We start from the raw sequence: 42,337 nt of genomic DNA, 5'->3' as shown, positions 1-42,337 counted from the left end.
ATCAGCCCAAAAGTCAGGATATGACCAGATTCAGGCCGCTGTGAACAGTCCCCTGCTATGCCTTTGACCGTGAACGACTTTTTCGATGGCGCTTCCATTTGGCATACCGTTAATTCGACAAATGAGAACACGCCCTAGGGTGTCATCAGTTCTTCAAGTTCGAACAGTTCGAAGGCGTGGGTCTGCAGCGTGAGGTCCGACAACCGGGCATCGCCCAGCCGCAGGCGCTCGCCGGCAGCATGTGCGATGAGGATGTCGCGCCCGACTGCGGCGCCCGTCTGCAGCATCAGGCCCGGCTGCGGGCGCCGCGTAGTCAGCGGCGGCAGCCGCAGCGCTGCGACCGGCGTACGACCGGATACGCGCTCGGTGCCGAATACCACGGTGGCCGCCTGGGCGCCGTGACTGAGCAGCTCCACACCGATTTCCATCCGGTCCGCCTGACCGCTGCGTGCCCAGCGCACCACGCAGATCATCCATTTTCGCGAATCGACGCCCTTGATCATGACCGGTGTGCCCGGACGTACAAGTCCGGTCTGCCCGCTCGCCAGGCTCAGTGCGAAGCCGCTCGCACTGTCGTTCTGGATGATCCAGTGCGAACTGCAGGTCTGCCAGTCCGGCGAGGCATCGCGCCGTTCGAGCAGTGTCCATATCGCGTCGAAGCCGATCAACATGCGTACGTCCTGAGTACGCTCGCGGCGCGACTGCTGGCGTCTTGGCATCGACATCCAGCGCGACTGAAGCATGCGCATCAGCCGGCGTGTCGGCAGTTGTTCGAGACAGGCAGGCAGATGCAGTTCGCCAGCGCTTCCACCTTCGTCGATCAGGTCGAGGTGCTGGCCGAGTACCTGCCCCAGCCGCTGACAGGAGCAGTAAAGAATGTGCCCGGTGCGTTCCGTGTCGGCCGGTGAGCGCAGCAGTGCGGTGGGGCCATGGTCGATCTCGTCGTCGAGCCAGAACCATGAATCCAGGTCGCGGTGCGGGGGTTGTACCTGCATCTGTACTGCGCCCGAGTAGCTGCGCACGTACTCGGCCACCCGGAAGAAATCGGCGGGTGCAAGGTTGGGCGGCTGCGCCAGCGCCAGTGCGACCAGCTGGCGGTACAGCTGTTCCGCGTCAACAGAATCGGGCCGGCTGCTGACCGGCGCAGCCACCGCCCGCGCATGCATCAACAGCGCATTGGCGGTGCCCCACATGCCTGGCGGGTCGTCGGCCGCGATGAGCACATTGAGTGCGTAGGCGTCGAGTACGCACACCATGGCATGTCCTGCGGTGCGTGCGGGCCGATGGGCCGCGCCTTCTGCGAGTGCCTCGAGATAGGCACGAGCGAGCCGCATGTGCAGCAAACAGAGTTGTTCCGCCGTGCCACGCATGGCGCGTTCGACCGGCAGCGCGCTCGCCGCAAGTTCTGGCTTCAGTGCGGCTGCGCAGGCTCGTGCACGGTCGTGGAAGATGTCGAGGATGCGCACGCGGGCCGTCTGCGCCACATTCGCCTGGTCGAGCATGTCAAGGTGGGCGGACAGCGCGGCCGATTCAACCGCGACTCGGGCATCGACCGGCTTTGCAAGCCAGTCGAGCACCGTTCTCATGCCCTGTCCGGTCCGCGCGTCACGGATGAGCCCTTCGAGTACGGGCGATACGGAAGCGGGAAAAGACATCGTGAGCGATCGTTGCAGCGGAAGAAGGTAGAGATGATTCTAGTAAACTCGGGCTTTTCGTGCGCAGGCCATACGCCTCACTTCATTCTGGATCATGACCGACTTCCGACCCGCCAGCGCTGAACGCCCCATCATCGACCCGGCCGACCGGCTGATCGTTGCCCTGGATGTACCGAGTGCCGATCAGGCGCGCGCCGTCGTCGACCAGCTGGGCGACGCGGTCCGGTTCTACAAGATTGGTCTGGAGCTGTTCATGACCGGCAACTACTTCGAGCTGCTCGACTGGCTGGTGAAGCGGGACAAGAAGGTGTTCGTCGATCTGAAGTTCTTCGACGTGCCCGAAACCGTGCGTTCGGCGGTCCGCGCGCTGTCCTGCAGCGGTGCGACCTTTGCGACGGTGCACGGCAATCAGGCCATCATGGAAGCGGCCGGCGCCGACAAGGGCGCGTTGAAGATACTCGCAGTGACCGTGCTGACCAGTCTCGATCGCGGCGATCTGGACGATCTCGGCTTTGCCTGTGATGTCGAAGCACTTGTTCTGTCGCGCGCGCGGCGCGCGCTGGCCGCCGGGTGCGATGGCGTCGTGTCCTCGGGTCTGGAAGCGCCGGCGATCCGCGCCGAACTCGGCTCGCGCGTGCTGGTCGTGACGCCGGGCATCAGGCCGGTCGATAACCGGCCGTCAGATGACCAGAAGCGTACGGTCGATGTCGCGCAGGCGTTGGCCAACGGCGCCGATTACCTCGTGGTCGGGCGCCCGATCCGCAATGCGTCCGACCCGGCCGCGGCCGCGCGCCGGATGCAGCAGCAGATCGCACAGGCGCTGGGTGTGTGCTGAAAGGGAATTCGCGCACGTCATCAGCCCTTCGGATGATGATGTGCGCGTGAGCCTTGAAGCATACTCATCGTGTCTTCAGTCAGCGTCGGGGCAGTACCGCGTTCACGTGCTTGCGTCGGCACACACACCCGCCCGGTGGTCCATGCGCTCCCGGTTCTCCCGGGCGGCCGGCGTGTTGCTGTGCGCTTTTCTCCTGCTTGGTGCGCCAGCCGCGTTCGCGGCGTCCGTGCTGGTCCTGCTCAGTGAATCGGGGGGCGCCTACGCGGAGTTTGCCGATGCATTGAAGGCTGAGCGCGGCGCGCGTGGCGGCTATGCGATCGCCGTGCTGTCGCGGGCAGATTTTTCGCCCGAAGCGCTCGAGTCGCATGATCTTGTGGTCGCGGTCGGTGCGAGTGCGCTGCGCACGCTTGTGCAGAGCGAGGTCAAGGTGCCGGTGCTGTCCACGCTGGTGCCGAAGGCGGCCTACGAGGCCCTGGTTGCCGGTGATGCCCGCAGGTGGTCGGCCGTCCATATTGATCAGCCATTTTCGCGACAGGTGGCGCTGATCCGTCTGGCACTGCCCGACGTGCGGCGCATCGGCGTGGTGGCTGATGCCGAAACACCGCAACGCCTGCAGCCGCTGCGCGAGGCGATGACCGGCACGCCGCTCCAGTTGGTGTCTGCGTCCTTTACCAGCGAGGCGTCGCTTTTCTCGTCGCTCACACAGGTTATCGAGCAGTCCCAACTGTTTCTCGCACTGCCGGATCCGCGTGTGCACAACGCCGGCACCGTGCGCAACCTGCTGCTGACTTCCTTCCGTGCCCGCATACCGGTGGTCGGGTTTTCCGCCGCCTACGTGCGTGCCGGCGCAGTGATGTCGCTTTACTCGACGCCCGAACAGATGGCGCGCCAGGCCACCGACGCGATGATCGGCTGGACACTTGAGCGCAGCTGGCCGCAAGCGCGCTTTCCCCGTCACTTCACGGTGTCGGTGAATACCCATGTTGCACGCTCGCTCGGCCTGCGGATCGCCGATGCCGAAGCCCTGCGCGACCAACTGGTGCAGCAGGAGAAATCGCCATGAAGCACTGGGGAATCCGATCCCGCGTTCTGCTGGTGGCACTTGCGCCCCTGTTGGTGTGCGGTCTTGTCGGTGGCGTGTGGCTTGTGCTGGATCGCCTGGCCGCGCTCGAAAGCGCGCTGGTCGAACGTGGTCACGCCACTGCGCGTCAGGTTGCGGCGTCCGCCGACTACGGCGTGTTTTCGGGCAATACCGATGCACTGGTGGCGCTGATCGAAGCCGCCCGGCGGGAACGTGATGTTACCGGCATCATGGTGTCGAGTCGCGACGGAGACCTCGTGGTGTCGGGCGGTTCGCTCAGCCGCGAAGCGTATGTGCCTGGTGCCCGGCCGGCCGGACTGGCACTGGTCGAGCTTGAGTCGTCGACGCTGTTCATCGAACCCATCGTGCGCAGTGCGGTGATCGGCGACCACGACATGTTCGACGGGCTGACCGAAGGCACCGTCGACAATCGCCCCACCGGCTGGGTACTGGTCGAGGTGTCGCGCAAGCGGGTCGATGCGCTGAAGACCGATTTCGCCGTTACCAGCGCGATCGTCATTGCCTGTGTACTGCTGGCGGCGAGCGCTTTTGCGATCCGCATCAGCCATACGGTGACCCGACCGGTGCGGGAAGTATCGCGCGTCGTCCGGCGCATCGGCGACGGCCATCTCTACGAGCGTGTGACGGTAGCGGGAGGCGGGTCGCTGCGCATCCTGGGCGAAGGCGTGAACAACATGGCCGAGCGGCTGACCCGGGCGCGCGACGAGCTTGAAGCACGCATCGCCGATGCGACCCGCCAGTTGCGCAGCCGCACCGATGATGCCGAACGCGCCAATCATGCCAAATCGCGTTTCCTTGCAGCCGCCAGCCACGACCTTCGCCAGCCGATGCATGCGCTCGGACTGTTCGTTGCCGAGCTGGCCGAGCGCTTGCGAGGCTCGGAACATCGGTCCCTGATAAGGCAGATCGAGGAATCGGTCGGCGCGATGGAAGACCTTCTCGATGCGCTGCTCGACATGTCGAAGCTGGACGCCGGTGGTGTCACGGCGCGTCGCTCGGAATTTGCGTTGCAGCCGCTGTTGTCCCGCATCGTCGAGGACTTCGCGGCCGATGCACTGCAGCGCGGACTGCGCCTGAAGCTGCGCGCGACCGATGCATGGGCGGAGACCGATCCGCTGCTGCTTGAACGCATCATGATCAACCTGGTGTCCAATGCGGTGCGTTACACGCAGCGTGGCGGCGTGCTGATTGCCGTTCGAGCGCGTGGCGATCACCTGCGCATCGAGGTGCGCGACTCGGGTCCGGGTATCCCGGACGAGGCGCTCGAAATGATTTTCGAGGAGTTCTACCAATTGCAGAATCCCGCGCGCGCGCGCGGCCAGGGTCTTGGGCTGGGGCTGGCCATCGTGCGGCGGCTGGTCGGACTGCTTGGCCACGAGGTGACCGTTCGCTCGCAGACCGGTGTGGGGTCGGTGTTCGCGATCGAAGTCCCCCGTGTCGAAAGTGGCAACCGGCCGACGCCCGAAGATGTGCCGGAAGTGAGGCCCGACCGGCTTTCGCTGTTCGTTGTCGTCATCGATGACGATCCGGGGTCCCGCACCAGCATCGCCGGCCTGCTTGCCTCCTGGGGTTGCGAGGTGCTGTGTGCCGGAACATTGTCTGAAGCGCGCGACGCCATCCGGCAGCGCGACAAGGCGCCGGCACTTGTCCTGTGCGATTTTCGGCTCGCAGCCGTCGCAACCGGTATTGACGTGCTCGATACGCTGCTCGCCGAGCAGAAGGGTGGCATCGCCGCCGCACTGGTAACCGGCGACACCGATCCGCAAGTGAGGCGCATGGCGACCGCGCGTGGCTACCCGGTGTTGCACAAGCCGGTGCGTCCGGCGCGGTTGCGCGCTTTGATACAGCAGGTTCTTGCGCAATCGCAGAACCCGGTCGCCTGATGACGATCGAAGTTGCGTGGTGAATGTCTTGCTGCGTAGTAGGTTCTTCGCTAATATCGCGGGTTTTCCTCGTTTCGAAGGAAGTGTAATGGTCGTTATCCGTCTCGCGCGTGGGGGTGCCAAGAAGCGCCCGTTTTTCAATATCGTTGCGACCGATTCCCGCAATCGTCGCGATGGCCGCTTCATTGAGCGCGTCGGTTACTACAACCCGATCGCCCCGGAAGGCACCGGCCTGTCGGTCAACGCTGAACGACTGGCCTACTGGACTGGCGTCGGCGCGCAACTGAGCCCGACGGTCGCCCGTCTGGTCAAGAAGGTCGCCTGATTTCCGGCTCGGCGAGCACCATGGTCGTCCTCGGGCGGCTGTCGGCGCCGTTTGGTGTGCAGGGCTGGTTGAGGTTGCACCCATTCGGTGACGACCCTCAGTCCTGGAAAGTGATTCGTGACTGGCGTGTTCATGCCGATGCCGATGCGCCTGTGGCGCAGTGGAGCACGTTGAAGCTGGCCGCATTGAAACTGCAGAACACCGGTCCGGTCGTGAAGTTCGAAGGCTGCGACGATCGCAACGGTTCGGAAAGGCTGGTCGGCTTGTATGTCGCCGTACCGCGTCATGAGCTTCCGGACACCGCAGAGGATGAATATTACTGGGGTGACCTGATCGGCCTGACGGTCGTCAACAGTGCAGGCGTGACGCTCGGTCACATCGATCGGCTGCTTGAAACCGGTGCCGACGACGTGCTGGTCGTGGTCGATGCCCAGTCCGATGACAAGGTGGTCGAACGCCTGATCCCTTTCGTGTCGGCCGTGGTGACCGATGTCGATCGCGAAGCGGGCGTGGTTCGTGTCGAATGGGATGCGCAGTGGTAGGCCCTGACGGCGCTGTTCAAGGCACCGGAACGGCGGGTATCGCCTTCGAGGTGATCACGCTGTTTCCTGAAATGTTTGCGGCCATCGAACGCAGCGGCATCACGCGACGCGCGATGGAACGACTGTTGTGGCGGGCGAATTACGTCAATCCGCGTGATTTCGCGACCGACGCTCACCGTACCGTGGATGACCGGCCGTATGGCGGTGGTCCCGGCATGGTGATGATGGCGGAACCGCTGGCGCAGTCGATTGCGGCGTGCCGGGCACGCCACGCCGGAGCGGTGAAAGTGGTGCATTTTTCACCGGCTGGCGAGCGCCTGACGCATCGCCGGGTGATGGAACTGGCGGGCGCGCAGGCACTGGTTTTGTTGTGTGGTCGGTATGAAGGGGTGGATCAGCGCTTGATCGATCGTCATGTCGACCTGGAAGTATCGCTGGGTGATTTCGTGTTGTCCGGTGGTGAGTTGCCGGCGATGGTGCTGATGGATGCCATCATCCGCCAGCTTCCGGGTGCCCTGAATGATGCGAATTCTGCGATCGAGGATTCATTCGTCGCCGGCCTGCTCGACTGTCCGCACTACACGCGGCCGGAAACGTGGGAAGGCGAAACGGTGCCGGACGTGCTGCTGTCGGGTGATCATGCCCGCATCCGGCGCTGGCGGGCCGAGCAGGCTTTGGCGCTGACACGCAAGCGTCGGCCGGACCTGCTGTAGAAGATGAAGTAACGGCGGTTGAAGTAGATAGAGTGGTCGCGGTATGGATCACTTCAATAAATGCGCGCATCACGGAACAGGTGCTCTGCGGCAAGGCAATGCCACTGACCAGGAGTTTTTGCAATGAATCTGATTGAGCAACTCGAGCAGGAAGAAATCGCCCGTCTGGGCAAGAACATCCCCGACTTCGCACCGGGTGACACGGTGATCGTGAACGTGAACGTGGTCGAAGGCGAGCGCAAGCGCGTCCAGGCTTACGAAGGCGTCGTGATCTCGAAGCGCAATCGCGGTCTGAACTCGAATTTCATCGTGCGCAAGATTTCCAGCGGCGAAGGCGTCGAGCGGACCTTCCAGACCTACTCGCCGCTGATTGCGTCGGTCGAGGTCAAGCGTCGTGGCGACGTGCGCCGCGCCAAGCTGTACTACCTGCGCGAACGTTCGGGCAAGTCGGCGCGCATCAAGGAAAAGCTGGTACGCCGCGCTGCACCGGCTGCCAAGCAAGGCTGACATCCGTCAGGCGGGGCGCTCGGCGCTCCGCGCAGTGGTAGTGAAAAAGGGACCGCTAGGTCCCTTTTTCACGTCTGGTCTCGCAGGTGATGTCAGTCGACATCCAGCGGTTGCAGTGCTGCCCGCACCCGAATCCGCACGCCTGCCTCATCCAGACCGACTTCCGCCATCAGCTGTGCCGGGTCGCCGTGATCGACGAAGCGGTCCGGCAGGCCGATGCGCACCACGCGGCAGGCGAGCCGGGCGTCGTTCACCACTCGCTCGACCTCGCTGCCGGCGCCGCCGATCAGCGCGTTTTCTTCCAGCGTCACCAGCACTGCGTGGCGCTGTGCCAGTTCGAGCACGAGCGCCGTGTCCAGCGGCTTGGCGAAGCGCATGTTCGCCACGCTGGCATCGAACTCATCGGCCACCGCAAGCGCCGGTGCGAGCATGGCGCCGAAGGCGAGCAGGGCGACGTCACCGCTGCCGGAACGGCGCAGCTCGCCCTTGCCGATCGGCAAGGCGCGCATGTCGCTCTGCAACGGTACGCCGGGGCCACTGCCGCGCGGATAGCGCACCGCGCTGGGGCCTTCGTGCAGGTAGGCGGTGTACAGCATTTGCCGGCATTCGTTCTCGTCGCTCGGCGTCATTACGACGATATTCGGCAGGCACAGCAGGTAGGACAGGTCGAACGCACCGTGGTGGGTCGCACCGTCGGCACCCACCAGCCCGGCGCGGTCGAGTGCCATCATGACCGGCAGGTTCTGCAGGCAGACGTCGTGGATCAGCTGGTCGTAGGCGCGCTGCAGGAAGGTCGAGTAAATGGCGACCACCGGTTTCATGCCTTCGCATGCGATGCCGGCCGCGAAGGTCAGCGCGTGCTGTTCGGCGATGCCGACATCGAAGTAGCGCGTCGGGTATTCCTGGGCGAAGCGCACCATGCCCGAGCCTTCGCGCATCGCCGGCGTGATCGCCATCAGCTTGTCGCTCAGCGCCGCCATGTCGCACAGCCAGTCACCGAACACCTGGGTGTAGGTCAGCTTGCCGGCGCCCTTGGCCGTCTGGATGCCTGCAAGGTGGTCGAACTTGCCGACGCCGTGGTACAGGATGGGGTCGGCTTCCGCCAGTTTGTAGCCGTAGCCCTTCTTCGTGATCACGTGCAGGAACTTCGGTCCCGGCAGTTCGCGCAGGTTTTCCAGTGTCGGAATCAGTGCGTCGAGGTCATGTCCGTCGATCGGGCCGTAGTAGTGAAAGCCGAATTCCTCGAACAGCGTGCCCGGCGTGATCATGCCTTTCACATGTTCTTCCGCGCGCTTGGCGAATTCCTTCAACGACGGCGCCAGCTCCAGCACCTTGGCGCCAGCGCGCCGCGCAGCGTTGTAGGTCTGGCCGGACAGCAGCCGCGTCAGGTACTTGTTCAGCGCGCCGACCGGCGGCGAGATCGACATGTCGTTGTCGTTCAGGATGACGAGGATGTCTGCGTCTTCGACGCCGGCGTTGTTCAGCGCCTCGAAGGCCATGCCGGCCGTCATCGCGCCGTCGCCGATCACCGCAATGCTGTGCCGCTTCACACCCTGCGCACGGGCGGCGACCGCCATACCGAGCGCCGCGGAGATCGAGGTCGAAGAGTGCGCGGTGCCGAAGGTGTCGTACTCGCTTTCGCAGCGACGCGGAAAGCCGCTCACGCCGTGATACTGGCGCAGTGTCGACATGCGTTCGCGCCGGCCGGTCAGTATCTTGTGTGCGTAAGTCTGATGGCCCACATCCCACACGATGCGGTCGTGCGGCGTGTTGTATATATGGTGCAGTGCGACGGTCAGTTCCACCGTGCCGAGGTTGGACGACAGATGACCGCCGGTGCGCGACACCGATTCGAGCAGGAATCTGCGCAGTTCGGCCGCCAGCGGAGCGAGGTCGCGCGCATCGAGCGCCCGCACGTCGGCCGGAGAGTCGATCGTGTCGAGCAGCGGGTAGGCGCTTGTCGTTTGCAAGGATCTGTCCATGTTCAGTTCTGCCGTGTCAGCACGAAATCGGCGAGTTCGCGCAGGCGTTGTGCCTTGTTGCCGAAACCGGTGAGGCTGTCGAGCGCTTCGTCGTGCAGCTCGCGGGCGCGTTCGCGCGCCCGGCCAATGCCCAGTGTGGTGACATAGGTCGGCTTGTTGGCCGCAGCGTCCTTGCCTGCAGTCTTGCCCAGCGCCGCCGTGCTCGCTTCACAGTCGAGCAGGTCATCCACCACCTGGAACAGCAGGCCGACGCGCGCTGCGTAATGGTCCAGCTTCGCCGTGCCGGCTGCGTCCAGTTCGCCACAGGCTGCACCCAGTTTCACCGCACAGCGTATCAGCGCACCGGTTTTGTGGATATGCATGAATTCAAGCGCTTCGACGTCCAGTTCCAGGCCGACCGACGCCAGATCAATCGCCTGACCGCCGGCCATGCCGCGCGACCCTGACGCGACCGCCAGTTGTGTGATGAGCGCGACACGCGCGGCCGGGGCGACCGTGCAGTGTTCGGAGAGCAGCAGAAAGGCGAGCGACTGCAGACTGTCGCCGACCAGAAGCGCCGTTGCGTCGTCGTACTGCACATGCACCGTGGGCTTGCCGCGGCGCAGCACATCGTCGTCCATGCACGGCATGTCGTCATGCACGAGGGAATAGACGTGGATCAGTTCAAGCGCACAGGCGGCGGCGTCGAGCACTTGCGGCGCGGCGCCGGACAAGGCGCCTGCTGCGTGACAGAGCAGGGGACGCACCCGCTTGCCGCCGCCAAGCGCGGCATAGCGCATGGCTTCGTGCAATCGGGCCGGGGCGATGGTGTCGGGTGGCAGGAACCTGTCGAGCGCACTTTCAGTGCGCTGCTGTACCGCGCTCACCCAGTCGCGAAAATTCGTTCCGTCGTCAGTCATCGCCACGTGCGCTGGCATCGGCCGGAAAATCGCGCAGCAACCCGTCTTCGAGTATCTGCACTTTCTGTTCGGCCGCGTTCAGCGCCGACTGGCAGTGGCGCACCAGATCGACGCCCCGCTGGTAGCGCTCCAGTGCGCTGTCGAGCGGCAACTTGCCGTCTTCCATCGCACGCACGATGGATTCGAGTTCTTCGATGGCGGTCTCGAAGCTGGCGGGTTCTGACGCCGCTTCTGATTTTCGGGTCATGCTGGGTACGGTCAGCTGGTTGGAGCGCGAAAAATAGCTGATCCACCCCGGGCGGTCAAACCTGCATCTGGTTATACTCACCGGCTTTGTCACGCGCATCCGGCCCCGCACATCGGTGCACAGACTTTCTTGTGCCGTGTGTTCCGCGCAGGCCGGCGCGCGGTTTTCCAACTTTGACTTCGGGGGTTGGGGAATGTCCGATCTGCAGTCCATTACCCGTCTGGAACCGGCGCAAACTCAGTTTCCGGTGTCCTGGTACGTCGATGCATCGCTGTTCGAACTTGAAAAGCGCGTGCTGTTCGACAACGGGCCGGGCTATGTGGGGCATGAACTGATGGTGCCCGACGCGGGCGACTATCAGACCCTGGGCTGGGCCGACGATGCACTCATGCTGGTACGCAACGCGTCCGGCGTCGAACTGCTGTCCAACGTGTGCCGCCATCGCCAGGCGCTGATGATGAAGGGGCGCGGCAACGCGTCCAACATCGTTTGCCCGGTCCATCGCTGGACCTACGACACGCGCGGCGAACTGCTGGGCGCGCCGCATTTCCCGGATACACCCTGCCTGAATCTGAAGCGCCAGCCGTTGCAGAACTGGAAGGGATTGCTGTTTTCGGGCCAGCGCGACATCGCGGCTGATCTGGCCGGCATGCAGGTGGCACCGGATTTCGACTTTTCCGGCTACCGGCTCGATCACGTCGAAATGCACCAGTGCAACTACAACTGGAAGACCTTCATCGAGGTCTATCTGGAGGATTATCACGTCGAGCCCTTCCACCCCGGGCTGGGCAAGTTCGTCACCTGCGATGACCTGAGCTGGGAATTTGCACGCGATTACTCCGTGCAGCGGGTCGGCGTGAACAACCGCCTCGCGCGGCCCGGCACGCCGACCTACGAACGCTGGCACCGCGCGGTGCTCGACTACTACCAGGGCGAGCTCCCGCCGCACGGCGCGATATGGCTGACCTACTACCCGAACATCATGGTCGAGTGGTATCCGCACGTGCTGGTGGTCAGCACACTGTACCCGCAGGGCCCGGACAGTACGCTCAACATGGTCGAGTTCTACTATCCGGAGGAGATCGTGCTGTTCGAGCGCGAATTCATCGAAGCCGAGCGTGCGGCCTACATGGAAACTGCGCGCGAGGATGACGAGATCGGCGAACGCATGGATGCTGGCCGGCGCGCGCTGATGAAGCAGGGCCGCTCGGAAACCGGGCCCTACCAGTCGCCGATGGAAGATGGCATGCAGCACTTCCACGAGTGGTATCGCCGCGAAATGGCCGACTATCTGTGACGGCCGGATGCCCGTGAGCCCTGGCCGGCGCCTCGGGCAGGACGGGGCACCCCGGTGCCCGGTTTCCTTGCGCAGATGAGGGCCTGACGATGCAGTCGCTGTGGATGGTGCTGGCCAGCCTGCTGTTCGCGTCGATGGGCGTGTGCGTGAAGCTGGCAAGCGACGCACTGCCGGCATCGGAGATCGCCTTTTACCGCGGCTTCATTGCACTGTTGCTGGTGGCCGTGGTGATGCGCCTGCGCGGGGCCGACTTCGCCACGCCGCACGCCGGCGTGCACCTGAAGCGCGGCGTGTCGGGCGCGGTGTCGCTCATCCTGTACTTCGAGGCCATTTCGCTGCTGCCGCTGCCGACTGCGGTCACGCTGAACTACACCTCGCCGCTGTTCATGGCCGCCTGGCTGGGCTTCACTGCGTCGGGCGAGCTGTCGCGACCACTGATGCTGGCGCTGGCCATCGGTTTCGCCGGTGTCGTACTGGTGCTGCAGCCTACGCTGGGCAGCGACCAGTGGGTCGGCGGGCTGTTCGGACTGGGTTCCGGGCTGATCGCCACCGTCGCCTATCTGAGCGTGCGCGATCTGGGGCGCCTCGGCGAGCCCGAGTGGCGCATCGTGCTCTACTTCTCCGCCTGTTCGGCCGTGCTCGGCGGGCTGTGGGCGCTGGCCGACGGTGGTTTCCACTGGCACGACACGCGCACCTGGGCGCTGCTGGGTGGCGTCGGCGTGTTCGGCACGGCGGCTCAGCTGTGCATGACTGCCGCCTACAAGGGCGGGCGCACCCTGGTATCGGCCAGTCTGGCCTACACGACGGTCGCTTTTTCGACGCTTTACGGCGTCCTGCTATGGCAGGAGGTACCGTCTGCAGTAGTCTGGCTGGGCATGCTGCTCATCGTTGCCAGCGGCCTGCTTGCGCTGCTCCGGCCGCCGCCGGTGAAGACCTAGTTCAAAAAAGGAGATTTCAAATGATCGCAACCGAGTCCGATGGCAATCTGGTGACGGTGTCCGCTTTCGGCGAGTTCACGCTGGCGGATTACCGCGAGTTCGAAGACCTGGTGAATTACCGCATCAAGTTCGAAGGCGTGGTCAATCTGCTGATCGACCTGCGCCAGATGACCGACTTCACGCTCGACATGGCGCTCGAGGAACTGCGCTTCGCCCGCGCGCACAGCCACGACTTCGGGCGCATCGCGGTGCTGGCCGGCAGTCCCTGGATGATCTGGACGGCCTGGCTGTCGCAGGTGTTCGTCGATGCCGACGTGACCGTGTTCGACGACGAGGCCGGCGCGCGCGCCTGGCTCGCCGAAACGGTGTGAGCGCCATGGGTCCGCTGATCAGCGCCGAGGCACTCGCCGGCCGCCTCGGCGATGACACTCTGGTCGTGATCGACTGCCGGCACGATCTGGCGCAACCCGACGCCGGCGAGGCCGCCTGGGCCGGGAGCCATATTCCCGGGGCGCTGTTCATGCACCTCGATCGCGACCTGTCGTCGGTGAAAACCGGCAGCAACGGCCGTCACCCTCTGCCGTCGCCGGCCGCCTTCACCGCGCTGCTCGGCCGCTGCGGTATCACGCCCCTGCACCCGGTGGTTGCCTACGACGACGCTGGCGGCATGTTCGCCGCCCGTCTGTGGTGGATGTTGCGCTGGGTCGGTCATGCCGACGCTGCGGTGCTCGACGGCGGCCTCGCCGCCTGGCGCGCCGCGGGCGGCGCGCTCGACCAGTCCGTACGCAGCCGCCCGGCCACGCGCTATCCGGTAGGCGCGGTCGAAACCACGCTGGATGCCGATGCCTTGCTGGCCAATCTCGACAGCGCCGCGCTGCTGGTGGTCGATGCGCGCGCGCCGGACCGTTTCCGCGGCGAGAACGAAACGCTGGATCCGGTCGGCGGCCACATACCGGGTGCGGTCAATCGCTTCTTCAAGCTGAATCTGACCGATGATGGCCGCTTCAAGCCGGCCGACGTCCTGCGCGCCGAGTGGTGCGCCATCGCCAACGGACGTGATCCGGCGACCCTGGTCATGCAGTGCGGCAGTGGCGTCACAGCCTGCCACAACCTGCTCGCGCTCGAACTGGCCGGCCTGTCCGGTGCGCGCCTGTACCCGGGTTCGTGGAGCGAATGGTGCAGCGATCCGGCACGACCAGTGGCACGCTGAGCGGCGCCACCGACCCGGTTGCCGACGACGCGACGATTGCGCACGAACTGCTCGCGCAAGTTGCCGTGCGTGGTGCCGGCCGGTCGATCTGCCCGTCGGAAGTCGCGCGGGCGCTGGCTGCAGACTGGCGCGCGCTGATGCCGCAGGTGCGCGAGGTGGCGCGCCGGCTGGCGCGTGACGGTCTGGTTGTCATCACACAGGCTGGCGAAAAGCGCGACCCGAACGCCGACTGATGCGGCCCGATCCGCGTGGCGCAGGTGCCTGAGCGCTCCGCCAGCTCCACCTGAGCCAATTGTTGGGCGTGAAAGACTGGCCGTGTAAGCGGTCGCCTTCTGCGAGATATGCAGGTCGACCACGTTGATTGTCTGGTCGATATCGAACTGACGACCTCTGAGGCACACGGGCATGATGCGCTCGTGCGGATCGCTGAACTGGAACTGATTTTCGCGCATTCGCTCTACCCGTGCGTCGTCGGGCTCGGACCGGCGTGCATCCGCGGCGAAGCCATTTCATATAGGGGAGTACTGCATGACCACACTTTTCGACCCGCTGAAGCTGGGCGATATCGCACTGAATAACCGTATTGTCATGGCGCCGCTGACGCGCAACCGCGCGCTGCCCGGTCAGGTGCCGGGACCGCTGGCCGTCGAGTACTACACGCAGCGCGCCAGCGCCGGTCTGATCATCGCCGAGGCGACGCAGGTCAATCCGATGGGGCAGGGCTATCTCGATACGCCGGGCATTCACTCGGCCGAACAGGTGGCCGGCTGGCGCAAGGTGACCGATGCGGTGCATGCCGCCGGCGGCCGCATCATCCTGCAGCTGTGGCATGTTGGCCGCATTTCGCACACCTCGCTGCTGCCTGGTGGTGCGTCGCCGGTGTCGTCCACGTCGCGGCGTCCGGATGCGCAGTGCTTCACCCGCGATGGCTTCGTCGACGTGTCGGCACCGCGCGCGTTGCGCGACGACGAACTGCCCGGTCTGATCGATGACTACCGCCGCGCGGCGCGCAATGCGATCGATGCCGGCTTCGACGGCGTCGAAGTGCATTCGGCCAACAGCTATCTGCTGGAGCAGTTCCTGCGCGACAGCGTGAATGACCGTAGCGGCCCGTATGGCGGCCCGATCGAGAACCGCGCCCGGCTGTTGCTGGAGATCATGCAGGCAGTGGTTGCAGAAGTCGGCGCCGGTCGCACCGGCGTGCGCCTGTCGCCCGCCACGACCTTCTGCGATACGCCGCTCGACAGCAACCCGCAGGCGCTGCACAGCCATGTGCTCGACCGGCTGTCGGCGCTGGGCATCGCCTTCGTGCATATGATCGAGGGTGAAACCGGCGGCGAACGCGCGCCGGCCAGCGTCAAGCCGCCGATCGACTACGCGGCGCTGCGCGCACGGTTCAACGGTGGCTGGATCGCGAACAACGGCTACGACCGCCAGATGGCGATGGATGCCGTCGCATCGGGTGGCATCGACGCGGTGGCTTTCGGCCGGCCCTTCATTTCGAATCCGGATCTGGTGCGCCGCCTGCGCGACAACGCGCCGCACAACGACCTGCGCGCCGAACTGATGTACGGCGGGGGTGCAGCGGGCTATACCGACTACCCGGCGCTGGACGCTGCCTGATCGCTCAGGGAAGGTCTTGCGGCAGGGGGCGCACCGCCGGTTCGGGGCGCGTCCACATCCAGCCGGCGACGACTGCAAGCAGCACATAGACGCTGCCGCGCACCCACGCCGGCACCGGGCTGAACCACAGCGTGGTGGCGCTGAACAGCATCATCGCGCTGGCCAGCCACTTGGCGCGCCGCGGAATGGCGCCCTGTTCGCGCCAGTTCGTGATGTAGGGGCCATAGGTCGGGTGCGCCAGCAGTCTGGCTTCAAGTTCCGGCCAGCCCCGGCTGGCTGCCCAGGCAGCGAGCAGCAGGAAAGGCACGGTCGGCAGCACCGGCAGCACCGCACCGATCACGCCCAGAACTACAGAAACCGCGGCCAGCAGCCGCCACAGCAATTGTCGGGTCCAGTGGATCAAAACGGGCCGTGCAGGATTTCAAAGCAGCATTGTGCCGCAGCCCGGCGCGTGTCGGCCGGTACGTGTGAGACCGGCCCCTGCGAGCGGACTCCTGTGGATGCGGCCCCCTGTGGAAGAGGCCCCTGCGGGAGCGGCGTCCCCGCCGCGATACGCGCTTCGCACAGCGAGCAACGCGGCACTGATCGCGGCGGGGACGCCACAGCCACAGCCACAGCCCCAACAGGTGCAGCGCCCGACCGCGGTCGCGCCCACTGCCGAACCTGCAAGAAACAGCCGGGCGCGGTCGTGGGTGGCCTGCCTACCGTCGCAAGTCGAGCGTGAACGGGAAGTTCGGGTTGCGGTCTTCCGGCGGGGCGGCTACGTGGCCCGGCGTGTGCCCCATGGCAAAGAATCGCGCCAGACGACGGCCTTCCGCCTCGTACGAATTGACCGGAAAGCTTTCGTGGTTGCGGCCGCCGGCGTGTGCCACGTGGTACTGGCAGCCGCCCATCGAACGCTTCATCCAGTCGTCCACCAGATCGAACACCAGCGGGGCGTGTGGCGGGATGGTCGGATGCAGGCAGGTGGCCGGTTGCCAGGCGCGGTAGCGCACGCCGGCGACATATTCGCCCACGCGACCGGTCGGCGACAACGGCACGCGCCGGCCGTTGACGGCCAGCACATGCCGGTCGTCGACCAGGCCCTGCACCTTCACCTGCAGCCGTTCGACCGACGAATCGACATAGCGCACCGTGCCGCCGGCACCGCCTTCCTCACCCAGCACATGCCAGGGTTCGAGTGCGCTGCGCAATTCCACCAGCACGTTGCGGGCGGAGAACTGCCCCATGCGCGGGAAGCGGAATTCGAAGTGCGGCGCAAACCACTCCAGCTCCATCGGGTAGCCGAAGGCACGCAGGTCATCGACCACGTCGCGCATGTCCTCCCACACGAAGTACGGCAGCATGAACCGGTCGTGCAGTTCGGTGCCCCAGCGCTTGAGTTTCGGCGGCGCATAAGGCTGCTGCCAGAAGCGGGCGATCAGCGCACGCAGCAGCAGTTGCTGCGTCAGGCTCATGCGGGCATGCGGTGGCATTTCGAAGCCGCGCATTTCCAGCAGGCCGAGCCGGCCGGTCGCGCCATCCGGCGAGTAAAGCTTGTCGATGCAGAATTCGGCGCGGTGCGTATTGCCCGTGGCATCGACCAGCAGGTTGCGCAGGATGCGGTCGATCAACCAGGGCGGCGTGTAGCCCGTGTCGCGCGAACGGCGCTCGATTTCGGCGAACGCGATTTCCATCTCGTACACCGAATCGTTGCGTGCCTCGTCCATGCGCGGCGCCTGACTGGTCGGGCCGATGAACAGGCCGGAAAACAGATACGACAGCGCCGGATGGTTGTGCCAGTAACTGATCATGCTGCGCAGCAGATCGGGCCGGCGCAGGAAGGGCGAATCGGCCACCGTGGCACCGCCCAGCACGAAGTGATTGCCCCCGCCGGTTCCGCTGTGGCGGCCGTCGATCATGAACTTTTCGGTGCCGAGGCGGGTTTCATGGGCCGCCTCGTACAGGAAGGTGGTGCCGGCCACCATGTCATCCCACGAGTGATAGGGCTGGATGTTTACTTCCAGCACGCCCGGGTCGGGCGTGATGCGCAGCACTTCGACGCGCGGATCGCGCGGCGGCTCGTAACCTTCGAGCACCACCGGGTGGCCGCAGGCTGCCGCGGTCAGTTCGATCGCGGTGACCAGTTCGAGGTAATCGTCCAGCGTCGGCAGCGGCGGCATGAACAGATACATCACGCCGTGGCGCACCTGCGCGCACAGCGCGGTGCGGGTGATCCAGCCGGCGGATTCGAGCGTTTCCGGCTTGCGGTCTGTAGCCGGTACGAGGGCTGCAGTCGGAGCGGCAGTGGCGTAGTCGATGCCTGCCGCGTCGTCGTCTTCAGGCTTCTGCATGCGTACGGCAATGTCGATCTGCGGCCGCAGCGGCACCTGCCGCTGCACCGGGTCAGGTGCATGCACCCACGGATACTCGGCCGCCGACACCCAGGGCTGCGAATCGAGCGGCAGCCGGTAGCCCATCGGCGAATCGCCCGGAATCAGGAAGCAGCGGTCGTCGCGCAGGAACCACGGGCCACTCTGCCAGGCGTTGCCGGCCGGTGTGCGCGCCAGCGGCAGGATGTGGCCGACCTCGCTGTCCAGCCCGTCATGGAACAGCCGGCGCATGCGCTCGCGCTCCAGCGGATCTTCGAGTCGCGAATCGAACGGATCGACGTTCGCCGGCAGCTTGCGTTCGCGCCACAGGTAGTACCAGACGTCCTCGAAGGCCGGAAACACGTACTTGCCGTCCACGTCGAGCCGCTTCGACAGGGCCTTCAGGAAGGCTGAACAATGCTCCGCCGTCAGCGCGTAATCGATGGCTTCGTCGGCGAACAGAGCGGGATCAGTCCAGATCGGCTCGCCGTCTCGCCGCCAGAAGCAGGACAGCGACCAGCGCGGCAGCTGTTCGCCCGGATACCACTTCCCCTGGCCGTAATGCAGCAGGCCACCCGGCGCATAGCGTGCCTTCAGCTTCGCCAGCAATTCCGCGCCGAGCAGGCGCTTGACCGGCTTGTCCGGCGGCGAATCGGCCGTGGTGTTCCACTCGGGGCCGTCGCGGTCGTCCACCGACACGAAGGTCGGCTCCCCGCCCATGGTCAGCCGCACATCGTTCTGCACCAGATCGGTGTCGATGCGATGGCCCAGCTTTTCGATGCGCGACCAGGCGTCGTCGGTGTAGGGCTTGGTGACGCGCGGCGCTTCCCACACGCGCTCGACCTTCATGTGGTGCTCGAATTCGGTTTCGCACTTTTCGGTCAGTCCGCTGATCGGCGCCGCCGACGACGGGTCGGGCGAGCAGGCGAGCGGAATATGGCCCTCGCCGGCGAACAGGCCGGACGTCGCATCGAGCCCGACCCAGCCGGCGCCCGGCAGATACACCTCGCACCAGGCGTGCAGATCGGTGAAATCCTTCTCCGGGCCGCTCGGACCGTCGAGCGACTTCACGTCGGCGGTGAGCTGTATCAGGTAACCGGACACGAAACGCGCCGCCAGCCCCAGATGGCGCAGCACCTGCACCAGCAGCCAGGTCGTGTCGCGGCACGAGCCGCTGCCCTTCTGCAAGGTTTCTTCCGGTGTCTGCACGCCCGGTTCCATGCGGATGAGGTAGCGGATGTCGCCCTGCATCTGCTGGATCAGTGCGACCAGATAATCGACGCTGGCCTTGCCGTTGCTGCCGAACAGCGTGCGTGCGTCATCCACCCAGCGGCTGAATTTCGGGGCGTTGTCCCGGGTCAACGGCAATGTGACCAGATAGGGGAACAACTCGCGCGTCTGTTCTTCGTTGTACCCGAACGGAATCTTCTCGGCCGCCGGTTCGAGGAAGAAGTCGAACGGATTGATGACCGACATTTCGGCGATCAGATCGACCTCGATGCGCAGCTCGCGCGTGCATTCCGGAAACACCAGTCGCGCAAGATAGTTGGACTGCGGATCCTGCTGCCAGTTGACGAAGTGCTCGGCTGGCGTGACGCGCAGCGAATACGACAGGATGGGCGTGCGCGTGTGCGGCGCCGGGCGCAGACGCACCACCTGCGGGCTCAGCAGCACCGGGCGGTCGTAGCGGTAGTGGGTGACGTGATTCAGTGCGACGTGGATGGACACGGAATACTCCGGTTGCGGGCAGTGAAGGGGTTGGTGCACTCAAGCAATTAGCGTGCGCGACTCAAGTTCATGATTTTCAATGTCAATGGTTTCAGCATGTCGACGACTCCTGCACAGTAAGGGGCGTGTGCACCGCACTGGTGCATGACGTTCCGTACGCGGCTGGCGTCGCCGTCATTTGAGTCCGAGGCGGCGCGCCAGCTTGTGCAGATTGCTCGGGTCGACATCCAGCCGGCGCGCCGCGTCGGCCCAGTTGCCGGCACAGGCATCGAGCGCGGCGCGGACCAGCCGGCGCTGTGTGGCATCGATGGCTTCACGCATGGACGGCAGTATGGCGCCGGATGCCGCGTCGCAGGTCGGCGGCGTTGCCGCAGGGGTGGTCAGGCCGTCCAGATCGAGCAGTTCGGCCGGCAGCGACACGATGTCGGTGCGCACGGCGCCCCGGCTCACCGCTTTCAGCGCGGCTCGGCTGATCACGTGTTCGAGTTCGCGCACATTGCCCGGCCACGGGTAGCGGCACAGCGCGTCTTCCGCCTCCGGCGACAGGCGCAGGCTGCGCAGGCCGAGACGGGCGCGGTTCAGTTCGAGAAAGCGGCCGGCCAGCAGGAGCACGTCGCTGCCGCGCTCGCGCAACGGCGGTATCGGCACCGGATAGACCGACAACCGGTGATACAGGTCGGCCCGGAAGGCGCCGTCGCGCACGCTGTCGCGCAGCGTGCGGTTGGTCGCGGCGATCACGCGTACGTCGACGCGTCGCGGTTGGTCGGCGCCCAGGCGCTGGATTTCGCCGTTCTGCAGCGCGCGCAGCAGCTTGGCCTGCACGGTCAGCGGCAGCTCGCCGACCTCGTCGAGAAACAGCGTGCCGCCATCGGCTGCTTCGAAGCGGCCGGGCCGGTCGGCGGTGGCGCCGGAAAACGCGCCTTTCACATGGCCGAACAGCTCGCTTTCGGCCAGCGATTCGGGCAGCGCGGCGCAATTGACATGTATCAGCGGTTGCGCGGCGCGGCGCGAATGACGGTGCAGGTGGCGGGCAAACAACTCCTTGCCCACGCCGGTTTCGCCGAGCAGCAGCACCGACAGTTCCGAATCGGCCACCACCTTCATTTCGTGCAGCAGGCGCTGTATCACTTCGCTGTGCCCGACGATTTCGGCGTCATCCGCACTGGCACCTTGTGCGTCGGCCGTTTCGCCGCCACGCGACAGGCGCAGCGCGTGCAGATCCTGCTCCAGCCGGGTCACGCGCACGGCGGCTTCGACCAGCAAGGTCAGGCGGCGCAGGTCGTCGCGCGCCGCCGCGGTGAAGGTGCCGGTCTGCAGCGCGTCCAGCGTCAGCGCCCCCCAGGTCTGGCCTTCGACCTGCAGGCTGGTGCCCATGCAGTCGTGCACCGGAATCGGTTCGCCGACGCGGGTGTCGAGCAGGCCGTCATAGGGGTCGGGCAGCGCACTGTCGTGGTCGAAGGCGGTGATGTCGCGCCGCGACAGGATGGTTGCCAGCCGCGGGTGTTGCGCGACGACGAAACGCCGGCCCAGCGTTTCGCGCACCAGGCCGTCGACCGCCAGCGGGCGCAGGCTGTCCTCTTCCAGCTTCAGCAGCGCGACCGCGCCACAGCCGAAGTGGGCGCGCAGGCTCGATACCAGGCGCTGCAGGCGCACGGCGGGCGGCAGTTCCGACACCAGGTCGGCAAGCAGCAGCGATCCCATCATGGTGAAAGCGACCCTCTGTGGTTCTAAATACCAGTTCATTTGAGGGTGGAAAATACCTCAGTTTCCATAGGCCATTGATTTTATTTGATCCGGATGCATGGCCCGGACCTTGCGAAGTGAAGGCGTCTTCTTCCCCACGAGGTCTTCGCCATGAACCTGATCGACCAATCCCTTGGTGCGCTGGCGCGCAGCATTCCGGGTGCCACACAGGTGTTCCACGAACACAAACTGGATTTCTGCTGCGGCGGCAAGCACAGCCTGCAGGACGCCGCGGCCGAGCGGGGCATCGACCCTCAACCCATCGTCGAACGCCTGGGCGCACTGCTTTCGCAGGCGACGCGGGAGGCGCGCGACTGGCGCTCGGTGCCGGCAGCCACGCTGATCGAACACATCCTGTTCCGCTTCCACGATCGCCACCGCGAACAGCTACCGGAATTGGTTCGACTGGCGCGCAGGGTCGAGCAGGTGCACGGTGACCGGCCGGACTGCCCGACCGGTCTGGCCGACCACCTGACGGTGATGCAGCATGAGCTGGAAAGCCATATGCAGAAGGAAGAGCAGGTGCTGTTCCCGATGCTCGCCCGCAGCCATGCTGCCGCGGTGCAGGGGCCGGTCACGGTGCTGCGCAACGAGCACGACCAGCACGGCGAAGCGTTGCAGCGGCTGGAAGCCCTGACCGACGACATCACGCTGCCGCGCGGTGCCTGCAACACCTGGCGCGCGCTCTACACTGGTCTGGCGGCGCTGCGCGAAGATCTGATGGAGCACATTCACCTCGAGAACAACATTTTGTTCGAAGGGCTGAATGCGGCACCAGTCGAGGCGGAGACCACTCACCGGTAATTTGCCGAAAGACGTCGTTCACGTTGATCGGCGTGCTCATCGTCACCTTTTCGCTGCTCGGCTACTTCGGCGTCGAGGTGTATCGCAACGCGCCGCCGATACCGCAGCAGATGTCAGGGAAGACGGCCGCGCGGGGCTGGTGCTGATGATCGCCACCAGCCTGCTGCCGATCGGCCTGATCCAGTTCCACGCCAGCGTCAGCCAGGGCCTGTCGTACGCGCGCCGCGAAGCGTTCATGCAGCAGCCGCTGCTCGAAGCGCTGCGCTGGGTGCGCACCTTCGGCGATGTGGCGTTCATCGTCGGCTCGCTGGCGGTGGCCTGGCAAGTGGTGTCCGGTGTGTTCGGCCGCGCCGGCCGTGCGCCGCAGCCGGTCAGTGCGCTGGCAGGGGCCCGTCGATGAACTGAGCGCAACCGTCCTCCCTCCTTGCCGCAACGCTTCGGCAAGGTTGGGGCGCCGTGCCGGAAGGCCGGCGCCCCTCTTTTCTTCGTGGCTGTACTTTCGCCGTGCCTCCGCGCGTTCCCGGGCGAATCAGTAACCCGTGGAACGGAAAAGGCCGAAGTTTCAGTTCAAGGAGGCTGCAATCGACGAATTCCACTTCACGCTGCTCGGCACCGATGCCCCGTCCTTGCTGCAGAGCGAAATGTACAAGACGTGTGCGTCCACCGAGAACGGAATCGCATCGGTCAGGACTGAGGCAGCGGACGACGGCCGCCGTGACCGCGGCAAGGCTTCGAACGGAACTTGCGCCGCTGGGCGAGAAGCTCACCAGGGCGGCACGGCGTAAGGGGCGCCGCGGCTGGACGGGTGTTGTTGGGCATCGCTGCGCTCACCCCAACCTACGTTCTGGATCGGTGGCGGCTGCACGGTGATGAGCGCAACGGCGGGTGATCGCCGGAGAGTAAGGGGTGGCGCGGCTGGACGGGTGTTGTTGGGCATCGCTGCGCTCACCCCAACCTACGTTCTGGATCGGTGGCGGCTGCACGGTGATGAGCGCAACGGCGGGTGATCGCCGGAGCAAGGGGTGGTGCGGCTTGACGGGTGTTGTTGGGCATCGCTGCGCTCACCCCAACCCACGTTCTGGATCGGTGGCGGCTGCACGGTGGTGAGCGCAACGGCGGGTGTTTGCCGGAGTAAGGGGTGGCGCGGCTGGACGGGAGGGTACGGGAGTTTCGTAGGTTGGGGTGAGCGAAGCGATGCCCAACGCAAGCGACGGTACCGCGCCGATGGTTGCGGCACGATACCGTCGCTGGTCGGACGGGGCAGCGGTGTTCCGCTGCGGGTCAGCCTCGACGCATGGCGTCGAAGAACTCGCCGTTGCTCTTCGTGGCCTTGATCTTGTCGAGCAGGAATTCGATCGCTTCCAGGTCGTCCATGTTGTACAGCAGTTTGCGCAGGATCCAGATCTTCTGCAGGATGTCCGGCTTCAGCAGCAGCTCTTCGCGGCGCGTGCCCGAGCGGTTCACGTTGATCGCCGGATAGACGCGCTTTTCCGCCATGCGCCGGTCAAGATGGATTTCCATGTTGCCGGTGCCCTTGAATTCCTCGTAGATCACGTCGTCCATGCGGCTGCCGGTTTCGATCAGCGCGGTGGCGATGATGGTCAGGCTGCCGCCTTCCTCGACATTGCGCGCGGCTCCGAAGAAACGCTTCGGCTTCTGCAGCGCATTGGCGTCCACACCGCCGGTCAGTACCTTGCCCGACGCCGGCTGCACCGTGTTGTAGGCACGGGCGAGGCGGGTGATGGAATCGAGCAGGATGATCACGTCCTTCTTGTGCTCGACCAGGCGCTTGGCCTTCTCGATCACCATTTCGGCCACCTGCACGTGGCGGGTGGCCGGTTCGTCGAAGGTCGATGCAACCACTTCGCCCTTCACCGAACGCTGCATTTCGGTCACTTCTTCCGGCCGCTCGTCGATCAGCAGCACGATGAGCATGGCTTCCGGGTGGTTGGCGGTGATGGCGTGCGCGATGTGCTGCATCATCACCGTCTTGCCGGTCTTCGGCGGCGCCACCAGCAGGCCGCGCTGGCCCTTGCCGATCGGCGCGATCATGTCGATCACGCGTGACGTCGTGTTTTCTTCGCCGCGCATGTCGCGCTCGAGCACCAGCGTTTCCGTCGGGTGCAGCGGCGTCAGGTTTTCGAACAGGATCTTGTGCTTGGTCGCTTCCGGCGGCTCGCTGTTGACGCGATCGACCTTGACCAGCGCGAAGTAGCGTTCGCCGTCTTTCGGTGTCCTGATTTCGCCTTCGATGGTGTCGCCGGTGTGCAGGTTGAAGCGCCGGATCTGGCTCGGCGACACGTAGATGTCGTCGGTGCCGGCCAGGTAGCTCGCTTCCGGCGAACGCAGGAAACCGAATCCGTCCGGCAGCACTTCCAGTGCGCCATCACCGAAAATGCTTTCGCCCTTTTTCGCGCGGTTGCGCAGGATGGCGAAGACCAGTTCCTGTTTTCGCAGCCGGTTCGCGCCTTCGATCTCGAAGGACTGGGCCATTTCGAGCAATTGGCTGACGTGAAGTGCTTTCAGTTCGGAAAGATGCATGGTGACGGGGTCTGTGCGACGTGCGGGGTGGGGAGGCGGAGCCAGGAACCGGCTCCGGCGGGCGGGGTGCGCGAGGCACCCGTCGCCGTGGAAAAGTGATTAGAGGTGGCTGTCCAGGAATGCGGTCAGTTGTGACTTCGACAGGGCGCCGACTTTCGTGGCTTCGACATTGCCGTCCTTGAACAGCATCAATGTCGGAATGCCGCGAATGCCGAAGCGTGCCGGGGTGTCCTGGTTCTCGTCGATATTCACCTTGGCCACGCGCAACTTGCCGGCGTAGTCACGCGCCACCTCGTCGAGAATGGGGGCAATCATCTTGCACGGACCGCACCATTCGGCCCAGTAGTCGACCAGCACGGGCAGATCGGCTTTGACCACTTCGGCTTCGAAGCTGGCATCGGTGACGTGGTGGATGTGTTCGCTCATCGTTTCCTCGCGGGGCTTGACTTGGGGAGAGACCTGGAATGCCGGATCGTTTCTTGGAATTGGGTATATCGGTCGGATATACCGTGGACAACCGGGTGTGGGCTGGGCGCTGTTGTTAGCCGGGCTGAGTGCCTGACGCGCACTGCGCAGGCCGGGAATTCGTGAGCAGGTGTGTGCGGAGGTTGCGGGCCACCGCGGCAGGCACGGGGCAAATCACTCTGGCAGCGCGCTGACCGCACACCTGCGCGATCGCGTTTGTTACGCTGTTTTCGCGCTGTTTCCATGATGCTAATACAAAAAACGCCGTGTTGCGCAGAGTGATGGAGGTACGCCCGACAAAAATTCATGTCGGCATGCCGCCTCTGCACGATGCACGGAACGGCTTTGCCACGGGCCGCGGTGATAAAATCCACGCCGTTTTCCGGACTGTCATCGTCCCGAGATTCCGATCAAACCACCCCGTGGTTCGCCTGCTGTCGGGCAATGCGACCACCGCACGGAGAAACCATGACTTACGTCGTCACCGAATCCTGTATCAAGTGCAAGTACACCGACTGCGTCGATGTGTGCCCGGTCGATTGCTTTCGCGAAGGCCCGAATTTCCTGGTGATCGACCCCGATGAGTGCATCGACTGCACGCTGTGCGTGGCCGAATGTCCGGCCGAAGCCATTTTCGCCGAGGACGACGTGCCGTCCGACCAGATCCATTTCATCAAGCTGAACGCCGAACTGTCCGCCGAGTGGCCTGCCATCATCGAGCGCAAGGACGCGCCTGCCGATGCCGACGAATGGCTCAAGGTGAAGGACAAGCTCGGCATGCTGGAACGCTGAGCACGCCGCCGCCCGCCGGCCGCAGCAGTTCGCGTCCTCGCGCATGAACGCGGCGGGCTTCGAAACCTTGCGCTTGCCGGCAGATGGCGCGCTGTTCGCCCGGCTCGCGCGCCTTCTGATCGATCGCCATGGCGATGCGCTCGCCGACTGCGACCTGCTGATTCCGGTCATGGTGCATGCGTCGGCGCTGCGCGGTGCGCTGGTGGCCGAAGCCGGACAGGCGCTGTTCATGCCGCGCATGCTCACGCCGTCGTTGCTGGCGGCGCGCTGGATGGGCGATGCACCGGTCGATCCCCACCCCCGGCGTCTGCTGCGTCTGGTGGCGCAATTGCGCCAGCAAGCCTGGCTGGGCGATGCCGATCCGTGGTCGGCCGCGCAGGAACTGCTCGAACTGGCGGATGCGCTGGCCGGATTGCCGGCGCCGCCGGACGAGAACGCCCTGCAGCACGGCTTCGAACGTGCGCACGGTCTGACCGACAGCGCGGCGCTGTCGCTCGAAGCGCGTCTGGTGCATGCGGTGTGGCACAGCGACTGCACCGGAACGCCCGGTCATGCGCGTGCCGTCACGCAGGCGTTGATGCGCGCCGCTGGCGCAGCGCGTCGGCCGCTCATTTACCTGTCCGCGCTGGTCGAGCCAGCGCCAGCGTGGCTTGAATTGCATGCCGCGCGCGTGCCGGTGCTGAATGTGCTGGCAACGCGCGCGCTGGCCGATACTTCGGTCGCCCGCGTGCTGCACGCCGCCTGGCCGTCCGGCCCGCTGCCCCGTGCGGCAGACGTTTCGACGCCCGCCCCATCGCGGGATGACGCGCTCGAACTGGCCGGCCGTGTGCGCCTCCTCGGTGCGCAGTCGCTTGAGCAGGAAGCGCAATGTGCCGCGTCCTGCATCGCCGGCTGGCTGGCTGAAGGCCGCTGCAACATTGCGCTGGTGGCGCTCGATCGCGAAGCGGCACGGCGCGCCCGCGCGCTGCTCGAACGCCGGCAGGTTCTGCTGGCCGATGAAACCGGCTGGAAGCTGTCGACGACGCGTGCGGCGGCCACGGTCGACGCCCTGCTGCAATGCTTCGCGTCGGACGGCTATCACCGCGATCTGCTCGATCTGCTGCGCTCGCCGCATGTGGCCGGCGCGCTCGACCGCGATGCCCACGCACAGGCCATCGCCGCCATCGACAACTGGGTGGTCAGGCGCAACCATGTCGATGGCCTGCACGCCTTGCTCACCGATGCCGGCCGCGAGTTTTCCGCCCGCCCGCCCGGCCAGCTGATCGACGCGCTGTCGCAGGCTTTTGCGCTGATGCCCACCCACAACGCGCCGGCCAGCTTCCGGGTCGAACGCCTGCTGGCAGCGCTCGATGTGCTGGGCGCCCGCGCCGCGTTGATGCTCGACGCAGCCGGTGCGCAGGTGGTCAATCTGCTGGAGCAGTTGCGTGCCGACAGCAGCGGCGTGGCACTCGACCTGTCTTTCGCGGACTGGCGCAAGTGGCTCAACAGCGAGTTCGAGCAGGCGCTGTTCCGGGACAGCGCCATCGACAGCCCGGTGGTGCTGACGCCACTGACGGCGACCCGCCTGCGCCGTTTCGACGCCGTGTATGTGATCGGCGCCGACAGCCGGCACCTGGCGCCAGCGCGCCTGCGCGGCGTGCTCGGCCACGAAGGCCTTCGGCGCGAACTTGGACTACCGGATTCGCAGCTCGCCGCCGGGCAGCTGCGCGACGATCTTGCCAGTCTGATCGCCTGCAGCGACCAGACCGTATTCAGTTGGCAGACGCAGCGCAACGGTGAAGCGAACCTGCCCGGCTTGGATCTGCAGCGCCTCGATCTGGTGTTGCAGCGCGCCGGCCTGCCGTCGGCCATTTGCAGTGCGCCGTCGCTTGCCGATCCGCCGCCGCTTCCGGCACGGGTCGTTTCCAGTGCGCCGGTGCTCGATCCGGCGCGCGTGCCGTCGCGGCTCACGGCAAGTGCTCTGGCCGACCTGATGGCCTGTCCCTATCGCTACTACGCCCGTCACGTACTTGGCCTGGGTGCCGGCGACGAGGTCGAGGATGCCATGGGCAAGGGCAGCGTCGGTGAGCTGGTGCATCGCGTGCTGCACGATTTTCATGTCGCTCACCCGCGACTGGCGGAGGCTGCGCCGCCCGCACTGGCCGATGCCCTGCGCGCGCAGATTGCCGTCGCCTTCGATGGCGCCATCGCGCGCAACTTCCAGGAGCATGCGTGGGCCGATCGCCTGCACGATCGCGCCGACGCCTACATCGCGTGGGCCGTGCAGCGCGAAGCCGACGGCTGGCTGTTCGACAGCGGTGAGGCGAGGCGCACGCATGTGCTCCAGTTGCCGGATGGTGCTGCACTGTCGCTCGAAGGCCGGATCGACCGCATCGACCGCAATGCCGAGGGCGATGTCGCGCTGCTCGACTACAAGCTGCGCAGTGCCGAGAGCGTTCGCAAGACCCTGCAGGCCGACGACGTGCAGCTGGCGTTCTATACCGTGCTCGAAGGCGGCTCGGTGAGCCAGGCCGCCTATCTGGCGCTGGAAGAGAGTGCGCCCGTGACCTTTGTAGAGGCCGATCCACCCGCCGCTGCGCGGGCGCTGCAGGTGCTCGTGTCCGAGCTGTTTCCGGCGCTGCGCAACGGCGCAGCCCTGCCGGCGCACGGCGATCAGGCGGCCTGCCGGCATTGCGACATGCGCGGCCTGTGCCGCAAGGACTGGCTGCCATGAGCCGCGAAGACGATCTGCGCGCACTCGACCCGGCACGCAGCGTAGTCGTCGAGGCATGCGCCGGCAGCGGCAAGACCTGGACGCTGGTGTCGCGCCTGATCCGCCTGCTGCTGGCCGGCGCGCAGCCGGGCGACATTCTCGCCATCACCTACACGCGCAAGGCGGCGCGTGAAATAGAGGAGCGCCTGCAGCACTGGCTGGCTGAACTGGCCGTGGCCGACGATGAGCGGGTGAGTGTCTTCCTCGCCGAACGCGGACTGGACGTGCAGCGCGATCCGACACTGATCGCGCGTGCGCGGGCGCTGTTCGAGCAGGTCGCCGACGCGCGGCCCGGGCTGACGGTGAACACCTTCCACGGCTGGTTTTCGTCACTGCTCGGTGCCGCACCGCTGAACAGCGGTCTGCGTGGCCTGCAGCTTTCCGAGCGCACGGCGCAGTTGCGCGATCAGGCCTGGGCCGCGCTGATGCGCCGCGCCGGGCGCGCGCCACAGGCCGAACTGGCGCTCGCGTTGCGCAGCCTGCTTGGCCGGTGCGGGGTGGCGGGCACCAAAACGCTGGCCAGCGCGCTGGTCGATCGCCGCGCCGAGTGGGAAGCGTGGCTGGCGGCGCAGGGCGGACTGGCCGGCGCGTTGGCCCACTTGCGACAATTTTTCGGGGCCGACGCCGAAGCCCCGGTCGACGTGCTCGCCGGCGACGAATTGCTGCGCCGTCGCGCCCTCGATCTCGCGCGGCTGCTTGGTCAGGGCACGGAGGCGCAGCAGCGCAAGGCGACGGCGATCGAACAGGCGTGCGCGCAGGTCGAGGCTCACGCCTACTTGGCCGGCCTGCGCGCCCAGCTGCTCAAGCAGGATGGCGAGCCGGCGAGCTTCAAGCCGGGCAAGGCGCTTGAAAAGCTCGGCGTGGCCGACAGTGCGCTCGCGCTGAACGAGCAGGTTGCGGCGCGTCTGGTGCAGTGCCTGAACGCGCAGGCTGATCTTGCCGCCTGGGCGCTCAACGAACAGGGGCTGCAGGTCGCCGCGGCGCTGCTCGACGCCTACGACCGCATCAAGCAGAACGCGGGCGTGCTCGACTTCGGCGATCTCGAGTGGCACGCCGCCCGGCTGCTGTCCGACGCGCAGACCGGCCCCTTCGTGCAGGCGCGGCTCGATGCGCGCTACCGCCACCTGTTGCTGGACGAATTCCAGGACACCAATCCGCTGCAGTGGCAGGTGCTGATGCACTGGCTCGATGCCTACGCGCCGGGTCAGGTGCAGCCGGTGGTGTTCGTGGTCGGCGATCCGAAACAGTCGATCTACCGCTTCCGGCGCGCCGACCCGCGCATCTTCACGCATGCGGCCACGGTGTTCGAACAGCGCTTCGGCGCCCTGCGGCTGCAGCGCAATGAAACCCGGCGCAGCAGCCCGGCCGTGGTGAGCGCGGTCAACGCCGTGTTCGGCGACATGGACGTGTTCGAAGGCTTTGCGCCGCACAGCACGTCCCGGACCGATCTGCCCGGCCGGGTCGAAGTGCTGCCGGCTTTCGGGCACGAAGCCGACGCCAGGGCGGAAGCCGACGGGCAGGCCGCTGCGCCCGGCCTGCGCAATCCGTTGCGCCAGCCGAGGCTGGCCATCGAGGACAGCCGCCGCAAGCGCGAAGCCGATGCGCTGTGCACGCGGCTCAAGGGCATGGTCGGGCGGCTCGCGGTGCGCGATGCGCACACCGGTGCAACGCGCGCGGCGCGCTATGGCGACATGATGATCCTGCTGCGCCGGCGTACCGGGCTGGCGGTGTACGAGGCAGCCCTGCGCGCTCACGGCATTCCCTACTTCGGCGCCAGCCGCGGCCGCCTGCTCGATACGCTCGAAGCGTCCGACCTGCTGGCGTTGCTGCGCTTTCTCGCTGCACCGGCCGATGCGCTGTCGCTCGCCCATGTACTGCGCAGCCCGCTGTTCGCGTTCGACGACGCGCAGTTGCTCGATGTGACCGGCGACGGCGCCGAAAGTCTGTGGCCGACGCTGCGCGCGCGCCGCGCCGGCAGTGATCCGGCGTACGCCCGCGCCGCGGCACTGCTGGAGGGCTGGCTCGACGCAGCGACCCGTCTGCCGGTGCACGACCTCCTCGACCGGGTATTCGATCAGGGCGCGCTGATGCCGCGTTACGCCGCCAGCGTCGACGCGATGGCGTGGCCGGGTGTGCGCGCCAATCTCGAAGCCTTCATCGAACTGGCACTCAAGGTCGACAGCGGCCGCTACCCCAGCCTGCCGCGTTTCATCGACGAGCTGACACGCCTGCGCAACGAAGATGACGAAGCGCCGGATGAAGGCCTCATCCTCGGTGAAGACCCGGCGCGCGGGCGCGTGCGCGTGCTCACGGTGCACGCGGCCAAGGGGCTGGAGGCGCCCATCGTCTGGCTGGCCGACGCGGTGGCGCGGCCGCGCACCGACAGCGGTGCGCGCGTGCTGCTCAACTGGCCGCCCGGCGACGCTGCGCCCGGTCATCTGTCCTTGCTGCAGAACAAGGACAATCAGGGCCATGCCCGCGCCGTCTTCATCGACGCCGAGGCACGGGCCGCTGCGCGCGAGGACGCGAACCTGCTGTATGTCGCGCTGACCCGGGCCCGCCAGCTGCTGTTCGTCAGTGGTGTCAGCCCCGCCAAGGGCAGCAGTGCCGGCAGCTGGCTCGACCGCGTCAGTGCGGCGCTTGGCCGCTGCGCCGATGCCGTCGCCACCGACGGCAGCGGCATGCGGCTTGACCATGGTGTACTTGCCGACTGCGTGGACCCCACACCGGATGACCCCGCTGTCAGGGCTGCCGTAGCCGATGCGCCGGTACCTGCCATCGGTGAGCGGCGCGCGCTGGTTGCGCTCGATTCCGTTCAGCTCTGGGGCGTGGGCCTGCACAGCTGGCTTGAGGCACTGGCTGGCGGTGAGCCGTCGCCCGCGCGGCTGGCCGGACTCGATGCCGTACAGTGGCGCGATCTCGAAGCGATCGCGCGCCGCCTCGTGGCGAGTGAATCGCTGCAGCGCTTCTTCGACCCGGCGCAGCATCGCTGGTCGGCGAACGAACTCGAATTCGTGCTGCCCGACGGTAGACCAGGCCGGATCGACCGGCTGGTCGAATTCGATGACGACATCTGGATTCTGGATTACAAGAGTGGACAGGGCGACCGTTTTGCCGAGTCCTATACGGCGCAACTTGCCGGCTATGCCGAGGCAGTGGCCGCGATCCGGCCCGGCAAGGCGGTGCATGCGGCGCTGATCCGGCCGGACGGCGCGCTCGACGTGCGCTTCTGAGCGCCGCCCGAAACTTTGCGTCGCTGGCAGTTTTGACTACCATCTGCGATATTCAACCGCGGTGTGCGTTTCGCGCATGCGCAGCACGAAGGGGTGGCCGTCATGCAAGTACATGAAATCCTGCGCATCAAGGGAACGGTGCTGTACACCGTAGTCCCGTCGCAGTCGCTGGATAATGCGGTCGCCACGATGGCCGATCTGGATGTCGGTTCGCTGGTTGTCATGGAACATGGCCTGATGGCCGGCATGCTGAGCTTTCGCGAAGTGCTGCGCGCGTTGCGAACGGCCGGTGGCGGCTGGCAGACACTCACGGTCGCCGATGTGATGCAGCGTGACCCGGCCACCGCTCACCCCGACATGGAAGTGGACGAACTGCGTCGCCTGATGCTGGAGCGGCACTGCCGCTACCTGCCGATCATGGAAGGCGACACGCTGATGGGTGTGCTGTCCTTTCACGATGTGGCGCGCGCCATGCTGGAAGAGCAGAGTTTCGAGAACCGCATGCTGAAGAGCTATATCCGCGACTGGCCGATGGACGACGCGTCGAGCTAGGCCACACGACGGACGACCGGCCGCCGGACGCGCGCAGACGCCGGGCGGTGCAGGCCGAACACGGGGGGAGAGCTATGGACAAGGTATGGCTGAAAAGCTATCCGGCTGGCGTACCGGCCGAAATCGACCCATCGGAATTCAAGTCGATCGGCGATGTGTTCGAGCGCAGCTGCCGCGAGTTCGCCGATCGCGACGCCTACGTCTGCATGGGCAAGGCGATCAGCTTCACCGAAACCGAAAGGCTGAGTGCGGCGTTCGCCGCCTATCTGCAGTCAGTGCTCGGTCTGGCGCCCGGCGCGCGGGTGGCACTGATGATGCCCAACGTGCTGCAGTATCCGGTGGCCATGTTCGGCGCGCTGCGCGCCGGCTATACGGTGGTGAACTGCAATCCGCTCTATACGCCGCGCGAACTGGAACACCAGCTGGTCGACAGCGGCGCCGAAGTCATCGTCGTGCTCGAGAATTTCGCCTCAACGCTGCAGCACGTGCTGGCCCGCACGCCGGTGCGCCACGTGGTGGTGACCGCGCTGGGCGACATGCTGCCGGCGCCCAAGGGCTGGCTGGTGAATTTCGTCGTGCGCCACGTCAAGAAGATGGTGCCGGCGTTCGACCTCCCCGCTGCGGTGCGCTTCAACGACGCGCTCGGACTCGCCCGCGGTCACGCACTCAATCCGGTCAATGTCGTGCATGAAGACATCGCCTTCCTGCAATACACCGGTGGCACGACGGGCGTCGCCAAGGGCGCGATGCTCACGCATCGCAATATCGTCGCCAACATGCTGCAGGCCGATGCATGGATCAAGCCCTTTCTGACCGGGCCGCAGATCGTCATCACCGCGCTGCCGCTTTATCACATCTTCGCGCTGACCGCGAATTGCCTGGTATTCCTGAAGCTTGGCGCAAGGAATGTGCTGATCACCAATCCGCGCGACATTCCGGGTTTCGTCAAGGAACTGTCGAAACACCGTTTCACGGCGATTACGGGCGTCAATACACTGTTCAATGCGCTGCTCAACAACGCCGATTTCGCCAAGGTCGATTTTTCGGCGCTCAGGGTGTCGCTGGGGGGTGGCATGGCCGTCCAGCGGGCGGTCGCCGAACGCTGGAAGAAGGTGACCGGACGGCCGCTCATCGAAGCCTATGGATTGACCGAAACATCGCCTGCGGTGTGCATCAACCCGCCTGACCAGGAGGAATTCAGCGGCACCATCGGGCTGCCGGTTCCGTCGACCGAAGTCTCGATCAGAAATGATGATGGTGTCGAATTACCGATGGGCGAGACGGGCGAATTGTGCGTGCGTGGCCCGCAAGTGATGAAGGGTTATTACCGACGGCCGGAAGAAACCGAAAAAGTGATGACGCCGGACGGGTATCTGCGTACCGGCGATGTGGCAATGGTGGATGAAGCCGGATTCGTGAAAATTGTCGACCGCAAGAAGGACATGATTCTGGTATCCGGATTCAATGTTTATCCGAACGAGGTGGAAGAGGTCATTGTCGAGTGCGAGGGCGTGCTCGAGTGCTGCGTGATCGGGGTTGCGGACGAGCATTCGGGCGAGGTGGTCAGGGCATACGTCGTGCGCAAGGACATGGCGCTCACGACGGAACAGATCATTGCGCATTGCCGGACGCAATTGACTGCGTACAAGATTCCCCGCCACGTGGAGTTTCGCGACGAACTGCCCAAAACGAATGTCGGAAAGATATTGCGCCGCGCGCTCAAGGAGGAAATGCAGAAGACACCGCCCTGAACACATGGGCACGCTCGAATGAAAAAGGCACCTCTCGGTGCCTTTTTCATTTGTCTTACATGCAACCGTTCAACCGTTCAACCGTTCAATTCACGCGCGCGGCGTTCAACTGGTCGGCCGTCATGCTGGCGAGCCAGCCCGGCTTGCGGCCGGCCGCGCCGACTTCCTTGATTTCACCGTTTTCCGGATTACGGTACTTGCCCGGAGCAATCTTCACCTTTGCGCCGGCAGTCGGGCGTGCGGCACGTTTCGCCGAAGAACCGGACAAACCGACGTCGGCGGCTGACAGATTGTATTTCTTGATCTTTGCCCTGACGTCGGCAATAACCGATTCGAGTTCAGCCCGACGCACCACCTCGGCCTGCTGTTGAAGATCCGAGATTCTTGCCATCAATTCGTCGTAACTTTGACCGGACATCGATACTTCTCCATTGAGTAATGAAATTGGATGATAGACCGATTCGACAATCAAGGTAAATCGATTCAGCGAATTTCAATCCGGGAAACGAATGGAATCGTAATGCAGGCGGGTAATGCAGCAGGGAAGTCGGGCGTCGCGCCCTGCGTCCAGGCCGGACGGTTCGTGGGCTCAGGGATGACCCCGGTTGCGCCATGGCAGGCGATCTGCGCCAATTTGGTGCACTGCGGCCAAAGCGGCGGCGCTTGACGTGGGTCAAGATCGTCGCGGGCCCCTGCACATACCCTTCGTTCCGGATCATGCGGGTTCGTGCGGGCCGGCGGGCGCGAAGCGGAATTTCAATGTGGAGTAGTCAAAAATGAAAACAGCGGCAATGGGTGGGGTCGGCGAGACTTACGACTACCGGGTGGTGCGGCAGTTCTCGCTGATGACCGTGGTCTGGGGCATCGTGGGCATGCTGGTCGGCGTGATCATCGCCGCCCAGCTGGTATGGCCTGAACTGAACTTCGGTGAGTGGTTTCACTTCGGGCGCCTGCGGCCCCTGCACACGAACGCGGTGATTTTCGCCTTCGGCGGCTGTGCGTTGATGGCGACGTCGTTCTTCGTCGTGCAACGCACCTGCCACACCAGGCTGTTTGCGCCCTGGCTGGCCGGTTTCGTGTTCTGGGGCTGGCAGACGGTCATCGTGCTGGCGGCCATCACCTTGCCGCTCGGCTACACGCAGGGCAAGGAGTACGCCGAGCTCGAATGGCCGATCGACATCCTGATCACGCTGGTGTGGGTGTCCTACGCCATCGTGTTCTTCGGCACCATCGTGAAGCGAAAGACGCCGCACATCTATGTCGCGAACTGGTTCTACGGCGCCTTCATCCTCGCGGTGGCGATGTTGCACCTGGTCAATAGCGCAGCCATCCCTGCCGACTTCATGAAGTCCTACTCGGCCTATGCCGGCGTGCAGGACGCAATGATCCAGTGGTGGTACGGTCACAACGCGGTCGGCTTTTTCCTGACCGCCGGCTTCCTCGGCATGATGTATTACTTCGTGCCCAAGCAGGCCGAGCGCCCGGTGTATTCCTACCGCCTGTCGGTGGTGCACTTCTGGGCGCTGATCTTCACCTACATGTGGGCGGGCCCGCACCATCTGCACTACACCGCGCTGCCCGACTGGACGCAGTCGCTCGGCATGGTGTTTTCGCTGATCCTGCTGGCACCGAGCTGGGGCGGCATGATCAACGGCATCATGACGCTGTCGGGTGCCTGGCACAAACTGCGCACCGATCCGATCCTGAAGTTCCTGATCACCTCGCTGTCCTTCTACGGCATGTCGACCTTCGAAGGTCCGATGATGTCGATCAAGACGGTCAATGCGCTGTCGCACTACACGGACTGGACCATCGGCCACGTGCATTCGGGCGCGCTGGGCTGGGTTGCGATGATTTCGATCGGCTCGATCTACTACCTGATCCCGCGCCTGTTCGGCCAGGAAAAGATGTACTCGGTGCCCGCCATCAGCATCCACTTCTGGATGTCGACCCTCGGCGTGGTTCTCTACATCGCCGCCATGTGGATCGCCGGTGTCATGCAGGGCCTGATGTGGCGCGCGATCAACGACGACGGCACGCTCACCTACACCTTTGTCGAAAGCGTGAAGGCGACCTATCCGTTCTGGTTCATCCGCTTCCTTGGCGGCGCACTCTTCCTCGCGGGCATGTTCGTCATGGCCTGGAACGTGTGGAAAACCATCGCCGGCCAGAAGCCCTACAACGCCCCCGTCATAGCGCCTGCTGCCGCGCACGCCTGATTACCGGAGAATCATCATGGCTGCATCCAAACACGAACTGATTGAACGCAACGTTGGCCTGATGGCGATACTCACCGTGCTGGTGATCGCCGTCGGCGGTCTGGTCGAAATCGTGCCGCTGTTCTTCCAGCACTCGACGACCGAACCGGTCGAGGGCGTCAAGCCCTATGAGCCGCTGCAACTGGCCGGCCGCGACATCTACGTGCGGGAAGGTTGCTACAACTGCCACTCGCAGATGATCCGCCCGTTCCGCGCCGAGACCGAACGCTATGGTCACTACTCGGTGGCCGGCGAATTCGTCTATGACCGTCCGTTCCAGTGGGGCTCCAAGCGCACCGGCCCGGATCTGGCACGCGTCGGCGGCCGCTACTCCGACGAATGGCACCGCGTACACCTGATCAACCCGCGCGACGTGGTGCCCGAGTCGAACATGCCCGCCTTCGCCTTCCTCGAGCGTCCGGTCAAGGCATCGACCATCGAGCAGCACATGCGTGCGCTCACCCGCGTCGGTGTGCCTTACACCGAAGAACAGATGGCGGGTGCAGCCGAATCGCTGAAGGGCAAGACCGAAATGGAGGCGCTGATTGCCTACCTGCAGGGTCTGGGTACCGCGATCAAGCGCGTCAACTGAAGGATTCCATCATGGACTACGACATCAACACCCTGCGGGCGGCCGTGACGGTTGCCGGATTTGCCTGCTTCATCGTCATCGTCATCATGGCCTGGCGGCCGGGCGCACAACGCGCCCACCAAGAGGCGGCGATGCTGCCCTTCGCCGACGACGACCGCGTGCACCTGGATAGCGGAGAAACAAAGTGAGCGACTTCATCAGCGATTTCTGGAACGTCTATGTGGTGGTGCTCGTCATCGCCAGCCTGGTGTTCTGTGCCTTCATCATCCTGTCCAATCGTGGTGCGCGGCCGACCGGTACGGTCGAGTTGCATGGTCACCAGTGGGACGAAACACTGGCCGAGTGGAACAACCCGCTGCCGCGCTGGTGGGTGTGGCTGTTCTGGATCACCATCGTCTTCGCCATCGTCTATCTGATCGCCTACCCGGGCCTGGGCCGTTTCGGCGGCAAGCTGGGATGGACCTCGGTCAATGCCTACGAGCGCGAAGTGAGCGTGGCCGACGCAAAGGTGGCGCCGCTGTTCGAGCGCTATTCGAAGATGGACGCCATGCAGGTTGCCGCCGATCCGGAGGCGCGCGCCATGGGCGAGCGCCTGTACCTGAACAACTGTGCGCAGTGTCACGGCACCGACGCGCGCGGCTCGCGCGGCTTTCCGAACCTGGTCGACAGCGACTGGCTGTATGGCGGCGATCCGGAAGCCATCAAGGAAACGCTGGTCAATGGCCGCAACGCCATGATGCCGGCGTTCTCCGCCGTGCTCGATTCGGAAGCGCAGCGTGACGTGGTGCATTACGTGCGCTCACTGTCGGGCCTGACTGCCGACAACCTGCGGGTGCAGCGCGGCAAACCGGTGTTTGCTGCCAACTGTGCGGCATGCCACGGCGCGGAAGGTCGCGGCAATCAGGCCATGGGTGCGCCCAACCTGACCGACGGCGTGTGGCTATACGGCAGCACCGAAGCGATCGTTGCACAGAGCGTCGCACGGGGTCGCAATGGCCACATGCCGGCGCACGGTGAATTGCTCGGCGAGCACAAGATCCATCTGCTGACTGCCTATGTGTGGGGCTTGTCCAACAACACCACCAAGGCCGCGTCGGCAGACAGCAGCACGACACAGTGATGGAACCGCGACCTTCGACCGCGGGTCGGCCGGCACGGGTGATTCCGATCACCGAAGTGCCGGCTGACGAATCCGATCTGTACGCGGCGCGGAAGAAGATTCAGCCGCGCAGCATCAAGGGGCGCTTCAACTCGCTGCGCTGGGCCATGGTGTGGATCACCCAGCTGGTGTTCTACGGCCTGCCCTGGCTGCCGTGGAACGGTCGCCAGGCGGTGCTGTTCGATCTGGTGGAACGCAAGTTCTACATCTTCGGGCTGGTGCTGTGGCCGCAGGACGTGGTGTACCTGACGCTGCTGCTGATCATCAGCGCGCTCGGGCTGTTCCTGGTCACCGCGGTGGCGGGTCGCGTGTGGTGCGGCTACGCCTGTCCACAGTCGGTTTACACCGAAATTTTCATGTGGATAGAGCGTCACGTCGAAGGCGACCGGTCGGCGCGGATGAAGCTGGACGCCGCGTCGATGAGCCTGTCGAAATTCGGCCGCCGGCTTGCCAAGCATGGCATCTGGGCTGCGCTGGCGCTGTGGACCGGCTTCACCTTCGTTGGCTTCTTCTCGCCGATCCAGGAACTGGCGGCCGAAGTCGGCAGCTTCGGACTGGGCCCGTGGGAAGGCTTCTGGATGCTGTTCTACGCCGCCTTCACCTATCTGTTCGCGGGCCACATGCGCGAGCAGGTCTGCAAGTACATGTGTCCGTACGCGCGCTTCCAGGGCGTCATGTTCGATCCGGACACGCTGATCGTCAGCTATGACGCCAACCGGGGCGAGCCGCGCGGAAACAAGAAGAAGGCGAAGGAAGGCCAGCCGGTCGGCGACTGCGTCGACTGCGACTGGTGCGTGCAGGTCTGTCCGACCGGCATCGACATCCGCAATGGTCTGCAATACGAGTGCATCGGCTGTGCGCTGTGCATCGATGCCTGTGATCAGGTGATGGACAAGGTCGGACGCCCGCGCGGACTCATCGCCTACTCGACCGAGCGCGCCCAGCTCGCCGGCAAGCCGGCACATGAAGGCTGGAGGGAGGTGCTTGCACATATCCTTCGTCCACGCGTCATCCTGTACACCAGCCTGCTGCTGTTCATCGTGTCCGGCTTCGCCTGGGCGCTGCTGACCCGCACACCGGTCAAGATGAACGTGATGCGCGACCGTGCGTCCCTGGCGCGCGAAGTCGAAGGCGGCAAGATCGAGAACGTGTACCAGTTGCGGGTGATGAACACGTCGGAATCGGCGCGCCGTTTCGTGCTTGAGGTCGAAGGCCTTCCGGGCGCTACCATTCCCGGACTGCGCGAGATCGAAGTCGAGGCGGCCGGATCGCGCGATGTGGGTCTGCGCGTGCAGGTCGACGCCGAGTCGCTGGCGCCGGGCTCGCATACCGTATATTTCAATCTGCAGGCGGTCGATGCACCGGATGTCCGGGTGCATGAGAAGTCGTCCTTCCTGCAACCGAGGTGACCATGTCAGACAACTCGACACTGCAGCTCCCTTGGTATCGCCACCGCTGGCCCTGGCTGCTGATGCTCGGGCCGGTCACCGTGATCGTGGCCGGCGTCATCACGACCTGGCTGGCGGCCACGGGCAATACCGCGCTGGTCGCCGACGACTATTACAAGCAGGGCCTGACGATCAACCGCACACTGGAACGCGAGCGGCGCGCCGACGAACTGGGTGTAAAGGTGGCGATCGCCGCGCTGCCCCAGGGTGAGGGCGGAAGTGGCGGAACAACGCGACTCGACATCCAGTTGTCGATGACCGATCCGGCGAACCTGCCCGGTCGCTTGCGGATATTTCTCGCGCACCCCACACGCAGCGAACTCGATCGCGAATTGCTGCTCGACGGCGTTGGTGGCCTCTACTCGGGTGTGGTGCAGGATCTGGCACCGACGCACTGGAAGCTGGTGATCGAAGATGATGTGCGCGACTGGCGGCGTCAGGATTCGCTGCTGCTCGACGCGGGGAAAAACCGTGGCTGAAGCGATCAACGACGAAGATCCGCACGATACCCACCGTACGCCGGGGGGCGCAGCGCGATTGTTCGCGCTGGTGTCCTGGCCCTCGTTTCTGGTCGCCGCGGTCGCCGAACTGGTGTTCTTCAGCGTCATCAATCCGCAGGAACTGTACCTGTTCGGCGAGCCGGTCGGCTTTTCGCCGGTTGCGACCTATTCGATCGGGTTCTTCGGTTTCTGGGCGGTCGCCGGTGCATCCAGCCTGCTGACGGCCTGGCTGGCGGAAAAGCTGCCGGCACGCTGATCGCGTGCCGCAGGGGCGGACGTCGCCGCCCGCTACCGGTCCGCTCAGCGATAGACCAGCACCGGTATCTTCGAATTCGACAGCACCTTCTGCGTGACGCTGCCCAGCAGCAGGCTGGCCAACCCGCGCCGGCTGTGCGAACCCATGAAAATCACGTCGGCCTTGCGCGACAGACCGACCTCGATGATCGCCTTGTGCGGCTCGTCCTGCGTCACCGCAATGCTGTCGACGGCGACACCGGCGGCTTCCGCCTCGGCCCGGGCCGATTGCAGGATGCGGTCGGCGTGCGTGCGCATCGCGTCGGTGAAGTCGTTCGGCGCGATCGGATCGATGCTCTCGACGTCCGCCTCGCTGTGCAGCAGCGACACCGGATAATCCTTCATCACGTACAGGAAGGTGACGTGGCCCGATACATCTCTGGCAAAGCAGATGGCGTGCGTCACCGTAGCCTTTGAAAGGTCTGAACCATCGACCGGCACGAGTATGTGGCGAAACATCCTGGATGACTCCTCTGAGTATTGTTTGACCGGCTACCGCCACGGCATCCGGCCGGTTTGAACGCACGGCCTCTGCGGGCCGTTGCGTTCCGTCGCACGCGCTGATCGGGTACCGGAACGCGGTACCACAAAGAAAAAGCCGGACGTGCAATCAAGCACCTCCGGCTTTCCCCCACGCGGGAAGTGCGTCAGACCGCGTAGGTCTTCAGGCGCCTCGAAAAGTCCTGCAGCTGCTTGATGCCGCTGGACTCTGCGCGAGCACACCAGTCCTGCAACTGCTTCAACAGTTGTTCGCTCGACGCAGTGGAACGCGCCCACAGCGCAGTCAGTTCCTGGCGCATCGTGTGCACCGTTTCCAGTCGGCTGCTGTGTGCCAGGACGGAGGCCATTTCGGCGTCGTCGCTTGCCGGCTGCGCGTTCTCGCTGCGGCTGAGCCAGCGCTTGAAGCGCTGATAACGGTCGCCGTCGGCAAGCGCCACATGCGACGTACGCAGCTTTTCAACCTCTTCGGCGTAGATCGAGCGCAGCGACTTCATATAGCGGGTCATCACGTCGTAGCGATGCGTGATGATGGCTTCGAGCGTCTGGGTATCCACCACGTCGCGCGCCTGGAAGCGTGGCTGCGGAATGGTTTTCTTGGCCTTGGCCAGCCCCATGATTTCGAGGATGCGGATGTACATCCAGCCGATATCGAACTCGTACCACTTCGACGACAGCTTGGCCGACGTGGCGAAGGCGTGGTGATTGTTGTGCAGTTCCTCGCCACCGATCAGGATGCCCCACGGCGAAATGTTGGTCGCCGCGTCGGTGCAGTCGTAATTCCGGTAGCCCCAGTAGTGGCCGAGACCGTTCACGACGCCAGCCGCCCAGATCGGGATCCACGCCATCTGCACGGCCCAGATCGTCAGGCCGAGCGGGCCGAACAGGATCACGTTGGTGATCAGCATCAGGCGGATGCCCAGCCCGGAGTGCTTGCTGTAAAGGTTGCGCTCGATCCAGTCGTCCGGCGTACCCTGGCCGTAGCGCGCCATGGTTTCCTTGTTCTTCGCTTCGAGGCGGTACAGCTCGGCGCCTTCGGTCAGCACTTTCTTGATGCCCAGAACCACCGGGCTGTGCGGATCTTCGGGGGTTTCGCACTTGGCGTGGTGCTTGCGGTG

General features: G+C 65.1%; 41 protein-coding genes. 29 read left to right on the top strand and 12 right to left on the bottom strand.

The features are described 5' to 3' along the window. Positions 1-134: 134 nt before the first annotated feature. Positions 135-1,586 (bottom strand): hypothetical protein, encoded by a 1,452-nt coding sequence (locus Q8Q80_RS15825; RefSeq protein WP_305633842.1) that lies wholly within the window; start codon positions 1,584-1,586, stop codon positions 135-137. A gap of 163 nt (positions 1,587-1,749) precedes the next feature. On the opposite strand from Q8Q80_RS15825, the gene pyrF reads away from it, so the two are divergent. The 7 genes from pyrF to rplS all read left to right on the top strand — a co-directional run bounded on the left by pyrF (position 1,750) and on the right by rplS (position 7,562). Further along, complete coding sequence (gene pyrF, locus Q8Q80_RS15820; protein ID WP_305633841.1) at positions 1,750-2,490, top strand: orotidine-5'-phosphate decarboxylase; 741 nt, start codon at positions 1,750-1,752, stop codon at positions 2,488-2,490. 142 nt (positions 2,491-2,632) lie between these two features. Further along, on the top strand, positions 2,633-3,553 hold the full coding sequence (locus Q8Q80_RS15815; RefSeq protein WP_305633840.1) for an ABC transporter substrate-binding protein: 921 nt from the start codon (positions 2,633-2,635) through the stop codon (positions 3,551-3,553). Next, positions 3,550-5,475 (top strand): ATP-binding protein, encoded by a 1,926-nt coding sequence (locus Q8Q80_RS15810; protein WP_305633839.1) that lies wholly within the window; start codon positions 3,550-3,552, stop codon positions 5,473-5,475. Before Q8Q80_RS15815 ends, Q8Q80_RS15810 begins: the two co-directional genes overlap by 4 nt. Before the next feature lie 88 nt (positions 5,476-5,563). Further along, on the top strand, positions 5,564-5,800 hold the full coding sequence (gene rpsP, locus Q8Q80_RS15805) for a 30S ribosomal protein S16 (protein WP_069039486.1): 237 nt from the start codon (positions 5,564-5,566) through the stop codon (positions 5,798-5,800). Between the two features lie 20 nt (positions 5,801-5,820). After that, positions 5,821-6,342, top strand: coding sequence for a ribosome maturation factor RimM (rimM, locus tag Q8Q80_RS15800; RefSeq protein ID WP_305633838.1), 522 nt, complete (start codon positions 5,821-5,823; stop codon positions 6,340-6,342). Then, positions 6,324-7,055, top strand: a complete 732-nt coding sequence (gene trmD, locus Q8Q80_RS15795) for a tRNA (guanosine(37)-N1)-methyltransferase TrmD (RefSeq protein ID WP_371132777.1) — start codon at positions 6,324-6,326, stop codon at positions 7,053-7,055. Before rimM ends, trmD begins: the two co-directional genes overlap by 19 nt. 123 nt (positions 7,056-7,178) lie before the next feature. Continuing rightward, a complete protein-coding gene (gene rplS / locus Q8Q80_RS15790; RefSeq protein ID WP_305633836.1) occupies positions 7,179-7,562 on the top strand; it encodes a 50S ribosomal protein L19 in 384 nt (127 codons plus the stop codon). A 92-nt stretch (positions 7,563-7,654) separates the two neighbouring features. Here the strand turns inward: rplS and dxs are convergent, their stop codons facing one another. From dxs to Q8Q80_RS15775, 3 genes are read right to left on the bottom strand one after another with little or no spacing between them, the layout of a single operon-like run. Continuing rightward, entirely contained in the window at positions 7,655-9,544 is a 1,890-nt protein-coding gene (gene dxs, locus Q8Q80_RS15785) for a 1-deoxy-D-xylulose-5-phosphate synthase (RefSeq protein ID WP_305633835.1), read from the bottom strand. A 2-nt stretch (positions 9,545-9,546) separates the two neighbouring features. Continuing rightward, positions 9,547-10,443: a polyprenyl synthetase family protein gene (locus Q8Q80_RS15780; protein WP_305633834.1), complete on the bottom strand. Its 897-nt coding sequence runs from the start codon at positions 10,441-10,443 to the stop codon at positions 9,547-9,549. Next, entirely contained in the window at positions 10,436-10,690 is a 255-nt protein-coding gene (locus Q8Q80_RS15775; RefSeq protein WP_305633833.1) for an exodeoxyribonuclease VII small subunit, read from the bottom strand. Before Q8Q80_RS15775 ends, Q8Q80_RS15780 begins: the two co-directional genes overlap by 8 nt. A 193-nt stretch (positions 10,691-10,883) precedes the next feature. Here Q8Q80_RS15775 and Q8Q80_RS15770 point away from each other — a divergent pair, with 193 nt between their 5' ends. From Q8Q80_RS15770 to Q8Q80_RS15745, 6 genes are all read left to right on the top strand, one after another. Next, a complete protein-coding gene (locus Q8Q80_RS15770) occupies positions 10,884-11,987 on the top strand; it encodes an aromatic ring-hydroxylating dioxygenase subunit alpha (protein WP_305633832.1) in 1,104 nt (367 codons plus the stop codon). An 89-nt stretch (positions 11,988-12,076) separates the two neighbouring features. After that, the gene (locus Q8Q80_RS15765) at positions 12,077-12,925 is read left to right on the top strand and encodes a DMT family transporter (protein WP_305633831.1); all 849 of its coding nucleotides are present in this window, start codon (positions 12,077-12,079) and stop codon (positions 12,923-12,925) included. 20 nt (positions 12,926-12,945) lie between these two features. Beyond that, positions 12,946-13,296 (top strand): STAS/SEC14 domain-containing protein, encoded by a 351-nt coding sequence (locus Q8Q80_RS15760; RefSeq protein WP_305633830.1) that lies wholly within the window; start codon positions 12,946-12,948, stop codon positions 13,294-13,296. A gap of 5 nt (positions 13,297-13,301) precedes the next feature. Then, positions 13,302-14,135 (top strand): sulfurtransferase, encoded by an 834-nt coding sequence (locus Q8Q80_RS15755; protein ID WP_305633829.1) that lies wholly within the window; start codon positions 13,302-13,304, stop codon positions 14,133-14,135. Beyond that, positions 14,099-14,368, top strand: coding sequence for a DUF3253 domain-containing protein (locus Q8Q80_RS15750; protein WP_305633828.1), 270 nt, complete (start codon positions 14,099-14,101; stop codon positions 14,366-14,368). The genes Q8Q80_RS15755 and Q8Q80_RS15750 overlap by 37 nt, the downstream gene beginning before the upstream one ends. Positions 14,369-14,663: 295 nt before the next feature. Further along, positions 14,664-15,758: an alkene reductase gene (locus Q8Q80_RS15745; RefSeq protein ID WP_305633827.1), complete on the top strand. Its 1,095-nt coding sequence runs from the start codon at positions 14,664-14,666 to the stop codon at positions 15,756-15,758. Between the two features lie 4 nt (positions 15,759-15,762). On the opposite strand, the gene Q8Q80_RS15740 is transcribed toward Q8Q80_RS15745, so the two are convergent. The 3 genes from Q8Q80_RS15740 to norR form a co-directional block, all read right to left on the bottom strand. Continuing rightward, positions 15,763-16,140, bottom strand: a complete 378-nt coding sequence (locus Q8Q80_RS15740; protein WP_305633845.1) for a YbaN family protein — start codon at positions 16,138-16,140, stop codon at positions 15,763-15,765. A 319-nt stretch (positions 16,141-16,459) separates the two neighbouring features. Continuing rightward, positions 16,460-19,837: a DUF2126 domain-containing protein gene (locus Q8Q80_RS15735; RefSeq protein ID WP_305633826.1), complete on the bottom strand. Its 3,378-nt coding sequence runs from the start codon at positions 19,835-19,837 to the stop codon at positions 16,460-16,462. Positions 19,838-20,011: 174 nt separating this feature from the next. Then, positions 20,012-21,538, bottom strand: coding sequence for a nitric oxide reductase transcriptional regulator NorR (norR, locus tag Q8Q80_RS15730; RefSeq protein WP_305633825.1), 1,527 nt, complete (start codon positions 21,536-21,538; stop codon positions 20,012-20,014). Positions 21,539-21,691: 153 nt separating this feature from the next. Here norR and ytfE point away from each other — a divergent pair, with 153 nt between their 5' ends. The 4 genes from ytfE (at position 21,692) to Q8Q80_RS19850 (ending at position 23,169) form a co-directional block, all read left to right on the top strand. After that, complete coding sequence (ytfE, locus tag Q8Q80_RS15725) at positions 21,692-22,384, top strand: iron-sulfur cluster repair protein YtfE (RefSeq protein ID WP_305633824.1); 693 nt, start codon at positions 21,692-21,694, stop codon at positions 22,382-22,384. A gap of 23 nt (positions 22,385-22,407) precedes the next feature. After that, entirely contained in the window at positions 22,408-22,530 is a 123-nt protein-coding gene (locus tag Q8Q80_RS15720) for a hypothetical protein (RefSeq protein ID WP_305633823.1), read from the top strand. Next, on the top strand, positions 22,530-22,784 hold the full coding sequence (locus tag Q8Q80_RS15715; protein ID WP_305633822.1) for a hypothetical protein: 255 nt from the start codon (positions 22,530-22,532) through the stop codon (positions 22,782-22,784). The genes Q8Q80_RS15720 and Q8Q80_RS15715 overlap by 1 nt, the downstream gene beginning before the upstream one ends. A 139-nt stretch (positions 22,785-22,923) precedes the next feature. Further along, positions 22,924-23,169 (top strand): YegP family protein, encoded by a 246-nt coding sequence (locus Q8Q80_RS19850; protein ID WP_371132776.1) that lies wholly within the window; start codon positions 22,924-22,926, stop codon positions 23,167-23,169. A gap of 496 nt (positions 23,170-23,665) precedes the next feature. Here the strand turns inward: Q8Q80_RS19850 and rho are convergent, their stop codons facing one another. After that, positions 23,666-24,925 (bottom strand): transcription termination factor Rho, encoded by a 1,260-nt coding sequence (rho, locus tag Q8Q80_RS15710; RefSeq protein WP_305633821.1) that lies wholly within the window; start codon positions 24,923-24,925, stop codon positions 23,666-23,668. A gap of 99 nt (positions 24,926-25,024) precedes the next feature. Beyond that, positions 25,025-25,351 carry a thioredoxin TrxA gene (gene trxA / locus Q8Q80_RS15705; protein ID WP_069039507.1) on the bottom strand — a complete coding sequence of 109 codons (327 nt, stop codon included), beginning with the start codon at positions 25,349-25,351 and terminating at the stop codon, positions 25,025-25,027. 507 nt (positions 25,352-25,858) lie between these two features. On the opposite strand from trxA, the gene fdxA reads away from it, so the two are divergent. From fdxA to Q8Q80_RS15680, 5 genes are all read left to right on the top strand, one after another. After that, a complete protein-coding gene (gene fdxA, locus Q8Q80_RS15700; RefSeq protein WP_305633820.1) occupies positions 25,859-26,182 on the top strand; it encodes a ferredoxin FdxA in 324 nt (107 codons plus the stop codon). A 43-nt stretch (positions 26,183-26,225) separates the two neighbouring features. Continuing rightward, the gene (locus Q8Q80_RS15695) at positions 26,226-28,895 is read left to right on the top strand and encodes a PD-(D/E)XK nuclease family protein (protein ID WP_305633819.1); all 2,670 of its coding nucleotides are present in this window, start codon (positions 26,226-26,228) and stop codon (positions 28,893-28,895) included. Beyond that, the gene (locus Q8Q80_RS15690; protein ID WP_305633818.1) at positions 28,892-32,167 is read left to right on the top strand and encodes an exodeoxyribonuclease V subunit beta; all 3,276 of its coding nucleotides are present in this window, start codon (positions 28,892-28,894) and stop codon (positions 32,165-32,167) included. Before Q8Q80_RS15695 ends, Q8Q80_RS15690 begins: the two co-directional genes overlap by 4 nt. Positions 32,168-32,269: 102 nt before the next feature. Beyond that, positions 32,270-32,719, top strand: coding sequence for a CBS domain-containing protein (locus Q8Q80_RS15685; RefSeq protein WP_305633817.1), 450 nt, complete (start codon positions 32,270-32,272; stop codon positions 32,717-32,719). A 74-nt stretch (positions 32,720-32,793) separates the two neighbouring features. Further along, positions 32,794-34,470 (top strand): long-chain-fatty-acid--CoA ligase, encoded by a 1,677-nt coding sequence (locus Q8Q80_RS15680; protein WP_305633816.1) that lies wholly within the window; start codon positions 32,794-32,796, stop codon positions 34,468-34,470. A gap of 85 nt (positions 34,471-34,555) precedes the next feature. Here the strand turns inward: Q8Q80_RS15680 and Q8Q80_RS15675 are convergent, their stop codons facing one another. Continuing rightward, positions 34,556-34,942, bottom strand: a complete 387-nt coding sequence (locus tag Q8Q80_RS15675) for an H-NS histone family protein (protein ID WP_305633815.1) — start codon at positions 34,940-34,942, stop codon at positions 34,556-34,558. A gap of 319 nt (positions 34,943-35,261) precedes the next feature. Here Q8Q80_RS15675 and ccoN point away from each other — a divergent pair, with 319 nt between their 5' ends. Genes ccoN through Q8Q80_RS15640 form a run of 7 tightly spaced genes read left to right on the top strand, consistent with a single transcriptional unit; the run spans position 35,262 to position 40,683 of the window. Then, the gene (gene ccoN / locus Q8Q80_RS15670) at positions 35,262-36,689 is read left to right on the top strand and encodes a cytochrome-c oxidase, cbb3-type subunit I (RefSeq protein WP_305633844.1); all 1,428 of its coding nucleotides are present in this window, start codon (positions 35,262-35,264) and stop codon (positions 36,687-36,689) included. Between the two features lie 16 nt (positions 36,690-36,705). Continuing rightward, complete coding sequence (ccoO, locus tag Q8Q80_RS15665) at positions 36,706-37,320, top strand: cytochrome-c oxidase, cbb3-type subunit II (RefSeq protein ID WP_257080415.1); 615 nt, start codon at positions 36,706-36,708, stop codon at positions 37,318-37,320. Between the two features lie 11 nt (positions 37,321-37,331). Continuing rightward, a complete protein-coding gene (locus Q8Q80_RS15660) occupies positions 37,332-37,508 on the top strand; it encodes a CcoQ/FixQ family Cbb3-type cytochrome c oxidase assembly chaperone (RefSeq protein WP_257095118.1) in 177 nt (58 codons plus the stop codon). Further along, on the top strand, positions 37,505-38,440 hold the full coding sequence (ccoP, locus tag Q8Q80_RS15655; protein WP_305633814.1) for a cytochrome-c oxidase, cbb3-type subunit III: 936 nt from the start codon (positions 37,505-37,507) through the stop codon (positions 38,438-38,440). Before Q8Q80_RS15660 ends, ccoP begins: the two co-directional genes overlap by 4 nt. A gap of 38 nt (positions 38,441-38,478) precedes the next feature. Continuing rightward, the gene (gene ccoG / locus Q8Q80_RS15650) at positions 38,479-39,888 is read left to right on the top strand and encodes a cytochrome c oxidase accessory protein CcoG (protein ID WP_305633843.1); all 1,410 of its coding nucleotides are present in this window, start codon (positions 38,479-38,481) and stop codon (positions 39,886-39,888) included. Between the two features lie 2 nt (positions 39,889-39,890). Beyond that, positions 39,891-40,406 (top strand): FixH family protein, encoded by a 516-nt coding sequence (locus Q8Q80_RS15645; RefSeq protein WP_305633813.1) that lies wholly within the window; start codon positions 39,891-39,893, stop codon positions 40,404-40,406. Further along, positions 40,399-40,683, top strand: a complete 285-nt coding sequence (locus Q8Q80_RS15640; protein ID WP_305633812.1) for a hypothetical protein — start codon at positions 40,399-40,401, stop codon at positions 40,681-40,683. The genes Q8Q80_RS15645 and Q8Q80_RS15640 overlap by 8 nt, the downstream gene beginning before the upstream one ends. A gap of 44 nt (positions 40,684-40,727) precedes the next feature. On the opposite strand, the gene Q8Q80_RS15635 is transcribed toward Q8Q80_RS15640, so the two are convergent. Both Q8Q80_RS15635 and Q8Q80_RS15630 read right to left on the bottom strand, forming a co-directional pair. Next, on the bottom strand, positions 40,728-41,180 hold the full coding sequence (locus Q8Q80_RS15635) for a universal stress protein (RefSeq protein ID WP_305633811.1): 453 nt from the start codon (positions 41,178-41,180) through the stop codon (positions 40,728-40,730). A 188-nt stretch (positions 41,181-41,368) separates the two neighbouring features. Next, positions 41,369-42,337 (bottom strand): transposase (locus Q8Q80_RS15630; RefSeq protein WP_305633810.1); only part of this gene is annotated, 969 nt, incomplete at its 5' end.

Source organism: Methyloversatilis sp., from assembly GCF_030698125.1.
GTDB lineage: Bacteria > Pseudomonadota > Gammaproteobacteria > Burkholderiales > Rhodocyclaceae > Methyloversatilis.
This window is presented reverse-complemented; position numbering and strand designations above follow the sequence as displayed.

Coding starts and splice junctions, on each gene's coding strand:
- Q8Q80_RS15825 (WP_305633842.1), bottom strand. CDS start 1,586: ATGAGAACGGTGCTCGACTGGCTTGCAAAGCCGGTCGATGCCCGAGTC.
- pyrF (WP_305633841.1), top strand. CDS start 1,750: ATGACCGACTTCCGACCCGCCAGCGCTGAACGCCCCATCATCGACCCG.
- Q8Q80_RS15815 (WP_305633840.1), top strand. CDS start 2,633: ATGCGCTCCCGGTTCTCCCGGGCGGCCGGCGTGTTGCTGTGCGCTTTT.
- Q8Q80_RS15810 (WP_305633839.1), top strand. CDS start 3,550: ATGAAGCACTGGGGAATCCGATCCCGCGTTCTGCTGGTGGCACTTGCG.
- rpsP (WP_069039486.1), top strand. CDS start 5,564: ATGGTCGTTATCCGTCTCGCGCGTGGGGGTGCCAAGAAGCGCCCGTTT.
- rimM (WP_305633838.1), top strand. CDS start 5,821: ATGGTCGTCCTCGGGCGGCTGTCGGCGCCGTTTGGTGTGCAGGGCTGG.
- trmD (WP_371132777.1), top strand. CDS start 6,324: ATGGGATGCGCAGTGGTAGGCCCTGACGGCGCTGTTCAAGGCACCGGA.
- rplS (WP_305633836.1), top strand. CDS start 7,179: ATGAATCTGATTGAGCAACTCGAGCAGGAAGAAATCGCCCGTCTGGGC.
- dxs (WP_305633835.1), bottom strand. CDS start 9,544: ATGGACAGATCCTTGCAAACGACAAGCGCCTACCCGCTGCTCGACACG.
- Q8Q80_RS15780 (WP_305633834.1), bottom strand. CDS start 10,443: ATGACTGACGACGGAACGAATTTTCGCGACTGGGTGAGCGCGGTACAG.
- Q8Q80_RS15775 (WP_305633833.1), bottom strand. CDS start 10,690: ATGACCCGAAAATCAGAAGCGGCGTCAGAACCCGCCAGCTTCGAGACC.
- Q8Q80_RS15770 (WP_305633832.1), top strand. CDS start 10,884: ATGTCCGATCTGCAGTCCATTACCCGTCTGGAACCGGCGCAAACTCAG.
- Q8Q80_RS15765 (WP_305633831.1), top strand. CDS start 12,077: ATGCAGTCGCTGTGGATGGTGCTGGCCAGCCTGCTGTTCGCGTCGATG.
- Q8Q80_RS15760 (WP_305633830.1), top strand. CDS start 12,946: ATGATCGCAACCGAGTCCGATGGCAATCTGGTGACGGTGTCCGCTTTC.
- Q8Q80_RS15755 (WP_305633829.1), top strand. CDS start 13,302: ATGGGTCCGCTGATCAGCGCCGAGGCACTCGCCGGCCGCCTCGGCGAT.
- Q8Q80_RS15750 (WP_305633828.1), top strand. CDS start 14,099: ATGGTGCAGCGATCCGGCACGACCAGTGGCACGCTGAGCGGCGCCACC.
- Q8Q80_RS15745 (WP_305633827.1), top strand. CDS start 14,664: ATGACCACACTTTTCGACCCGCTGAAGCTGGGCGATATCGCACTGAAT.
- norR (WP_305633825.1), bottom strand. CDS start 21,538: ATGGGATCGCTGCTGCTTGCCGACCTGGTGTCGGAACTGCCGCCCGCC.
- ytfE (WP_305633824.1), top strand. CDS start 21,692: ATGAACCTGATCGACCAATCCCTTGGTGCGCTGGCGCGCAGCATTCCG.
- Q8Q80_RS15715 (WP_305633822.1), top strand. CDS start 22,530: ATGATCGCCACCAGCCTGCTGCCGATCGGCCTGATCCAGTTCCACGCC.
- rho (WP_305633821.1), bottom strand. CDS start 24,925: ATGCATCTTTCCGAACTGAAAGCACTTCACGTCAGCCAATTGCTCGAA.
- trxA (WP_069039507.1), bottom strand. CDS start 25,351: ATGAGCGAACACATCCACCACGTCACCGATGCCAGCTTCGAAGCCGAA.
- fdxA (WP_305633820.1), top strand. CDS start 25,859: ATGACTTACGTCGTCACCGAATCCTGTATCAAGTGCAAGTACACCGAC.
- Q8Q80_RS15695 (WP_305633819.1), top strand. CDS start 26,226: ATGAACGCGGCGGGCTTCGAAACCTTGCGCTTGCCGGCAGATGGCGCG.
- Q8Q80_RS15690 (WP_305633818.1), top strand. CDS start 28,892: ATGAGCCGCGAAGACGATCTGCGCGCACTCGACCCGGCACGCAGCGTA.
- Q8Q80_RS15685 (WP_305633817.1), top strand. CDS start 32,270: ATGCAAGTACATGAAATCCTGCGCATCAAGGGAACGGTGCTGTACACC.
- Q8Q80_RS15680 (WP_305633816.1), top strand. CDS start 32,794: ATGGACAAGGTATGGCTGAAAAGCTATCCGGCTGGCGTACCGGCCGAA.
- ccoN (WP_305633844.1), top strand. CDS start 35,262: ATGGGTGGGGTCGGCGAGACTTACGACTACCGGGTGGTGCGGCAGTTC.
- ccoO (WP_257080415.1), top strand. CDS start 36,706: ATGGCTGCATCCAAACACGAACTGATTGAACGCAACGTTGGCCTGATG.
- Q8Q80_RS15660 (WP_257095118.1), top strand. CDS start 37,332: ATGGACTACGACATCAACACCCTGCGGGCGGCCGTGACGGTTGCCGGA.
- Q8Q80_RS15645 (WP_305633813.1), top strand. CDS start 39,891: ATGTCAGACAACTCGACACTGCAGCTCCCTTGGTATCGCCACCGCTGG.
- Q8Q80_RS15635 (WP_305633811.1), bottom strand. CDS start 41,180: ATGTTTCGCCACATACTCGTGCCGGTCGATGGTTCAGACCTTTCAAAG.